General features: G+C 35.6%; 57 protein-coding genes, 3 tRNA genes, 1 other RNA gene and 2 pseudogenes (1 of these 63 only partly in view). 50 read left to right on the top strand and 13 right to left on the bottom strand.

Annotated features, from left to right (window positions below; genetic code table 11):
* The 3 genes from NTY12_00685 to NTY12_00675 form a co-directional block, all read right to left on the bottom strand.
* A tRNA-Ile gene (locus NTY12_00685) sits at nt 1-10 on the bottom strand; it reaches 64 nt to the left of the window's first position.
* 132 nt (nt 11-142) lie between these two features.
* Nucleotides 143-216: transfer RNA gene (locus NTY12_00680), tRNA-Val, on the bottom strand.
* A 57-nt stretch (nt 217-273) separates the two neighbouring features.
* Nucleotides 274-1,425, bottom strand: coding sequence for a hypothetical protein (locus tag NTY12_00675; GenBank protein MCX6792520.1), 1,152 nt, complete (start codon nt 1,423-1,425; stop codon nt 274-276).
* A gap of 320 nt (nt 1,426-1,745) precedes the next feature.
* Here NTY12_00675 and NTY12_00670 point away from each other — a divergent pair.
* Nucleotides 1,746-1,817, top strand: a tRNA-Glu gene (locus NTY12_00670).
* A gap of 92 nt (nt 1,818-1,909) precedes the next feature.
* Here NTY12_00670 and NTY12_00665 read toward each other — a convergent pair.
* Nucleotides 1,910-2,473, bottom strand: coding sequence for a YdcF family protein (locus NTY12_00665; protein ID MCX6792519.1), 564 nt, complete (start codon nt 2,471-2,473; stop codon nt 1,910-1,912).
* 130 nt (nt 2,474-2,603) lie between these two features.
* Here NTY12_00665 and NTY12_00660 point away from each other — a divergent pair, with 130 nt between their 5' ends.
* Genes NTY12_00660 through NTY12_00650 form a run of 3 tightly spaced genes read left to right on the top strand, consistent with a single transcriptional unit; the run spans nt 2,604 to nt 4,390 of the window.
* Entirely contained in the window at nt 2,604-3,116 is a 513-nt protein-coding gene (locus tag NTY12_00660) for an NUDIX hydrolase (protein MCX6792518.1), read from the top strand.
* 8 nt (nt 3,117-3,124) lie between these two features.
* Nucleotides 3,125-3,457 carry a nucleoside triphosphate pyrophosphohydrolase family protein gene (locus NTY12_00655; protein ID MCX6792517.1) on the top strand — a complete coding sequence of 111 codons (333 nt, stop codon included), beginning with the start codon at nt 3,125-3,127 and terminating at the stop codon, nt 3,455-3,457.
* A 6-nt stretch (nt 3,458-3,463) separates the two neighbouring features.
* Nucleotides 3,464-4,390: an FAD-dependent oxidoreductase gene (locus NTY12_00650; protein ID MCX6792516.1), complete on the top strand. Its 927-nt coding sequence runs from the start codon at nt 3,464-3,466 to the stop codon at nt 4,388-4,390.
* A 74-nt stretch (nt 4,391-4,464) separates the two neighbouring features.
* Here the strand turns inward: NTY12_00650 and NTY12_00645 are convergent, their stop codons facing one another.
* Complete coding sequence (locus tag NTY12_00645; GenBank protein MCX6792515.1) at nt 4,465-4,752, bottom strand: hypothetical protein; 288 nt, start codon at nt 4,750-4,752, stop codon at nt 4,465-4,467.
* A gap of 135 nt (nt 4,753-4,887) precedes the next feature.
* Between NTY12_00645 and NTY12_00640 the strand changes: the two genes are divergently transcribed.
* The 17 genes from NTY12_00640 (at nt 4,888) to NTY12_00560 (ending at nt 22,097) form a co-directional block, all read left to right on the top strand.
* Nucleotides 4,888-5,934: a PilT/PilU family type 4a pilus ATPase gene (locus tag NTY12_00640; protein ID MCX6792514.1), complete on the top strand. Its 1,047-nt coding sequence runs from the start codon at nt 4,888-4,890 to the stop codon at nt 5,932-5,934.
* Nucleotides 5,935-6,004: 70 nt separating this feature from the next.
* Nucleotides 6,005-6,331: a hypothetical protein gene (locus tag NTY12_00635; GenBank protein MCX6792513.1), complete on the top strand. Its 327-nt coding sequence runs from the start codon at nt 6,005-6,007 to the stop codon at nt 6,329-6,331.
* Between the two features lie 8 nt (nt 6,332-6,339).
* Nucleotides 6,340-8,571: a beta-propeller domain-containing protein gene (locus tag NTY12_00630; protein MCX6792512.1), complete on the top strand. Its 2,232-nt coding sequence runs from the start codon at nt 6,340-6,342 to the stop codon at nt 8,569-8,571.
* Nucleotides 8,549-8,980, top strand: coding sequence for a hypothetical protein (locus tag NTY12_00625; protein ID MCX6792511.1), 432 nt, complete (start codon nt 8,549-8,551; stop codon nt 8,978-8,980). Before NTY12_00630 ends, NTY12_00625 begins: the two co-directional genes overlap by 23 nt.
* Nucleotides 8,981-8,986: 6 nt before the next feature.
* Nucleotides 8,987-9,739, top strand: a complete 753-nt coding sequence (locus NTY12_00620; GenBank protein MCX6792510.1) for a hypothetical protein — start codon at nt 8,987-8,989, stop codon at nt 9,737-9,739.
* Between the two features lie 7 nt (nt 9,740-9,746).
* A complete protein-coding gene (locus NTY12_00615; GenBank protein ID MCX6792509.1) occupies nt 9,747-10,832 on the top strand; it encodes a PDZ domain-containing protein in 1,086 nt (361 codons plus the stop codon).
* A gap of 6 nt (nt 10,833-10,838) precedes the next feature.
* Complete coding sequence (locus tag NTY12_00610) at nt 10,839-12,002, top strand: phosphoglycerate kinase (GenBank protein ID MCX6792508.1); 1,164 nt, start codon at nt 10,839-10,841, stop codon at nt 12,000-12,002.
* Between the two features lie 2 nt (nt 12,003-12,004).
* Nucleotides 12,005-13,564 carry a hypothetical protein gene (locus NTY12_00605; GenBank protein ID MCX6792507.1) on the top strand — a complete coding sequence of 520 codons (1,560 nt, stop codon included), beginning with the start codon at nt 12,005-12,007 and terminating at the stop codon, nt 13,562-13,564.
* A 4-nt stretch (nt 13,565-13,568) separates the two neighbouring features.
* Entirely contained in the window at nt 13,569-15,200 is a 1,632-nt protein-coding gene (gene murJ, locus NTY12_00600; GenBank protein MCX6792506.1) for a murein biosynthesis integral membrane protein MurJ, read from the top strand.
* Nucleotides 15,201-15,251: 51 nt separating this feature from the next.
* A complete protein-coding gene (locus NTY12_00595; GenBank protein MCX6792505.1) occupies nt 15,252-15,890 on the top strand; it encodes a histidine phosphatase family protein in 639 nt (212 codons plus the stop codon).
* Nucleotides 15,891-15,923: 33 nt separating this feature from the next.
* Nucleotides 15,924-16,382 carry a nucleoside deaminase gene (locus tag NTY12_00590; protein MCX6792504.1) on the top strand — a complete coding sequence of 153 codons (459 nt, stop codon included), beginning with the start codon at nt 15,924-15,926 and terminating at the stop codon, nt 16,380-16,382.
* Between the two features lie 11 nt (nt 16,383-16,393).
* Complete coding sequence (locus tag NTY12_00585) at nt 16,394-16,711, top strand: RNHCP domain-containing protein (GenBank protein ID MCX6792503.1); 318 nt, start codon at nt 16,394-16,396, stop codon at nt 16,709-16,711.
* A gap of 85 nt (nt 16,712-16,796) precedes the next feature.
* Nucleotides 16,797-17,177, top strand: an RNA gene (gene rnpB / locus NTY12_00580) — RNase P RNA component class A.
* A gap of 29 nt (nt 17,178-17,206) precedes the next feature.
* Nucleotides 17,207-18,622, top strand: a complete 1,416-nt coding sequence (locus NTY12_00575; protein ID MCX6792502.1) for a sugar transferase — start codon at nt 17,207-17,209, stop codon at nt 18,620-18,622.
* A gap of 2 nt (nt 18,623-18,624) precedes the next feature.
* Nucleotides 18,625-19,740 (top strand): glycosyltransferase, encoded by a 1,116-nt coding sequence (locus NTY12_00570; protein MCX6792501.1) that lies wholly within the window; start codon nt 18,625-18,627, stop codon nt 19,738-19,740.
* Entirely contained in the window at nt 19,724-20,878 is a 1,155-nt protein-coding gene (locus NTY12_00565; protein MCX6792500.1) for a glycosyltransferase family 1 protein, read from the top strand. Before NTY12_00570 ends, NTY12_00565 begins: the two co-directional genes overlap by 17 nt.
* A gap of 7 nt (nt 20,879-20,885) precedes the next feature.
* Nucleotides 20,886-22,097: a replication-associated recombination protein A gene (locus NTY12_00560; GenBank protein ID MCX6792499.1), complete on the top strand. Its 1,212-nt coding sequence runs from the start codon at nt 20,886-20,888 to the stop codon at nt 22,095-22,097.
* A gap of 44 nt (nt 22,098-22,141) precedes the next feature.
* Here NTY12_00560 and NTY12_00555 read toward each other — a convergent pair whose 3' ends face one another.
* Nucleotides 22,142-22,339, bottom strand: a complete 198-nt coding sequence (locus tag NTY12_00555; GenBank protein MCX6792498.1) for a hypothetical protein — start codon at nt 22,337-22,339, stop codon at nt 22,142-22,144.
* Nucleotides 22,340-22,354: 15 nt separating this feature from the next.
* On the bottom strand, nt 22,355-22,729 hold the full coding sequence (locus tag NTY12_00550; GenBank protein ID MCX6792497.1) for a hypothetical protein: 375 nt from the start codon (nt 22,727-22,729) through the stop codon (nt 22,355-22,357).
* A 230-nt stretch (nt 22,730-22,959) separates the two neighbouring features.
* Between NTY12_00550 and rpsB the strand changes: the two genes are divergently transcribed.
* The 9 genes from rpsB (at nt 22,960) to NTY12_00505 (ending at nt 29,820) form a co-directional block, all read left to right on the top strand.
* Nucleotides 22,960-23,706 carry a 30S ribosomal protein S2 gene (gene rpsB, locus NTY12_00545; protein ID MCX6792496.1) on the top strand — a complete coding sequence of 249 codons (747 nt, stop codon included), beginning with the start codon at nt 22,960-22,962 and terminating at the stop codon, nt 23,704-23,706.
* Nucleotides 23,707-23,821: 115 nt separating this feature from the next.
* Nucleotides 23,822-24,622, top strand: coding sequence for a translation elongation factor Ts (tsf, locus tag NTY12_00540; GenBank protein ID MCX6792495.1), 801 nt, complete (start codon nt 23,822-23,824; stop codon nt 24,620-24,622).
* 78 nt (nt 24,623-24,700) lie between these two features.
* A complete protein-coding gene (locus NTY12_00535) occupies nt 24,701-25,492 on the top strand; it encodes a class I SAM-dependent methyltransferase (protein ID MCX6792494.1) in 792 nt (263 codons plus the stop codon).
* A gap of 4 nt (nt 25,493-25,496) precedes the next feature.
* The gene (locus NTY12_00530) at nt 25,497-26,486 is read left to right on the top strand and encodes an aldolase/citrate lyase family protein (GenBank protein MCX6792493.1); all 990 of its coding nucleotides are present in this window, start codon (nt 25,497-25,499) and stop codon (nt 26,484-26,486) included.
* A 20-nt stretch (nt 26,487-26,506) separates the two neighbouring features.
* Complete coding sequence (locus tag NTY12_00525) at nt 26,507-27,280, top strand: HAMP domain-containing sensor histidine kinase (protein ID MCX6792492.1); 774 nt, start codon at nt 26,507-26,509, stop codon at nt 27,278-27,280.
* Between the two features lie 134 nt (nt 27,281-27,414).
* Entirely contained in the window at nt 27,415-27,747 is a 333-nt protein-coding gene (locus tag NTY12_00520; GenBank protein MCX6792491.1) for a KH domain-containing protein, read from the top strand.
* Nucleotides 27,748-27,798: 51 nt separating this feature from the next.
* Nucleotides 27,799-28,464, top strand: coding sequence for a tRNA (guanosine(37)-N1)-methyltransferase TrmD (gene trmD, locus NTY12_00515; GenBank protein ID MCX6792490.1), 666 nt, complete (start codon nt 27,799-27,801; stop codon nt 28,462-28,464).
* 311 nt (nt 28,465-28,775) lie between these two features.
* Nucleotides 28,776-29,120: a hypothetical protein gene (locus NTY12_00510; GenBank protein MCX6792489.1), complete on the top strand. Its 345-nt coding sequence runs from the start codon at nt 28,776-28,778 to the stop codon at nt 29,118-29,120.
* A gap of 229 nt (nt 29,121-29,349) precedes the next feature.
* Entirely contained in the window at nt 29,350-29,820 is a 471-nt protein-coding gene (locus NTY12_00505) for a UvrB/UvrC motif-containing protein (protein ID MCX6792488.1), read from the top strand.
* Between the two features lie 63 nt (nt 29,821-29,883).
* On the opposite strand, the gene radA is transcribed toward NTY12_00505, so the two are convergent.
* Both radA and NTY12_00495 read right to left on the bottom strand, forming a co-directional pair.
* Complete coding sequence (gene radA, locus NTY12_00500; GenBank protein MCX6792487.1) at nt 29,884-31,218, bottom strand: DNA repair protein RadA; 1,335 nt, start codon at nt 31,216-31,218, stop codon at nt 29,884-29,886.
* Nucleotides 31,219-31,337: 119 nt separating this feature from the next.
* Entirely contained in the window at nt 31,338-32,570 is a 1,233-nt protein-coding gene (locus NTY12_00495; GenBank protein MCX6792486.1) for a hypothetical protein, read from the bottom strand.
* Nucleotides 32,571-32,712: 142 nt separating this feature from the next.
* Between NTY12_00495 and pilM the strand changes: the two genes are divergently transcribed.
* The 18 genes and pseudogenes from pilM (at nt 32,713) to NTY12_00405 (ending at nt 51,515) form a co-directional block, all read left to right on the top strand.
* On the top strand, nt 32,713-33,768 hold the full coding sequence (gene pilM, locus NTY12_00490; GenBank protein ID MCX6792485.1) for a type IV pilus assembly protein PilM: 1,056 nt from the start codon (nt 32,713-32,715) through the stop codon (nt 33,766-33,768).
* Between the two features lie 23 nt (nt 33,769-33,791).
* On the top strand, nt 33,792-35,114 hold the full coding sequence (locus NTY12_00485) for a hypothetical protein (protein ID MCX6792484.1): 1,323 nt from the start codon (nt 33,792-33,794) through the stop codon (nt 35,112-35,114).
* 6 nt (nt 35,115-35,120) lie between these two features.
* Complete coding sequence (locus NTY12_00480) at nt 35,121-35,783, top strand: hypothetical protein (protein MCX6792483.1); 663 nt, start codon at nt 35,121-35,123, stop codon at nt 35,781-35,783.
* A gap of 2 nt (nt 35,784-35,785) precedes the next feature.
* Nucleotides 35,786-36,136 carry a hypothetical protein gene (locus NTY12_00475; protein MCX6792482.1) on the top strand — a complete coding sequence of 117 codons (351 nt, stop codon included), beginning with the start codon at nt 35,786-35,788 and terminating at the stop codon, nt 36,134-36,136.
* Between the two features lie 8 nt (nt 36,137-36,144).
* The gene (locus tag NTY12_00470; GenBank protein MCX6792481.1) at nt 36,145-37,914 is read left to right on the top strand and encodes a GspE/PulE family protein; all 1,770 of its coding nucleotides are present in this window, start codon (nt 36,145-36,147) and stop codon (nt 37,912-37,914) included.
* 4 nt (nt 37,915-37,918) lie between these two features.
* Nucleotides 37,919-38,299: a response regulator gene (locus NTY12_00465; protein MCX6792480.1), complete on the top strand. Its 381-nt coding sequence runs from the start codon at nt 37,919-37,921 to the stop codon at nt 38,297-38,299.
* Nucleotides 38,300-38,302: 3 nt separating this feature from the next.
* Nucleotides 38,303-39,511 carry a type II secretion system F family protein gene (locus NTY12_00460; GenBank protein ID MCX6792479.1) on the top strand — a complete coding sequence of 403 codons (1,209 nt, stop codon included), beginning with the start codon at nt 38,303-38,305 and terminating at the stop codon, nt 39,509-39,511.
* 96 nt (nt 39,512-39,607) lie between these two features.
* Complete coding sequence (locus NTY12_00455; GenBank protein ID MCX6792478.1) at nt 39,608-40,033, top strand: type II secretion system protein; 426 nt, start codon at nt 39,608-39,610, stop codon at nt 40,031-40,033.
* A gap of 69 nt (nt 40,034-40,102) precedes the next feature.
* On the top strand, nt 40,103-42,403 hold the full coding sequence (locus NTY12_00450; GenBank protein MCX6792477.1) for an O-antigen ligase family protein: 2,301 nt from the start codon (nt 40,103-40,105) through the stop codon (nt 42,401-42,403).
* Nucleotides 42,404-42,419: 16 nt separating this feature from the next.
* Nucleotides 42,420-44,066: a bifunctional glycosyltransferase/class I SAM-dependent methyltransferase gene (locus tag NTY12_00445; protein ID MCX6792476.1), complete on the top strand. Its 1,647-nt coding sequence runs from the start codon at nt 42,420-42,422 to the stop codon at nt 44,064-44,066.
* Nucleotide 44,067: 1 nt separating this feature from the next.
* The gene (locus tag NTY12_00440; protein ID MCX6792475.1) at nt 44,068-45,054 is read left to right on the top strand and encodes a glycosyltransferase family 9 protein; all 987 of its coding nucleotides are present in this window, start codon (nt 44,068-44,070) and stop codon (nt 45,052-45,054) included.
* Nucleotides 45,055-45,143: 89 nt separating this feature from the next.
* On the top strand, nt 45,144-45,776 hold the full coding sequence (locus NTY12_00435; protein ID MCX6792474.1) for a hypothetical protein: 633 nt from the start codon (nt 45,144-45,146) through the stop codon (nt 45,774-45,776).
* Between the two features lie 3 nt (nt 45,777-45,779).
* Nucleotides 45,780-47,099 (top strand): glycosyltransferase family 39 protein, encoded by a 1,320-nt coding sequence (locus NTY12_00430; GenBank protein ID MCX6792473.1) that lies wholly within the window; start codon nt 45,780-45,782, stop codon nt 47,097-47,099.
* Nucleotides 47,092-47,787, top strand: a pseudogene (locus NTY12_00425) (glycosyltransferase family 2 protein). The gene NTY12_00430 and the pseudogene NTY12_00425 overlap by 8 nt, the downstream one beginning before the upstream one ends.
* Before the next feature lie 99 nt (nt 47,788-47,886).
* Nucleotides 47,887-48,387, top strand: a complete 501-nt coding sequence (locus NTY12_00420) for a class I SAM-dependent methyltransferase (GenBank protein MCX6792472.1) — start codon at nt 47,887-47,889, stop codon at nt 48,385-48,387.
* Nucleotides 48,388-48,393: 6 nt separating this feature from the next.
* Nucleotides 48,394-49,188 (top strand): prepilin peptidase, encoded by a 795-nt coding sequence (locus tag NTY12_00415; GenBank protein ID MCX6792471.1) that lies wholly within the window; start codon nt 48,394-48,396, stop codon nt 49,186-49,188.
* A 5-nt stretch (nt 49,189-49,193) separates the two neighbouring features.
* Entirely contained in the window at nt 49,194-50,870 is a 1,677-nt protein-coding gene (locus NTY12_00410) for a CTP synthase (GenBank protein ID MCX6792470.1), read from the top strand.
* Nucleotides 50,871-50,876: 6 nt separating this feature from the next.
* Nucleotides 50,877-51,515, top strand: coding sequence for a hypothetical protein (locus NTY12_00405; protein ID MCX6792469.1), 639 nt, complete (start codon nt 50,877-50,879; stop codon nt 51,513-51,515).
* A gap of 19 nt (nt 51,516-51,534) precedes the next feature.
* Here the strand turns inward: NTY12_00405 and rpmA are convergent, their stop codons facing one another.
* On the bottom strand, nt 51,535-51,831 hold the full coding sequence (rpmA, locus tag NTY12_00400) for a 50S ribosomal protein L27 (GenBank protein ID MCX6792468.1): 297 nt from the start codon (nt 51,829-51,831) through the stop codon (nt 51,535-51,537).
* A gap of 164 nt (nt 51,832-51,995) precedes the next feature.
* Here rpmA and NTY12_00395 point away from each other — a divergent pair, with 164 nt between their 5' ends.
* Nucleotides 51,996-52,718 (top strand): SIMPL domain-containing protein, encoded by a 723-nt coding sequence (locus tag NTY12_00395; GenBank protein ID MCX6792467.1) that lies wholly within the window; start codon nt 51,996-51,998, stop codon nt 52,716-52,718.
* Between the two features lie 76 nt (nt 52,719-52,794).
* Here NTY12_00395 and NTY12_00390 read toward each other — a convergent pair whose 3' ends face one another.
* Nucleotides 52,795-53,127, bottom strand: coding sequence for a hypothetical protein (locus NTY12_00390; protein MCX6792466.1), 333 nt, complete (start codon nt 53,125-53,127; stop codon nt 52,795-52,797).
* Nucleotides 53,128-53,271: 144 nt separating this feature from the next.
* Between NTY12_00390 and NTY12_00385 the strand changes: the two genes are divergently transcribed.
* Nucleotides 53,272-53,856, top strand: a complete 585-nt coding sequence (locus NTY12_00385) for an HD domain-containing protein (GenBank protein ID MCX6792465.1) — start codon at nt 53,272-53,274, stop codon at nt 53,854-53,856.
* Between the two features lie 56 nt (nt 53,857-53,912).
* Here the strand turns inward: NTY12_00385 and NTY12_00380 are convergent, their stop codons facing one another.
* On the bottom strand, nt 53,913-54,632 hold the full coding sequence (locus NTY12_00380) for a class I SAM-dependent methyltransferase (protein ID MCX6792464.1): 720 nt from the start codon (nt 54,630-54,632) through the stop codon (nt 53,913-53,915).
* A 45-nt stretch (nt 54,633-54,677) separates the two neighbouring features.
* A pseudogene (gene uvrB / locus NTY12_00375) lies at nt 54,678-56,474 on the bottom strand (excinuclease ABC subunit UvrB).
* Nucleotides 56,475-57,225 lie beyond the last annotated feature (751 nt).

The following is a 57,225-nucleotide window of genomic DNA, read 5'->3' as shown; positions in this document are numbered from 1 at the left end:
CTACGGGTGCGAGTAGAATTTTATAATTTTGTAGTTTTTAATTTTTAGTTAATGCTTTAAATTTTTAATTTTTAAACTAAAAACTAAAACATTAAAAATTAATTATAAAATTATAAAATTAAAAATTATAAAATTGTTCTTGTGACCACTAGTGGACTCGAACCACTGACCTCTACAATGTCAATGTAGCGCTCTAACCAACTGAGCTAAGCGGTCTTAACTTAGACTAAGATACCATAAGCCTTATCTTTTTTCAAGATATTGTCTCGGAATTTATGATTCTAACAGTTTTATTTTGCCTTCAATAGATTTTATAAGGTTTTCGTTGGCTTCATTCAAAGGCATATTAAAAGAAACCAAGGCTGATGTTTTTGTGCCTTCGGCCATAAAAGGTTGCGCTAGATATAAGGCATCAATGTTTTTAACACTATGGATTATGGCTTTAACGGTCTTTACTTCGCTGTCAGTTTGTTCTGTTTCATAGCTTAGAACAATAACCTGAGCTTGAGGCATATTAACAATTAATTCTTCAATTACATCAGCTAAGTTTTCAGGCTTAGTTTCTGTCGTATTAAAGTCCTCAGCTTTTATAGTTGACCAAACAACTTTATTGTCGAGCGTGCTTTGTAGATTGGTTAAGACAAGTCCCCAGAGCTTTAGAACATTAAGTTGGCGTGAGCGATAAAGTGCATTAATAATTTCTTCCCGGCGTCCGTCACGGCTAATTAATTCTGAAGCAATGTTTAGGGTGCGCGGAGTTATGTTAGCTGTCTTAAAGCTTTTCGTCGCCGTGATTAAACCAGTCAATAAACAAGTAGCAATATCGCCATCAAGTTTAATATCTTTTTGTTCAAACAAGCTATAAAGTATTTCTGCAGTAGCAACTGCGTTAACATTAACTAAATTGATTTGCCCGTAGTTATCATTAGCTGCTTGGTTATCAATATTAATAACTGTAGTTTCAAAAAAGAATTCCGTATCATGATCATAGATTGAACCGAGTGATTCAAAGTCGGCTGTGGCTAAGCTAATAATTAAATCATATTTGAAGCCACTGGAATGAGATGAAATATCTTGATTTTTGAAAAAACCATCTTTAGGTGAAATAATAAAATCAAGTTTAGCTTCATCAACCTGATATTCAATCTGACTAACTTTAGCATTACTAATATTTAGAGAAATAATGAATTTTCTGAGGTTTTCTAAATCAGGTTTAATTAAAGAAAAGCCCGGTAAGAAAGAATAGCTAGAGCTTGCAGTTGGTTTTTCTGCCGCTACTTCTACTTCTTTATTATTCTTTCCAAGCCACAAACGAAGCGCCAAAGCAGAAGCCACGGCGTCGCCAGACCAATTGCGACCAAAGACGATTAGTATCCTTTTGGCCTTATCAATAGTTTCGAAAATTTGTTGTTCGTTTGTTTTCATGTAAAATTAAACCCTAGATCTGTAAAATCAATCTTTCAATCTACGGTAAATATGGGCTAGTGTCAAGGTAAATCAGTGCTTGACAATATTGCTTTTCATTATTATACTAGATTTTGATCTTAATTTTCTTTAATTATAGAGATTATTGACTCATGGTCCCATCGCCCTCCTTCGCTTTGCGAGCTACGGAAGGGCAAGTCTAAGATTAGCCAACCAAAGGTTGGTCGCCCTTCGGGCGAGACGCCAGGTTTTTCCGCCAAAGGCGGACCCGCCTCTGGCGGGCATCCTTAAATAATGGTTGTTAAAAATTTAATATATTTGGTCCCATCGTCTAACGGTTAGGACGCCAGGTTTTCATCCTGGTAATAGGGGTTCGATTCCCCTTGGGACTACTAGAAAATAAAAACAGACTTTTGAGTCTGTTTTTATTTTATGCAATGGCTCTCTTAAATAAAAAAGCAAACAACGGTTAAGTGGTCTGCTTTCATTTTCTAATAACTTTTGTTAATTTTCTTAAAAATTTACCTTGCCTATCGATTGTAGTAATTAATCTTAAAATAAATTCTTTAATTATTTCAATTTTGCTAATTTGAAAATAATTTTTTTCTTTTTTAAGATGTTCTACTATTATTTCCTCGGCAGCAACAGGTTTGTTTATTTTAAAAAATTTATTAAATATCATGGTCGCTCTTTTTAAGTGGACCTTTGACGTCATTAACCACAGTTCTTTATCCGCGGTATTAATTAATTCATTTTTTAAAAGCTTCAAAATCTTTTCAGCATTTGCAAAAGTGTCGATTGATTCTTCCTCTAATATTATTAAATCAATGTTTACACCTGGAGATTCTTTAATCATGAAATCTCTTATTGCTCTTGCTTCCGATAAATTATCTAAGCCAGCTGTTTTGCCGCCAGAGATTATAACCATGGTATCTTTGAACTGATTCATGATTATAACAGTGGCCGTAGCTATTATTTTACTTTCCTGACTTAGTTCAGGATACTCTTTCCAGTTCCTGCCTAGAACGATTATTATTTTTTGTTTCAACGTGCACCCTCTCTTTTTATTTTATATCGCAATATAACATCTTTTATTGCAAAAGTCAATGGCTAAATTGTGCTTCTAATCATATTGCTCAAAGGTACGATTTATTATATGATGTCAAAACATATTATTTATGAAAGCAGACAAAATTAGCCTAGAAAAAGCCAAACAAGATAAACTATTTTACTTTGTTGCCAACGCTGTTGTTTATAGAGAAAGCGATGGTCGTTGTCTTATCTTAAAGCGCTGTAATACCGAGAAAGTTCATCCCGGAAAATATTGTGTTCCTGGTGGTAAATTAGATTGGGATGACTTAGATATAAGCAAGCCTACTAGAATGAATGGTGATGTTTTTGATTTTGAAAATGCTTTAGAAAACTTGTTAATTCGCGAAATAAAGGAAGAATGTAATCTAGAAGTAGCTGGTCAGCTAAAGTATATTAATAGTGTCGCTTACATTCGGCCCGACGGTGTTCCTGTTATGATGATTAAATTAACGCTTTGTTATAAAAGTGGTGAAGTAAAAATTGAAGAAGGCGCCTTTGATGATTATGCCTGGGTTAATGAAGAGGAAATAAAAGAATATGAATGCATCAATGGAATAAGAGAAGAGGTCACTCAAGCAATTTCTTTTTATAAAAAGTAAAAAATATTATGAAGTTAAATGAGTATCAAAAAAAAGCAGCGCTGACTGCGAAGTATCCAACGATTTCAAAGCGTTATGTTTATCCAGCGCTTGGCTTAGCCGGAGAATCTGGCGAAGTGCTTGATTTGGTAAAAAAGATTTTTCGTAATCATAAAGGCAAGATTACGCCTGAATATAGAAAGGCCTTAAAAGATGAATTAGGCGATGTGCTTTGGTATGTTGCTATGTTGTCGAGAGACTTTAATTTTGATCTAGAAGATGTTGCTAAATTAAATCTTAAAAAGCTTGATGAGCGTTTAAAAAAAGGTACCTTACATAAGGACAGTAAATACCGTAAATAAAAATATATGACATACGATTATGATTTAATTATTATTGGTTCTGGTGCAGCTGGTTTGACAGCCTCAATTTATGCTTCACGCTATAAGATGAAGAATTTATTAATTGGCGACATTTTAGGTGGTACTACAACCGAAGCTCACAAAATTCATAACTGGCCAGGTGATCCTGGAATTACTGGTTTTGAACTAACCAATAAAATGTCAGCCCATGTTAAAGAATTGGGGGCTGAGATAATGGGCGATACAGTTGTTGAAGTTGCCAAGCAAGATAATGGCTTCTTGATTAAAACTAAAAGTGGTAAGTCTTTGAGTGCTAAAAAAGTTTTATTCACTTCTGGTACAAAGCATCGTCATCTTGGTGTAGCACGTGAAAATGATTTACTAGGCAAAGGGGTTGGTTACTGCGCAACTTGTGATGGGCTATTTTATCAAGGACGCCGCGTCGCCATGGTTGGTGGCGGTAACTCTGTAATTTCTGCTGCTTTGTATTTAGCTGATGTGGCTGAAAAAGTTTTTGTAATAGTTCGTGGGGAAGCTTTAAAGGGTGAGCCACTTTGGCGTGAAGAATTAGCTAAGCGTCCTAATGTTACTATTATTAATAATACCAATGTCGTTAATTTAGTTGGTCAAGAAAAGCTTGAAGCCTTAGAGCTTGATAAAGAATATAATGGCTCTAATGTCTTAGCCGTTGATGGAATGTTTGTAGAAATTGGTTTAGTACCACAAACTGAATTATTTAAAGTCATGGGCGGAGAAACTGATGCGCTTGGTTATATTTTAGTTAAAGCTGATATGTCGACTAATATTCCTGGTGTTTATGCGGCTGGTGATTCAACTAACGCTTCAAATAATTTTCATCAAATTGTAACAGCTTGCGGCGAAGGTGCTGTGGCCGCTGATGCAATTTATAAATCATTGAGCGTTTCACAATAGTTAAAACTGTTTTTATAAATACAAAAGCCGGTTCCTGAGAATCGGCTTTTTTGTTTATTGTTCAAGACTTGATGCTATTCAGCTTCTCTATAACCATGTATGTATTTTTCACCTTTTATAAACAACTCTGGCGTTTCAAATACGACATATATTTCTGTTCCTGATTCACTCATAACAGCGAAATATTCCCGAATTGTGTCTGTTGAAAAAGTACAGGCCTCTTCCCAGCAACCAATACATTCATAATGTTTATTAATAGTGGCATGCTTAGGCCATTGTTTAACTTGCTTTGAGGTCCACAGTTTTTTTAAAAGAAATATTATAAAGAGCACGAGTGCTACAACAACTATTGTATTCACCATAACTTATTTCTCCTTCCAAGAGTTGATTTTTATTTTAAGGTTTTTATTTAATTCAAGAGATTACAATAAAGGTGTTAATATGTCAAGATTGTAGTAAAATATATATCATAAAATATATGCTATAATAGATTACATATGATTCTACGAGATTATTTCAAAATAGCGATTGATAGGCATGCTAGCGACCTACATTTAGTAGCTGGAGCATTGCCTTCTTTACGTATCGACGGTAAGTTAGAAGCCATTGCTGGCGAAGAGGTGATTGATAATGCGTTCATGATTAATGAATTAAAACAAGTCATTAGCGAAGAGCTCTGGAAAAAGTTTGACGCCAAGAGAGAATTGGATTTTTCTCATGAATTTTTTGGTAAACGTTTTCGTATTAACCTTCACTATCAACGCGATCAAGTTGCCTTAACAACACGTTTGATTTCTGAAATGTCACCTGATCCTGATTGGCTAGGCTTTAATGACACAATTTATAATCTTGCTAATTTAAGAGATGGTTTAGTTTTAGTAACCGGTCCGTCTGGCTCTGGTAAGTCAACGACTTTAGCGGCCATGATTAATATTATTAATAAGTCACGCGGTTCACATATTATTACAATTGAAGATCCAATTGAATATGTTTTTGAAAATGATAAAAGTTTAATTGAGCAACGTGAAATTGGAACCGACACTTTAAGTTTTGCTGATGCGCTTAAATATTCTTTGCGCCAAGATCCAAACATTATCATGGTTGGAGAAATGAGAGACTTGGAAACTATGGCAGCAGCTTTAACCGCAGCCGAAACTGGTCACTTAGTTTTATCAACTCTACACACAGCCTCAGCGGCTGATAGTATTTCTAGAATTGTTGACTCTTTCCCGCCACATCAGCAAGCTCAGGTTTTAAATCAGCTTTCTACTTGTTTGAAAGCTATTATTACTCAGCAACTTATTCCTCGCTCAACCGGAGGTTTAGTTGCGGCTAGGGAAATTTTAATAAATAATGCTGCCGTGGCTAGTCTTATTCGTCGTAATCAAGTTACTCAGATTATGTCGATTATCCAAACTAGTGCGCGTGAAGGCATGATTCCAATGAACAAAGCAATTGATCAACTCACTGAAAGAGGTATTGTCTCTTATGAAACTTCCGAAGGAAGAAAGAGGAATATGGAGACGCAAGCGGCTTATTATTAGTCCTACGCTAAAGCTTCGGACTATAAATAATTATTTTGTTTTAGATAAATAATATAAATTAAAAGATGTTATGCGATTAGAAAGATGGCAAGAAATTGTTGAACAAATAAAAAACTCTTTTGATGTAGAGGATTCAGGTATTATTGAAGATGATGAGAATGGTGGAACTAAAACCGAGTACATTGAGTTTAATGGCCCTTTGGGTCATTTGCGTTTAGAGTATTCTACTCATCCGCTTATATTGCAAACTAATACTAAATATCATAAACGAATTGGATCAGAAACCTCGATTGATTATGTTTATAGTCCAACTGAAACCACAAGCTCTTTAGATGTTTTTCGTTGGGATGATGAACTTAATGATTGGCGAGTCTTTGATTCTAAAGCTTTTTCTTAATCTAAAATATGAAAACAAAAATAATTATTGCTTCAGTTATTGTTTTGGCTATTGCGGCAGGCGCGTTTTACTTTTTTTACAATAAGCCGGCAAATAAGATAAACCCTAATCCCGGCGCTAGTTCAGGAATCGATCAATTAAAAGCTAGTTTAGATGGACAGAAAGAATTAAAGAAGTTTTCTTCAGCCGAAGAAATTAAAAACTTTTTTGCTAGTCGACCAGTCAGTCAATCTAGTGGTTCTGCTCGTGATACTGGGCTTGGCTTATGGGGAGATTCAACTGCTAAGTTATCTGCTCCGACTGAAGCTTCTGGTTTAGGCGCAGGACCAGCTAATAATTTTTCCACAACTAACGTGCAGGTCGCCGGAGTTGATGAATCTGACCTTGTAAAAACTGATGGCAACTATGTTTATTCAATAAATAATAATGTAGTTTCAATTATTAAAGCTGTACCAGCTGCTGATGCTTCGCTAGTGACGACAATCAAGCTTGATGGTCAGGGACAGGAAATATATATTAACAAAAACCGCTTAGTTGTTTTTGGTTATGATCAATCAGTTGATAATGACGCTTCGATGAGAATTTATTTTAGACAAAATTCCTATGTCTTTTTATCGTTTTATGATATCAGCGATCAAGCCAATCCAAAACTTTTGAAAAATTTAAAATTTGAAGGTTCTTATACTGCCTCTAGACTAATTGATAATAAACTTTACTTTATAAGTACGACTTACAATTTTTATCCTGGTGGTGATTTTGTTTTGCCTAAGGTTTTAGCTGACGGAAAAATGATTTCAAGCGAAAAGAGTTCTAACGTTTATAGTTATCCAGAAGTATATTATGTTGACTCTAACTCAGCTTACAATGCTAGTACGGTTTCACTAATATCTTTAGACGAACTTGATAAGCCATTAGTTTCTCAGGTTTATATGATGCCGGCTGGCGAAAGTATTTACGCTTCAGCTGGTAATCTATATTTAACTTACACAAAATATTTAAGCGACTACCAACTAAGAATGTCGGTTGCTCGTGATTTCTTATTCGATAAATTATCACAAGAGGATCAAGCAAGAATTACTGCGATTGCCAATATTGATTCAGCAATTTTGTCCGACGATGAAAAAGCTATGAAAGTAAATCAGGTGATTGATAATTTCTTAGCACGCTTAGAAGTTGGTGCAAGAGATACTTTGATTAAACAACTTGATGATGAGTTTGCTCAGCGCTATAAAGATGTTTATAAAGAATTAGAGAAAACCGTAATTCATAAAATTAGCTTAGATAACGGTAGTCTAACTTATAAAGGGTCGGCTGAAGTTTCCGGACGAGTGCTTAATCAGTTTTCGATGGATGAGTATAAGGGTTATTTCCGTGTAGCTACAACTCGTAGCCAGTCTTGGATGATGCCCTTAGCTGCTTCATTTAGGAAGATGCCTGCTCCAGAACAAACCCAAGAATTATATAATAATGTTTATACGCTTGATGATCAGCTAGCTTTAGCTGGTACAATCGAAAATTTAGCACCAGGTGAGAGAATTTATTCAGTTCGTTTTTTGGGGGATCGCGGCTATGTTGTTACTTTTAAACAAACCGATCCTTTGTTCGTTCTTGACCTTAAAAATCCAGCTCAACCAATCGTCGCTGGTCAGCTCAAGATTCCTGGATTCTCAAGTTATTTACATCCTTATAAAGAAAATATGCTGATTGGTGTTGGTAAAGAGGCAACTGACAATGGCGTTCAAGGAGTTGATGTTCGGGGAATAAAGTTAAGTTTATTTGATGTAACTGATATGACTAATCCTAAAGAAGTCACCAGCTTAGGTTTGGGTGGAAGAGGTAGTGATACAGCGGTGTTATTTGATCATAAAGCTTTTCTATTTATTCCTGATAAAGACCTAGTTGCGATTCCAATGTCTTTGACAAAGGCAGACTCCAGTAACTACGCGCCAGAGTTTCAAGGTTTAGGTGTCTTTAAGATTGAAGCTGATAAAATAACAGAATTGGGTCGCATTGCCCATCCTTTATCTGAAGCTCAGAAAGCCTCAGGTTATACAGGGTCAGAAATGATTTCTCGAAGTTTGTATATTGGTGACTATCTTTACACTCTATCACCAACAATGTTTGGCGTTCATCAACTGGTTGATTTAAAAAATATTAAAACAATTAACTTGCCGACTTTGGATGCTCCAATTCAAGGAACTCCAGTCCCAATTTTATATGAAAAACCTCTCGTCAAATAACAAAAGTATATATTTGCCAATTATTTTATTATTAGTTATCTTGATCGTCGCCGGAGTTTTATTTTTTGTAAAGAAAACAAATAATCAAACGCCAACTAATAATAAAAATTTAATTACTAATGATAAAAAAGAGCCTGTCTTTGATAGTAATAAATATAAAACATTAGTGCGGGGTCTTTTTGCACGTTTGTCGCCAGCTAACCCAGCCGATGCTCAGCAAGTTAAAAAAGAATTATTAGATATAACTGTTTCTAAAGAATTTAAAGAGGTTCATTTTGAGCTTGTTATGGCAAGCGCGTCTTTAGAAGATTATTCTTTGTCACGTGATGAAAAATCATTAACAAAAGCCAAAACTATTTTAGACAAACTAAAGAAGGATTACACTTGGTTATCTGATAAGTCACTATAATAAACTATGAATTCTCGAATTGCTTTTTTACCAATCGCAGCTTTGGCTAATTTAGGCCTTTTTATTTGGTGGTATTCTAGAACCAACGATTTTTTATATATAACCATAGCATTAGTTGTAATAAACTTAATCTTAGCCTTATGGCTTAATAGTTCCCGCCGTGATTGGTGGAGCTTTTCTTTGTTGCCTTTGATTTTTACCTTCAGCGCACTAGCTTATTCTTTGGTTATTAGTAGCCCTAGTGTCGTTATAAGTATTATTACTTTTACTTTTGTAGTGTTGGTAATTTATTGGCGCCTAGTTTATATTTATGCCTTTAAACATCCCGCTTATCATCCTTTTAGTTTAGAGCGTTTCTTTTACTATTTAAGTTTTATTTCAATTTTTTTCTTTACTGCTGCTGCATACGGAATTAAAACTTTTCTTGATATACCTCTTTGGCAGCTAGCTAGCGTTTTTCTATTGTTTGAATTAATTTTGATTTATCTGTGGTCATGGATTAATAAACTTGACTGGAGCGCTGCTTGGCCATATAGCGTAGCTCTGTTATTTATGGTTTTAGAGTTGTTCTTCGTCATGACCTTGTTGCCTTTGAATTTTAATATCAGTGGTTTCATTGTTGCCTCTGCTTGGCATGGCATGTCCTTCTTGGCGACTGAAAATATTGGAACCAGGTTAAACTTTAAACGCGGTCGCGTGCTTATTAGTCTTATAATAATTATCTGGCTTGCCGTTTTAATTACGGCTCGCTGGTTTTAAAAAATTTATGAAGTTAACTGAATCTTTAAAATTTTGGCTTGTTTTCTCCTTTGTTTTAATAGCTGCTTTATTAGGAGGAATTTTAGGTAACTGGGTTTTTATTTATATGCTTGATAAGTATTATGGCATACCGGGCGGTAATTATTTGGCGAACTCAAGTTCTCAGTCAGTTATCGTTCGTGAAACTAAAAAAACGATAGTAGAACAAGATAGCAAAATTTCTCAGTCTGTTTCCTTGGCTGATAAGAGGATGGTAAAGATTTTTAAAAAACAAACAAATAGTATTTATCAACCAAAGGATGCTGTTGCTACGGCAACGATAATGACTAGCGATGGTTGGTTGATGATGGCCAATAGTTTAACTCCTTCAAAAAATAATACCTGGGAAGATTATGAGGCTATGACAGCTGACCGTAAGGCCTATGTTATTGAGACTATAAAGTCAGATCCAATTAGCAAAATTTCATTTGTTCATTTGGTAGATGCAAAAAATTTGTCAGTTAATAGTCTAATTTCTAGTCAGGACCTATCAACTGGCCAAACTTTAGTAGCTATTGGTTTTGACGGTTCGGTTGAGATTAGTCGTTTATCACGTGATATTTCGACCCTATATTCAAGTGATACATTGTTCACCAAGTTGGTCGTATCGAATTTTAGTGGACACGGTGCTTATTTATTTGATGCCAATGGGCAGCTAGCTGGTCTTAGTTACAATGGGGCTATTTTGGCCATGAATGGCATACAGAAAACTTTAGAAAAGCTTTTAACCGAAGGTAAAATAGTTTATGCACGCCTTGGTGTTAATTACCTGGATTTAGCAAAAGTTTTAGATAAGGAAGCTAGGGTTGGGGCATTAATTACCACAATTGATAAAGATAATTTAGGAATTATTCCAGGTTCTCCGGCCGAGAAAAGCGGTCTTAAATTAGGTGACATAATTGCCGCCTTAGATGATACACCAATCAATGAATTTAATAGTTTGACTTTATTGATGCAAGATTACGCCCCTGGTGATACAGTTAATCTAACTGTTCGTCGTGGCGCAGAAAATAAAAAAATATCAGTTAAGCTCGATGAGATTACAGTGAAATAGTTTTTTATGAAAATCTTTTCAGTTCAAGATAACTTAAAAAAAATAGCAGGTAAAAAAGTCTTACTAAGGCTTGATCTTAATGTACCTCAAGCTAAAGGTAAGATTACTAACGAGTATAAATTGCGTTGTGCCTTGCCGACGATTAAGTTATTACGCAGTCTCGGCTGTTCCGTAATAATCATTACTCATTTAGCTGAGCCAAAATTACCTTTAAGCAAACCAGAACAGAAAAGTTTCTCAGTTGAGCCTTTGGCTAAATGGTTGGCTAAAAAATTAAATATTTCTATTAAGGTATTAGGTATGAATTGGTCAGCTATTAATTTGGCTGTAAAAAAAATGTCTGACAGCGAAGTAGTCATGTTTGAAAATATTAGACTGTTTAAAGGAGAAATAGATAATAGTGAAGTTCTAGCTCGTCAGCTGGCTAGCTTAGCTCAAGTCTATATTAATGATGCCTTTGCTGTGTCTCATCGCAGTCATACTTCGGTTGACGCTATAAAAAAGTATTTACCATCTTTTGCTGGTCCGCTTTTAAGTGTTGAAGTAAATAATTTAGAAAAAGCTAGAACTGGTAAGAAGCCGTTTGTTTTAATCATGGGTGGTGCTAAGCTTTCAACTAAGTTACCTTTGCTTAAAAAATTAGCGCCCAGTGCTTCGGTAGTTTTAACTGGCGGGGGAATTGCTAACACAATTTTTAAAGCTACTGGTTTAGAAATCGGAAAATCTTTGTTTGACAAAGAAGGTGCAGCAGTCTATAGTCGAGCTAAACTAGCCAATGTTATTGCACCAATTGATGTAGCAGTTTTAGCTAATAATAAACGCTTAGAAAAAAATCTTAAAGACATTAAGCCAAGTGATAACATACTAGATATTGGTCCAAAAACTATTAAGCTGTATGCTAAATATATAGCTAAAGCTAAAACAGTTATTTGGAATGGGCCAATGGGCTTATTTGAAAAAAAGGCCTTTGCAAAAGGTAATCAGCAAATTGCAGCTTTAGTTTCTAAGGCTACTAAAAATAAATCTTTCACTTTAATTGGTGGAGGGGAGACCGTCGCCGCTCTTAGCACCAAAAATAAATTTAGTTGGATTTCAACTGGCGGTGGCGCTAGCTTGGCTTATCTTGAAGGAAAATCTTTACCTGGTTTAAGCAAGCTTATTAGATTTTAATTATGACAACTGTAAATAAAAATACGCGACCTAAACCGGTCGCTCTTATAATGCTCGAGGGCTGGGGTGTTGCTCCAGAAAGTACGGGTAATAAATTAATTGGTTCAGCGCCATATTTTAGTCATGTGATTGAGCATTATCCGGTTAGCGTCTTGAATGCCTCTGGAGAAGAAATTGGTTTACCTTTGGGCAAGGCTGGAAGTGGCGAAATTGGTCATACGGTAATAGGGTCAGGTCGCTTGTTTTATGATGCTCGATATCAGATTGATAAAAAAATTGATGAAAACTTATTTTCTAGTGGTGAGGGTTTTGGTGAATTGGTTGATTTTGCTAAAGCTGGTAAGACATTTCATTTGATTGGCTTGCTTTCAAGTTCAGAAAAAGAAGCTTCAATTAAGCACTTAGAAAACATAATAATTTATTTAGAGTCTAAGTCTGTAGGTAAAATTTATGTTCATTGCATTCTTGATGGACGAGAAACTAATAAAAATTCTGGGCAGAAGTTAGTTGAAGAATTTTCCGAATTTTTAGCTGAGCATAAAGCTTGCCAATTAGTCTCTTTGGTTGGGCGGCTTTATGGTTTGGATGAAAAAAATAACATCTCTCGTAGTGCTAAAGCATTTCAGCTATTTTCTTTTGGAGAGGGGAATGTGTTTTCTTCAGCTAACGAAGCCTTTGATCAAATTTATGATAAAAAAATATTTGATGAAGAATTTCCTCCGGTAACAATTCGAGAAGAATCAGTTAATCCAACTAAGATAAATTCATCTGACGTGGTTATTTTTTGGAATCATTCAGGACAAGGCATTCGTCAACTAGCTAATTATTTCACTTCTAATTTAACTGAGGTAAAAACTTTTACTTTAGTCGATTATAATCTAGATACTGAAGTTTCAGTTCTATTTCCTAAACCAGCTTTAAGTGATTCTTTGGGTAAGATATTTTCTAATAATAATTTACGTCAGCTAAGATTATCAGAAAGCGCGGGCTTCCCTAATGTTACAACGGCTTTTGATTATTACTCGACTGAGTTCTCTGACAAAGTTGATAAGAAACTAATTCCAGCGTCAGCTAATGTTCCCTTGGTCGAAAATATAATTGAGACAATCAAAGAGACCAGACGCCAATTTAACGAAGCGGTTCAGAAATCAGTTTATGATTTAATTGTCGTTACCTTCTCACAAATTGATTTAATGGCTCATAATCAAGAGCGGGATGATCTATCTTTAGTTGTTAAGTCTTTTGATGATAATATTAAGTCAATGATTGAAGCGGTTGAGCTTTCTGGTGGTGTTGCAGTTATTGTCGGAACTCACGGCTTTGCCGAACAAACAATTGATCCGGCCGTTGATAAAGAGGTTTTTTATCATTCGCTTAACCCAGTACCCTGCTATTTAATAGGTAAGCAATTTGAAGGCTATAATCTTGGCTGGCCAGAAGCAGTTGGTGGTGATTTAAGTCTTCTAAAGCCAATTGGTTCTTTAGTTGATATTGCTCCAACAATCTTGACTTTAGCTAATTTGCCAGTTCCTAAAGAAATGGTTGGAAAAAGTTTAATATAATAACATGTCTCGTAATCCCTTCAGTCGTTTTTTTAATTCGTCTCCCGGAGCAAGCGTTGCTTCGGCTGCTTTTGTTATCGGTTTAATGTCGATTGCCAGCAGATTCTTAGGAATTTTTAGAGATCGTATTTTAGCTTCTTCGTTTGGTGCAAGTCAGACTCTGGATATTTATTATGCGGCTTTTCGTTTGCCTGATTTAGTTTTTAACTTGTTGGTTTTAGGGGCACTATCGGCTGGTTTTATTCCGGTCTTTGCTCGATTAATAAAAGACAATAAAGATCATGAAGTTGCCTGGAAGTTAGCTTCGAATATTTTAAATACTCTTACGGTCGGATTGTTGGTTGTTTGTGGCGTGGCGGTTTTGATTGCACCATGGCTAGTTAATGTTATTGCGCCAGGTTTTCCAATTGAAGCTCGTTCAACTATTGTGACTTTAACAAGAATAATGTTCTTGTCACCAATCTTTCTTGGTCTATCAAGTATTGCTGGCGGAATGTTGCAATCGTTTAGTAAATTTTTTGTTTATTCGCTCTCACCAATTTTATATAACATCGGGATTATTTGTGGTGCTTTATTTTTAGTTCCATATTTTGGCATCATGGGCTTAGCTTGGGGTGTGGTCATTGGATCTTTCTGTCACTTCTTAGTTCAGCTGCCAGCTTTATTCCAGCTCGGTTTTAGATATCACTTTTTTATTGATTGGAAAGATAAATCAATGCGAGCAATTTACAGAATGATGACAGCTCGTACTTTAGGTTTAGCTATTACCCAAATAAATTTAACTGTTATAACAATTATTGCCTCTGGCTTACCAGCCGGATCTTTAAGTGTCTTTAACTTGGCAAATAATCTACAATCTTTCCCGGTTAGTATTTTTGGAATTTCATTTGCGATTGCAGTATTTCCGTTGCTATCAGCCACAACAACTGATAAAGATTTTACTGATCGCTTTTCTAGGACCTTTAGACAGATTATGTTTTTTATTGTTCCGGCGACGGTCGCCTTTATTGTTTTGCGAGCTCAGATTGTGCGTGTTATTCTTGGTAGCGGTCAATTCAACTGGCATGACACTACTTTAACAATTGATACTTTAGGTTTCTTTGTTTTGTCTTTATTTGCACAAGCCACAATTCCTTTGTTAACCAGAGGATTTTACGCGCGACATGATTCAAAAACACCTTTCTTTATTGGCTTGTTCTCAGACGCTATGAACGTCTTCTTAGCCTTATGGTTAATTAAAATTTTGGGTGTTGCGGGGCTAGCCTTATCATTTTCGCTCAGCGTAATTTTAAACTTCTTACTTCTGTTTTTCGTTCTACATCATCGTTTAGGTTCTTTGGACGACAAGAAAATTGTTGTTTCAATTGCTAAGTTCTCAGCCGCCGCCCTTGCTATGGGTTTGAGCGTACAGGCTATGAAATTACTAGTTTGGCCATATGTTGATATGACTAAGTTGTGGGGTGTCTTATCTCAGGGTGCTTTAGCTGGCTTGTTTGGCTTAGTTGTCTACTTGGCTGTCTGCTCATTATTAAAGAGTGAAGAATTCTTTGAACTTTGGGCGGCGACTAAAGTTAGAATTCTTGATTCAATTAAGAAGGTAAAGAATGATGACCAAGGTGAAGTAAGAGGAATATAGTAACAATTTCATCCCCGCTTTCGCGGGGACCTAAATTTCAAATTTCAAATTATGATAGATTCAAGTAAATATTGTACGATGTATATCGTTCGTCACGGTGAAACAGAATGGAATGTTAAGCAGATTATGATGGGACATAAAGATTCACCTTTAACTGCTAACGGTATAGTTCAAGCACATAAGCTAAAAGAAAATTTTAAAGACATTAAATTTGACGCAGTATTTTCATCAGATTCATCGCGCGCTAAAACTACAGCGGCGATTATTATTTTAGAAAAAAATTTAGCTATTAAAACTACTGAGCTTTTAAGAGAAAAAGCTTATGGTGCTTTTGAAGGTGGTCTGGTTAAGGATTATACAGCTGCCTTAAAAGAAGCTTTAGGTAAAAAAGAAAATTTATCTGACGAAGAAAGATTTAATAATAAGACCGGCACCGGTGACGAGAGTGAGGCAGAGACAACGACAAGATTTGTCACTCACTTACGTGAAATTGCCGCAGCTTATGTTGGTAAAAAGGTTCTAGTTGTAAGTCATGGTGGATGTATAAGAATGTTTTTGATGCATTTAGGATTTGCAACACGTCAGGAATTGGTTGGGGCAGTTAAGAATACGGCCTATGTAAAAGTTCTAACTGACGGAATAGACTTTTTTATCGAAGAAACTGTTGGAATAAATAAGAACAAAATTTAAGTTTCAACATTAAAATTATCTAATTTTTGTTTTATGAAATCGGATCAAATAAAAAAATTAATGAAGTTGACGCAATCTGAGGCAGAGAAGGCAATAAAAAGTGGTAATGCTCCATTTGGCACAGTGGCTATAAATAAGCGGGGTGAAATAATTGTTCAATCTCATAATACAGTGAATTCCGACATGGACCCGACTGCGCATGCTGAAATTAATCTATTGAGAAAATTGGCAAAAAAGTTAAAAATAGTAAAGTTCAAAAATATATTTGTTTTTATTAATTCAGAACCTTGTTCAATGTGTGCCTCTGCTTTAATTAGGTCGGGCATTAGAGATATATATTATGGTTCAGAACAGGAAGATGCTCAGGTATTAAAAATTCCACTGAGTTTAATTGCAAAAAAATCTAAAGTTAAAATAAATATTACTAAAGGACTATTCAAGGACGAGTGCTTAAAGCAAATAAAGCATGGTAGGGCTGCTATAAAATTATAAAATTTAATTCGATGTCTAGTTTAAAATTTCAAAGAAAAATAGAAAATTTTATTTGCGAGCAATGCGGTAAAAAAGTAATTGGTAATGGTTACACTAACCACTGTCCTTATTGTTTGTGGGCTAAACATGTTGATAATAATCCAGGGGACAGGGCAGCGACTTGTCAGGGCCTGATGGAGCCAATTGGTTTAATAATAAGTTCCAAGGATCAAATAATCGTTCATCGCTGCGTCATTTGCTCTAAAATCATTAAAAACAAGGTGTCTAAAGATGATAATCAGGAGCTTATTATTGAGCTTTCTAAGAAAATTTTGCCTAATATTAAGTAAAAATACTCAAAAAGCTTTAAAAAATGCTCTTGACTAAGCACGGTTCTACTCGTATAATATGGTATGCCTTGTCTTGAGATAAGCGCCGGATAAGCAGACGATCGCTGTATCAAAAAATTGGTATAGAGGAAAGTCCGGACTCCGGAATAAAGGCAGTGGGTAATGCCCACCAGAAGTAATTCTAGGGAAAGTGCCACAGAGACAATACTACCCCGTAGAGCGCAAGCTTTTACGGGGGAAAGGTGAAAAGTTAGCCAAGGTTAATTAAATAGCTATGGCTTTCGATCCTTGGTGACAAGGAAAGCGCGGTAAACCCTGCCTGGAGCAAGAGCAAACCTTCCTTAACAAAATTGAGGAAGAGGAACGTAGCTCGCTAGAATCCATAAGTAATTGTGGATCAAGATAGATGGTCGTCGTTCCGTACAATTACGGAATACAGGATCCGGCTTATAGCTTATCCGGTGTTTATTTCACGACAAGGTCTTATATTTTTTTATGAAAAAATCAGAATTATTTTTTTCAGTCATATTAATTCCTATTGATTTTATAATGGTAGTCTTAGCTGGGCTATCAGCTTATTATGTTCGTTTCTCGGAATTAACTACTGAGATTAGGCCAGTAATTTTTTCTTTACCAGCTATCGAATATTTTCAAATTTTATTAGCCATTGCAGCTGTGTGGTTAGTTGTTTTTAGTTTTGCTGGTTTATATAATTTACGCGAACTAGGCAGCCTTAAGTCAGAACTAAAAAAAGTTGTATTAGGTTGTTCTCTAGGTTTAGTCTCGGTTGTGATTTTTATTTTCTTTTATCGTGAATTATTCTCTTCACGTTTTATTGTTTTGGCAGGTTGGGGATTTTCTATAATTTATGTAGCAATTGGTCGAATCATTATTACTTATGTTCGACGCTTTTTTTATAAATACGGCGTTGGTATTCATAAGGTAGTTATGATTGGCGCTGGTCAAACCGCCGATCGTTTAGTTAAGGAATTTGCCAGTCGAAGTTGGCTAGGCTTTTTAGTAGTTAAGCGTTTTGATGATTTTAGTTCTGAGGCTGCGAAAGAACTGGAAGAGTTTATGTTAAGCAAAGAAGTTGATGAAGTAGTTCAGGCTGATCCAAATCTATCAAAGAGTGATCGTTTGCGCTTGTACGACTTTGCTGATGAACATCATTTAACTTTTAAATATGCAGCTGACTTATTAGAAACAAAAGTTTTGCGCGTTGAAGTTGATGAGTTAGCCGGTTTGCCGATTGTTGAAGTTAAGAAAACTCCACTTGATGGTTGGGGTAGAGTAGCCAAAAGAATTATTGATATTGTTGGTTCACTAATTTTGATTATAATTACTAGTCCGATAATGCTTTTAGTGGTTATTGCCATTAAACTTGATTCCCGTGGACCTATTCTTTTCTCTCGTTTAGATGATGGTTCTTGGCTTTATCGTATTGGTCAGGGCGGTAAAAAAATACGCTATTTCAAGTTTCGCTCCATGATGGATCGCGTTGATAGCATGCGTTATAATGAATTGGCCGATAAAAATATTCGCGCTGATGGTCCAATGGTTAAAATTAAAGATGACCCAAGAGTTACTAGAGTCGGTAAGTTTATTCGACGTTTTAGCTTTGATGAATTACCAGAATTATTTTTGGTTTTAAGAGGCTCAATGAGTTTAGTTGGACCACGTCCACATTTACCAGAAGAGGTTGCGAAATACGAAAGTCGTCATAAAAAAGTTATGACCATTAAGCCAGGTATTACAGGACTAGCCCAGGTTTCTGGTCGATCAGATTTAACTTTTGAAGATGAAGTTAGACTAGATATTTATTATATTGAGAACTGGTCACTGATTTCAGATATTATTATCTTATTAAAAACTCCCTTGGCCGTTTTTAGGCCTCGACAAGCTGAATAAATATGAAAGTAGCTTTAATCCATGATCACTTAGCTCAGGACGGCGGCGCCGAAAAAGTTTTGCGCGTGTTCGCTGATATGTTTCCTGATGCACCAATTTATACTTTGTTGGCCGAAAAAGAAGTTGCTAAAAATTTTGGCGACCGTTTGCGTACTTCAATCATTCAGCATTTACCGGGCGGCGTAAAACATTATCAATGGTACATGCCGTTCATGCCTATGGCGGTAGAATTTTTTGATTTAAGTAATTACGATGTTGTTTTGTCAGACGCTAGCGCCTTTGCTAAAGGCGCTATTACCAGTACTGATACTCTACATATTTGCTATTGCCATACACCAACTCGCTATATTTGGGATTATACTCATAAGTATATTGAAGAGCTGCACCACAATAAGTATTTAAAAAAAGTTATTTCTTTAATTTTAAATTATATTCGTTTGTGGGATAGACAAGCGGCTGATCGCGTTGATTCTTTTATTGCCAATTCTAAAACTGTACAGCGAAGAATTTCTAAATATTATCGTCGAAATTCAACCGTAATTTATCCGCCAGTTGAAGTTGAATCTTTCCAGGTAGCCGATACAATTGGTGAATATTTTTTGATTGGTGGACGCTTAGCGCCATATAAGAGAGTTGACATTGTAGTTGAAGCCTTTGTTAAACTAGGTTTGCCATTAAAAATCTTCGGCGACGGTGTTGATTTGAATCGTCTACGCCGTATTGCTGCCGGAGCGCCAAATATTGAGTTTTTAGGTAGAGTTGATGAGCGCCGCAAAGCCGAGCTATATCGTCGCTGCAGGGCCTTTATTAACCCCCAGGAAGAAGATTTTGGTATTACTGTAGTCGAAGCCATGGCCGCTGGCCGCCCGGTTATTGCTTATAATCGCGGTGGTGCAACCGAGACTGTTATTGAGGGTAAAACTGGATTATTTTTTAATGAACAAACTGCCGAGTCTTTAATGGCGGTCGTTAAGCATTTTGCTGAAATGACTTTTGAGCCAGCCCTTATTCGCCAACACGCCGAACTTTTTTCAACTAAACGTTTTAAGTCCGAAATAGAAAATTACATCGCCAGTGAATATAAGCGTTTCAAGGACGGCAATGAAAATCTTAATTGATATTCGTCCTTTAATGGATGAAAAATACAGCGGCGTTTCCGAATATGTTATTCGGTTATTGTCCGCTCTTTTTGAAATTGATAAAACTAATCAATATATTTTGTTTTGCAATGCTTTACATGATGTGGCTAAACGCTTACCTAAGTTTGATCAGCCTAATGTTAAATTAGTTGTAACCCATATTCCTAATAAGGTTTTTAATTATCTTTATCTCTGGCCTTTTGCACGCCCTTTATTTGATAAGCTAGTCAAAGAAAAAATCGATATATTTTTCATGCCGCATTTACAGTTTGCTGCTGTGTCATCTGACGTTAAAAGTGTTTTAACAATTCATGACTTATCATTTTTAATTAATAAGCACTGGTTTTCTTGGCGCAAAAATGTTTGGCACTGGTTTATTAATGTAAAAGAATTAACTCATCGTTTTGATCAAATAGTTGCCGTATCAAACAATACTAAACAAGACTTAATTGATATTTGCAAAATTGAGCCAAGTAAAATTACAGTGATTCATTCTGGGATTGATAATTCTTTTAAGCCTATTCATGAAGCCGACACTCAATTGCAAGCTGTTAAAACTAAATATAATTTATCTAGCCCATTTATTCTTTTCTTAGCCACCTTAGAGCCACGAAAAAATATCGAAGGCTTGGTTAAAGCTTTTGAGATTTTGAAAGCTAGTGGTCGCTATCAAGATTTAAAATTAGTTTTAGCTGGCGCCCGCGGTTGGAAGTCAGAACCAATTGTCGAGCGAATTAATCAGTCTAGTTTTAAGCCTGATATTGTTGAACTAGATTATGTTGATTCAGCGGATAGACCGTATATTTATAATCTAGCTTCTGTCTTTGCTTATCCATCATTTTATGAAGGTTTTGGTTTTCCTCCTTTGGAAGCGATGGCCTGTGGCTTACCGGTAGTTGCCTCAGCCTCATCTTCTTTATTGGAAATCGTGGGCGACGCCGGAATTTTAGTTGATCCTTATAATGCAGATTCAATTGCTAATGCTCTTGATACAATTTTGTCAGATACTTCTTTAGCTGCTAATCTAGCTTTAAGGGGGCAAGAGCGAGCTAGACAGTTTAGTTGGAATCAATCAGCTCAAGATTATTTGAAATTATTTGGCGAGATAGTTAAGTAAAGTATTTATGTCCAGTAGTAAGAAAAATTCACCATTAGCTGATCGTCTTCGACCTTCTACTTTTGAAGAGTTTTTTGGTCAAGACGATATTATAAAAGAAGGCTCATTAATTAAACAGTCAATTGCGGCTGGTAATTTACCGTCTTTAATTTTTTGGGGACCGCCAGGAACTGGGAAGACTACCTTGGCTTTGATAATTTCTAAATTAATGGAAGCCGAATTCGTTCGTTTTTCAGCCGTGACTCAAGGTGTAGTTGATTTAAGAAAAGTTATTGATCGCGCTCGTTCGAATCAGCTACTAGATAAAAAGACTATTTTATTTATTGATGAAATTCATCGTTGGAATAAAGCCCAACAAGATGCGCTTTTACCTCATATTGAAAGTGGAGCTATTGTTTTAATTGGTGCTACAACTGAAAATCCAAGTTTTGAAATTAGATCAGCTTTACTGTCTCGTTGCCGCGTGATCGTTTTGAAGAATCTTTCTGTTGAAGCCATTGAAAAAATTCTTCAGCGAGCGATTACTGATAAAGCAGAAGGCTTAGGCGAATTAAGCTTACAAGTTGATGATGAAGTTGTAAAATTTTTAGCCAGTATCAGTCAAGGTGATGCGCGTTCAGCTTTAAATATTTTAGAAGCCGCTACTTTAGTGAATACTGATATTACAATTGATGTTATTAAACAAGCTGCTCAAAAATCTCATCTTTTGTATGATAAAGGCGGGGAAGAGCATTACAATATAATTTCGGCACTTCATAAATCTTTGCGTGGCAGCGATGAAAATGCGGCATTGTACTGGTTAGCTCGTATGCTCGAAGCTGGTGAAGATCCAATGTATGTTGTCCGTCGCTTAGTTCGTTTTGCTTCAGAAGATATTGGCTTGGCTAATTCTAAAGCTTTAGAACAAGCTATGGCAACTTATCAGGCTTGTCATTCTTTGGGCATGCCGGAATGTAATGTTATCATTGCTCAGTTAGTCGTTTACTTAGCGCGTTGCCAAAAATCTAATGCATTATATACAGCATATTTAGAGGCGGCTGAAGACGCAAAAACCACTAGTCATCTTGGCGTGCCATTACATTTACGCAATGCGCCGACTTCATTAATGAAGGATTTGGGTTATGGTAAAGATTATAAATATAGTCCTGACTTTGATTATCAAGAAAAACAAGATTATTGGCCGAAAGATTTTAAGCCAAAAAAATATTTGCCAAAATGAAAACGGAACCATTAAATGATTCCGTCTTTATTTTAAAACCTTGCCTATTTGTTTAGGCCGTTGTGGAAAGCGGCCATGTAGAACATTCCTGAGCTAAATTTTGAAAAATCAGAATTTGTTCTTTCTTTTTTGCTTTTGTTATCAGCTACATTAGTTTTTTTGTCTTCGTTTTGAAGAGCTAAGCCAAACACAACATAAATGTTTTTTATACCCGGAGGTAAGAGATTCTTGTTTTCAGGCATTGTTTCGTTCTGGTTTTAATGTTTGTTGTGAAAATTCTTTTTGTTATTTAAAGCCTTATAAAGACTATTTGATTGTTTGTTAAATTTTTTAGAGCTTTGATTAAACTTATTCTTTATTTTTAAATCAAGGCTAGCTTTTTTCTTATATATTTCTTTCTGCTGCCTGATTATTTCTTCAAAAGATTTTACCACTTCGTTTTGTCTGTCTTGATATTTATTTGCAATTGCATAGGCAACCGTAGTTGGTTGAGGCAGATTGCTCGGCACTGATACATGAATAATATCTGCTGAACCTCTAAGTATTACTTCTCTTATTGGCATGCTTATGCCACAATCAACGCCAACTATAATTATGCCTCTGTATTTATTATATATTTTTAAGCTTTTCATTTTTAATTAAGTTGTTTAAAGGACATTTATTATATAACATCATATTGTATCTATTTTGTCAATATTATTGAGTTTTTTATTGACATATTGAGAATAATAATTTACAATAACGGCACCAATCATGACTTATCATGGTTGATTTTAATTAACATTTCTCATACTCCACTGGATTTTCCTTGTCTTAAGACTGTGTGTTTTAAGGCCAACGGAGTAGAGGATTAAAGGAAAATATGAAAGACGCAAAATCTAAAGTGTCCTTGCCATCAGTGCAAGAGATGCTAGAAGCCGGCATGCATTTTGGGCACCGCACCTACAAGTGGCACCCAAAAATGAAGCCATATATTTTTGAAGCCCGCAAAGGGATTCATATCATCGATCTTCAGAAGACATTACTTAAGTTAGAAGACGCTCTAACTTTTATGTCACGCTCAATTGCTGAAGGTAAAACCATTTTAATGGTTGGTACGAAAAATCAGGTTAAGACTCATCTAAAAGAGATGGCTCAAGAAGCTGGAGTAGCTTACGTTGTTGAACGTTGGCTCGGCGGAACATTGACCAATTTTAATATTATTCGTAACTCAATCAGAGCTTACCAAGATTTATTAGAGAAAAAAGAAAGTGGTAAGTTAGAAAAATATACTAAAAAAGAACGCATTCAATTTGATCGCAGAATCAAGAAACTTTCCGCCAGCGTTGGTGGTTTGATTACATTGAATCGTACACCTGATATTATTTTCATTTGGGATATTAAGCACGAAGAAACAGCTTTAGCTGAAGCTAAGAAACGTCGTATTCCAATTATTGCTGTCTGTGATACTAACGTTAACCCACAAGGAATAGAATATATTATTCCTTCTAATGATGATGCTAGTAAGGCTGTAACTCTAGTCTTGGGTCTTATCAAAGATACTGTTATAGAGGCTAGAAATAACGCCAAAGAAGCTAAAGAGAAAGCCATTGTCTCAAATAAAGAATAAACCATACTACGCCCCGATATTTTGTCGGGACTTCGGAATGGCAAGTCCAAATAAAAATTACAAAATTCCAGCCAAAGGCTGGTCCGCCTTCGGCGGAAAAAATTAACATAAATATATGGAAGAAATAAAACAACTTCGCGACCGAACTGGCGCTGGTATTGTTGACTGTAAAGCCGCTTTAACCGAAGCCGGTGGTGATATTGAAAAAGCGATTGAAATCTTACGTAAAAAAGGAATTGCCAAGGCTGCTAAAAGAGGCGATCGCGAAACTCACGCTGGTGTAGTTTTAGTTTCTGTTAGCGACGATGCTAAAGAAGCTTGTCTTTTAGAGCTTAATGCTGAAACAGATTTTGTAGTACGAAACGATCAATTTAAAAATCTTGGTGAAAAAACTTTAGCCGCTATTATAGATAATAAGCCAGCAACTCTTGAAGAAGTTTTAGCTTTGAAATTAGATGATGGTACTTCTGTCGAAGAAAGCTGGAAACATTTATCAGGTGTAATTGGAGAAAAAATGGGCATCGGTCGTTTTGATCGTTTAACTTCAAACGGTACAATAGCAGGTTATGCTCACCCGGCCGGTAATATTGGCGTATTGATTGCTTTGAGCAATACTGGTGCCTCTGAGATTGCTAAAGATATTGCTATGCATATCGCAGCAGCTAGCCCACGCTATATTAACTCAACAGAGGTTGATCCTGCGGAAATGGACAAAGAAAAAGAAATTTACCGCGAACAACTTAAGAAAGAAGGTAAACCGGATGAGATGATTGAAAAGATTTTGGTTGGTAAAATGAATAAATATTACGAAGAAGTTTGTTTAATGGATCAAGAATTTGTTAAAGACGATACTAAAAAGGTAAAAGACGTCTTAGCTGGTTCAACGATTGAAAAGTTTATTCGTTATTCTCTATAAGATTTATCTTAAAAAGCACGTCTCGCGATTTTAGCGGGGCGTGTTTTGTTTTATCTGGTAGATTGCTATAATATATATATGATTAAAGAGCAACTAGAATTATGTAAAAGCCTTAAAGTAAGTCCAGATTACTTTCTTTTCGGTCTATATAGTGGTTATTTTTGCGATGCAAAAAAATTGAAGCCTTTTAGCAATGCTATTGAAGAAGTTAAAAAACTCTTGCCTAAAAGCGTTAATATTCTAGAAATAGGGGGCGGCAATGGAATGGTTGGCCAATATATAAAAAGCTGTCTTAGTAAATTAAAGGTTAAGGCTAATTTAACAATTATTGATACATGGAAAGAGGGGCTAGATTGTAATTTAGACTCAACGACAAAAAAAGTTTTTGGTGACAATAAAAAGTTACCATTTAAGAATGCTTCATTTGACATAGTTTGTGCTAGGAGCGTAACACACTACGAGAAGAACCTAAAAGATATAAATAAAGTTTTAGGTGAGGTCAAGAGAGTTTTGAAGAGTGGTGGATTTTATATTGACCAAGCAATTACTTTTGAAAGTATTAGTGAAAGAAAGATTTTTAAAAGTATACAGAAAGTTCTTAATCGGGATATGACATTAAATGGAAGTTCTCAGTATGAATTGATACTAAGAAAATATTTTTATAAAATAAAACAAAGGAAAGCTTTTAGTTGTTTGCAGCCTCAGAGTGACTTGCAAAAAAGATATCCAATTAATGATGGCAAAATACAAAAGATAATGAAAATAGTAGAAAAAAATTATAAATCTAAAAATATGCCTCATTTTCATATGAAGAAAAAACATTTTAGCTGGGATGTACCCTTTACTTTATTTATTGGTAGTAAGGAGTAACAATATGGATAACTCAAAACGGGTAAAAAGCTATTTATTTGTTCCTGCAAGCCAGGAGAAAAGTTTAGCTAAATCTAAAGAACTTGTAGGGAATGGCGACACGATTCGTATAATTGATTTTGAAGATTCAATAAAAGATGCTACTGACGTTAATCGCTCCGCTGAATTAAAACGTCAAGCCAGGAAAACGATGCAAGAATATATTTTGAGTGATAATGAGCCATTCTGTTTAAGAATTAATGATTTAAGGTCAAGCTTTTGGGAGGAAGATGTCGAGCTACTATCAGACTTGAAGGAAAAAATTAATTTTAATTCTCTTTGTGAGGGGATAGTTTTGTCGAAGACAGATTCACTAGAAGAGGTTAAGAGCTTGCTATCCATACTGGAGGAAAGAGGGATTGATGTCCCTATTATACCGCTAATTGAAACTATAAAAGGCATGGAAAATTTAAGTGAAATAATCAGTGAAAGCAAAGTAAAATCTGTTGTTTTTGGCCACCACGACTATTTTTATGAAAAAGATATTTTCCCTATACCTAGCACTGCTTTAACCTCTGAGGTTTATAGGAATACGCTGGGCAATATAATTTCAACCTTAAAGGGGAGTGGTGTCGGCTTAATTGATGGCATTTGTCCAAATTTATATGACAAAGAAATCGAACAAGATTGTTGTAGATATCTTTATCAGCAAGCACCTGAATTAAGTTTAGGGAAGCTCACGCTTAACCCTCAACAAGTAGCAGCTATTTGTACTACTGATAATTGGAATAAGGAGCTAGAACTTACTTCCGAAGACGATGAAGCCAGCCCCTCTAGAAAGAAAGAAATAGCGCGGGGTATAATAAAATCATATGAAAATCGTTTAACATCTAATCTTGGCGTAGGAAGATCAGGGGAAATGTATTTATCGCCTCAGCAATATTATTTAGCGTTGGATGCTTTAGATGAAAATAATGAGAGAAATAAACCATTTAAGGATTTAAAGATTCGCTAGTAGAAAAAAAATTAGTTTATATGGAGCAACTAACACTCGATTTATTAGATATTTTTTCCAGCGGTTTATTGGTCATTGTTATTATTACAGTGGCTTATCATTTATATTCTCGTCCTAATAAAAAAAGTAAAACTGATTTTGTTTCTCTTGCCTCTCATCAACTGCGAACTCCTTTAACAATTATGAAAGGTTATATTTCTATGATTTTAGAAGGCCAGCTAGGGGAGCTAAAACAAACAAAAATTAAGGCCGCTTTATCCGCCGTCTATCAAGCTAACGAAAGACTAATACGTTTGACTGATAATTTTTTGGAAGTTTCTCAGCTAGAAGACAATGCCATACATGTTAATCTTCAAGCTTTTGATTTTCCGTCAGTTGTTCATGAAACAATTACTGAGATAAAACCAAAAGCAGCGGCTAAAAGATTAGTTTTAACGGCCGCCATGCCAAGAAAGAAATTTTTAGTTAAGGCTGATGAATTAATGATGAGACAACTTTTACTAAATTTGTTAGACAATGCTATTAAGTATACTAAGAAGGGTGGAATTACATTGAAGGTTGAATTAAAAAATAAATTATTGAAGGTTTCGGTGATTGATACTGGCCCTGGCTTAGATGAGAAAGATTTGAAAGATTTGTTTGATAAATTTGAACGCCGCACAAAAGAAGAATCTGGTTTTGGTTTAGGTTTGTATGTTAATCGTTTAATTGTTGAGGCGCATAAAGGTAAAATTTGGGCTGAAACTAGAGGTAAGGATTTTGGATTTAAAGTAATCTTTGAAATACCGGTTTAGCTTAAATATTGGTTGTTTTTTAATTTTTTCAGGGTTGACAAGAGACTTTTTATCGACTATAATAACAACACTTATTATTAAGTACTTTGCAAATTGTTTTCTATTCTAGAGCCAATTTAGCAAGCAAGAAATGTATGTCAGAAGTGCAAGATAAGGCATTTTTGGAAACAATCGTTAAGGCGATTGTCGGCCACCCGGACAAAGTTGAGGTCGATCGCACCGTTGATGAAATGGGCGTTCTCCTTACTTTAAAGATTGATCCGGAAGATATGGGATATGTAATCGGACGCCGCGGTCAGACCGCTCAGGCAATCCGAACCCTCTTGAAGATCGTTGGTGCGAAAAACAACGCTCGCGTTAATCTAAAGATTCACGAGCCAGAAGGTTCAACCAGAGGTCGTAAGGAGTTTTCTAAGCCAGCTGAGGAACAGATTGATACTTCTTCAATTGACAACCTAACAATTTAAGTTAGAAAGCAGAACCCCGTTAAATCGGGGTTTTGTTTTTTAGATAAAGAAATGCTATTTCGAGTTATAACAATTTTTCCAGAAGTTATTGACGCTTACGTTAAAGTAGGTATGCTTGGTCGTGCAATAAAGAAAAATTTAATTAAAGTTATTGCTTATGATTTAAGAGCTTGGACTAAAGATAAGCACAATACGGTTGATGATACACCTTATGGCGGGGGAGCTGGTATGCTTATGAAAGCTGAACCGGTTTATGATGCCTTAAAAGAATTGCAAAAGATTAAAATTAAAAAGCAGAAAGTAATTTTGTTGTCAGCTAAGGGCAAAACCTGGAATCAGCAGTTAGCAAAAAAATATGCCAAAGATTTAGAATCCATAATTTTTATTTGCGGTCGTTACGAAGGAATTGATGAAAGAATAATGGAATTAGTTGATGAAGAAATTTCCATTGGTGATTATGTTTTAACTGGCGGAGAATTAGGTGCTATGACAATCATAGATTCAGTGGCTCGTTTATTGCCCGAAGTTTTAGGTAATAGCGAAAGTTTAGACATGGAGTCACATAGTAAAGTCGGAATTCTAGAATATCCACAATATACTAAACCAGAAGTTGTTACATTTGGTAAAAAGAAATATAAAGTGCCGCCAGTATTATTATCTGGTAACCACGCTAAGATAAAAGAGTGGCGCATGAAGCATTTGAAGACAAAAAAGTAGAGATGCATAATTATGCGTCTCTACTTTTTTTTACTCTACCCCCACCCCTCCTCAAGCAGAGCTTAAGGAGGGGTTAGGGGGGGGGGTAACTGAAATCTCTTAGAATATAGGCATATTAGCATATATTGACAATTATGACATTATGTGATATAATATAAAAATAAGTAAAAATACTTGTTTACATTAAAAAATCAAATAAAACTTAATTATAGAAGGGTAAGAAAATGAATTACTTAAAAGTAATATATAGTTGTATTATTCTCAACTTAACATTGAAGTTAAGAGAGTTTCTGCCAGTAGGTAGAAAAGATATGACAGTCGAACAAGTTAAGTCGATGGTTACTGAGCTAATTGAAAAAAATCAGGTGGTTCAAGTTCAGGAGAGATCTAATAATGGTCGATACAAAAAGACGACCAGTAGTGCCTCCGAGTGTTTTGGTAAAATATCAGAACTAAATAAGGCTAAGTACTATAATGAAAACATGGCCATAGATGAGATGTTTTGTACATTGTGCCTAGGTACTTATAAGTTGTCTTGCAAATTCACGGATATAAACTTACCGTACAATTTAAATGTTAAAAGAATAATTATTAATGCTTACGGCAAGCATGAGCGTACGAGATTTAGTGAAACAACTATCGATTGGATTACATGATTTATGAAATTTCAAACACAAAGAGCCTTGGTCAAAAACACGATCAAGGCTCTTACTCTATATAGACGATATTACGCCGCCCTCTAAAGGCCCTATTCTTGACAAAATTAATAAAAAATGATATTCTACAATATTAGTTTTTTGAAAAGTATATTAAGTTATCTTTTTTAGTTCTTTAAGGGGCTAGGAAAAATAACTTAATATTAAATAAAGAAAGAAGGGTAAAAAAATGGCAAAATTACCAGAAGACAAATTAAAGAAAAAAGAAGCTGAGCTCCACGATTTAAAAGATAGAGAATCAGCTTATATTGACCCAGCGCACATGTTGGTAAGAGGCGACGGAGAATGCTTTATTAATGAAGAATGTAAATATTCAAATAAACCTTGCGATTTAATGATCCTTAGAGTTACAAAGCTGTGGGAAGGCGGATATGTAGCTTGTGTGAATGAAATTGATCACAAATGGGAAAAGCAAAGTTTACGTTGTAATATTGGAGTCTACAAAAACATTTATGGTGAAGTTATTGACTTTGGAAACACTCCAATAGAAGAAATTCTTAAATCAGCTGACGATCCTAATCCAAGTTTATCACAGCACATTTCAGTGCTCAGTAAAAAAATGAGAGATGCTATTAATAACAAGGATTATGAGCTAGCGGCTTTCATAAGAGAATTGATAAAGCAAAAAGAAAAAAATTAGATTTGGAAAAAAGAGCCTTGGTTATAAATTTAACCAAGGCTCTTACTCTATCTAGAAGTTTTTTTAAAAAAGATTCGTCAATAAGTCAGCTAAGCTTTTTATATTGGTGATGCTAACTTCTTTTGCAGCTTGTTCTACTTTAGGGCAGAGGACTGATTTAAAGCCAAGTTTAGATAATTCTTTAAGACGCATATTGGCCTTAGAAATACCTCTAATTTCACCACCTAAACCAATTTCGCCGAGTATTGCTTGTTTATTTTTTATGGCTTTATCTAGCGAAGAAGAGATAATTGCCGCTGCAATCGCGGCGTCGATCCCCGGATCCTCAACTTTCAAACCACCCACGATGTTCACGATTATATCTTGGTTGGAAAGATTAATTTTAGTGCGTTTATTGATGACAGCAATTAAAACTTGCAAGCGATTTAAATCAAAACCACTGGCCTTTCTTTGCGGATAACCAAAGACCGTTTTAGTAACTAAAGCTTGAATTTCCACTAAAAAGGGACGAGTCCCTTCAATGATGCAACTTACAACCGAACCACTAGCTTGGTTATTGTCATGATCTAGAAAAGCAGCCGACGGATTTTTAACCGGAGAAAAGCCTGCGCCAGTCATTTCAAAAATACCTAATTCATTAGTTGAGCCAAAACGATTTTTACTAGCGCGCAAAAGCTGATAACCACGAGCAGTTTCTTGCTCTAAATAAAGCACGGTATCAACTAAGTGTTCTAATGATTTTGGACCAGCGACACTGCCATCTTTAGTGATATGACCAATGACAATGAAAGCAATATTTCTTCGTTTAGCAACTTCTAAAAATTTTACAGCTGAAGCACGAATCTGATTAATGCTGCCAGCTTCACCCGGAACAATATTGGTGTGTACTGTCTGAATAGAGTCAATGATGACTAAGCTGGGATTATTTTTTTCAACTGCTGCAGCAATTTTATCAACGTCAGTATCGCTAATAAAATTAAATTTATCGAGCGAACAATTTAATCTTTCTAGACGTAATTTAACTTGTGGTAATGATTCTTCACCGCTGGCGTATAAAACTTTATTCTTATCATTTAGTTCATTAGCGATTTGCGCGACTAAAGTTGATTTACCAATACCAGGTTCACCAGCCAATAAAGTTAATGATCCGCTAACAATACCACCGCCAAAAACGCGATCGATTTCTTCAATGCCAGTTTCTAATCTAGTAAAACCATCCTCGCCTGATAGCTCAGCTAAATTAACAACTGTGGCTGCAGTTGCTAAGGGTTGGTTGTTAGTAGTTGTTTCAACTTGAGTAATTGTTCCCCATTGCTGACATTCGTTACAGCGACCCTGCCATTTTGCATACTGCGCATCACAATTAGAACAAGAGAATATGTTTGATGATTTGGACATACGTTAATTTCAAATTTAAAATTTCAAGTTCTAAAACAAATAGCTACAAATTTTTAAAATTATAAATTAAAACATTAAAAATTGTTTTGAAATTTGGAATTTATAACTTGAAATTTATTCTATCTAACTTTTATTTGACGCAAACGACCAGTTGTCGTGTCAGTAAAGTAAAGATACATTCCATCAGCTGATAGAGAGAGGTTGCTCATAGTATATGAGCCTGAACCTAGGCTAATTTGTTCTTTAATTCCGGTTTGTGGATTTATTCTGTATAAAGTATCTGGCGTTGAGTTGGCAGTCGTAGGAAAGAGACCGGCGCCGCGTTCTAGAGTTTGTGGTACTGCACAATAAATAGAGCCCGAAGTGAATGAGCATTTGTTAGCCCAAGTATCTATGCCCAGTGGACGGCGGTTAGCACCAATGCTGTCACCCTGAGCACCGGCTAACCATAAAGTTGGTTTGTAATCATTGTCTGATGAATAGACGCTATATAATAATTCATCACCTTTTGGTGACCATTTTGATTCAAAGCCACGTCCTTCAACAACCATTGATTTAAAATTTTCTCCGTTTAGTCCAACAAAGAAGACTTCTTTACGATTGAAATCAACACCGTCGACAAATAGCGCGATACTTTGGTTGTTTGGGGACCAAGAAGAAATTACTTTGTCACCGTTTTCGCCAAGCTCTTCAATCTTCTGTGCTTTTGATCCGTCGTCATTGGCGGTAACTAACCAGCGGTTATCAGGATCTATACCAATGCTTTTAGCAACAATTTTGTCACCAGTTGGTGAAAAGTCAAATCCTTCCCAGTGCTTAGGTAAAGTAACTTGCTCTTTGCTTGTAAAGTTGTAGCGAATTTTACTGCCATCCGGGAATTCTAAAATTGCTTTGTCGCTATTTGGTGCCCAGGTAATATTTTGGACATCTGGGAATTGTTTATCGGATAAAGCGACGGCTTTCCCATCAGCTCCTAGTTTATAAAATCTGCCGTCGTTTTTATCGTAGTATTCGATTTGTCCATTAGAGCCAACTCTTGAACCAGATGCTTGAACACCTAAATCAGTTGAGTTATCTTGGTTAGTTGCCTCATTTCCTTGATTTTGGCCTTGGTTTCCTTGATTTTGTGTGCCTGGCAATTGACCATTTTCATTTGTGGTTGTTGTCCCTGTGCCAGTTCCAGCTTCAGGCAAGCCTGTTCCAGTCCCGGTCTGCTCAGTCCCAACTCCAGGTTCGATTTGGACATTTGTTTTGAAGAAAAGACTGAAAATGAACCAGCCGATAGCTCCTGCAATGATTAAAAAGACAAGGATTAGACCTATTTTTTTAAAACTAAAATTGGCAAGAATCATATGGTTGTTTAAGTTGATCAAAGTTTAGTAAAACGCTTTTGTTTATAAGTAATTTTATGGTATAATAGAGGTAATCTTTCTAAATTATAGTACGTCTTATCTCCAGCTGTCAAAATGGTTGATAAGTCGGACGTTTTTCTGTATGGAAATCTTCAAATCATCGCTTCAAAGTTATCTTGGCATTGATATCAATGCTTCGAGTGTTAAGGTAGTCGAGTTAAAAAAACATGGCAACAAAGTTGCCTTGGCTACTTATGGTTTCAGTGAACATTTTAGTGAGGTCATGCCTAAGGAAAGCGCTCCGCTAGATATTAGGAAATCATCAGACTTGATTAAAAGTATTTGTCAGAAAGCGCACACGAGTACTAATTTAGCGCTAGCTTCTTTGCCTACCTTTTCAGTCTTTTCTTCAATCATAAATATTAACAACAGTGTTAACAAAAAAGATATTGAAGCCGCTATCAATTGGGAGGCAAAAAAAGTTATTCCGTTGCCTTTGCAAGATATCGTGATTGATTGGCAAATGGTTGATGAGGCCGCGGCGACTGCCGGCGGTCATAAAGTTTTGCTGACTGGAGCTCCAAAAAATCTGATCCAAAATTATGTTGGCATTTTTAAAACTGCACAATTAAATCTTTTAAGCTTAGAAACAGAAATTTTTGCCCTGATTAGATCACTGGTCGGTAATGACCGTTCATCAATTATGATTGTTCAACTTGGATCAACAACAACAAACATTTTTGTGGTTGATAAAACTGTTCCCGTGATCAATCGTAGTATCGCCGTTGGAGGAATAAATATTACTCAATCAGTTGCTTCTCATCTTAATATGACCCTGGCACAAGCAGAGCAGTTTAAGTATGACTTAATGTACAACGGGGAGGGCGAAAATATTGAAAAGCTTCCAGCTATGATTATTGAAGCCTTCAATCCGATTGTTAATGAAATAAAATATATTCTTGAAGTTTTCGGAAACAAAGACAATCGCCGCGTAGAAAAAATAATTCTAACCGGTGGCGGTGCTTTATTGCCAGGTTTAACAAACTATTTATCTGAAGAATTCAATTTAAATGTTATTGTTGGTGATCCTTGGTTCAGAGTGGCTTATCCATTTGAGTTAAAACCGATTCTTGATAAAATCGGACCCCGTCTAGCGGTTGCTATCGGTTTAGCTATGCGAGAATTTGATCATAAGTAAATGGTTTCGTATTTGTAAAAGGTATGGCATATTCGCCTCACATTAAATCAACCGGAGCAAAAGATTTATCCGGTACTAAGAAGTCGTTGGGCGGACTTTTTGTTTTTGTAAAAAAGATTTCTCGTTTTTTAAATAAAACCAAAAAAACTGTAAATACTCTGCAGACAAAAAGAGATATAGAGAGATTAGAGCGAGATAGGAGCAGGGAACACACTGAGCTCTTGCGACAGAGGCGTTCTTATGAAAATTTATTGCGTCACAGTAATACTAAATCTGACATACCAGTCGTTAATGATAATAAAAAAATACTTAAGCCAGTTCCAAAGAAAGAGCTTGATAAATTTATTTCTCAGCCTGAGCTTAAACAAGAGGTATATAAAGCAGAAACGGTTTTAGAAATACCCAGGCCAGCTGAAGTTGAAAAAGAAGTTGTCATACCAGAACCGATTGTTGATAAAATTCCGAATTCTCAAGATATATATCCTGTAGAAAAAAAACTGCTTGAAGATCCGATTTTTAATTCTAAAGAAACAGCTGAAAGCGTTGAGGAAATAGAAGCACCGGCTCCGTCTGTTGCGCCAAAAATAGAAAGTCGTAAGGTAGAGTTAGCAGTGCCATCGCCAATAGTTCAGGTGAAAGCAAAGAACAGTATTAATTTTTTTGAAAAGCTATCTACTTTGTTTTCTAAAACTTCTTTGGCAAAAAAATTGTCTAACGAAAGAGAAGCCGAGTCGGCTGTTATGAGCAAGAATGAAGTAGAAAGTCGTTTTTGGCAATCTTACAATGGTGTTAAGGCTAACTTAATAAAAGATCAGGTGGTGTTGTTCTTTAATTGGCAACAAAAAATGTTAACTCTATCACTGTCTCTTATTCTGTGCTGTTTGGCTATCAGTTTGGTTTATGTCAGTTTATTGATTTGGCAAAAAGAGAAGCTTAATGATAATAAATCAACTTTTGCAAATCAGGCAGCTATAAACAACGAAGTTGTAAAAAGCGAGAGTGAACTAAAAGAAATAACAGCTTTTAATAAGAAGCTTGATGCCGTAAGCTATATTCTCAATAATCATGTCTATTGGACAAACTTCTTCGTTTTCTTGGAAAATAATACCTTAAAAGACGTTTATTTCACTAGCTTTTCAGGTGATTTGTCTGGTAAATATAAGATCCCCTCTATTGCTCGTAATCTTGATGCGATATCGTTACAGCTTGAAGTTATGAAGGGGTATAATATGCTTAGAACTGTTCAGTATAGTGCGTCTCAGACGGTGCCTGCCACTGCCGATAAACCATCGACTGTTAAGTTTGATCTTGAAATGTCTTTAGATCAGAAGATTTTTATAAAGTAGTTTTTTATGGATAATAAGATAAATTTTAAAGCTAATAAACCAGAAAATGCGCTTTTGAAAAACGTAAGAGTTGTGGCCTTTAATATTTTCGCTGGCTTTTTTAATTGGTTTATTATTTTAATTTGTTTAATTATTTTAGCGGCTGGTTACTGGTGGTTAATAAAGCCAAAATATGATTTTATAAATAATGATACAGAGCTATCTTTTCGTAAAACAGAGTATGATGAAAAGGTTAGCTATCTTAAGCAGCTTAATGATATAAAAAATTTATATAAAACATCTATCAATCAATCTGATAAAGATAAAATCGATCTTATTCTGTCAGCGGGCCAAGATATTGATAGATTAAAAATTATTTTATTGCGTGAAGTTGATAAGGCAGTAAAAGAAAGAGGTGCTATAATTGATAATGTTGTTATAACTCCGCTTGATAATTCAAAAGAAAAAATGATTAAAATCAGTGATGAATCAAAAAAGGGTCAATCTTTTGATAAATTGGGTTTGGTTCAGGTATCTTTTGATGTTAAGAGTATAAATTATGAGCAGTTAAAGAGACTTTTAGCTCGACTAGAGTCTAGTTTAAGAATTATGGATGTGACTGATTTAAATTTTGATCCAGTTGCTCGTTCGGGAGGTGTTAAATTACTTACTTATCATCTTGAACAATAGATATGCTTTTTGAAGGTAATAAAAGTTTAATAATAACTTATGCGATTGCTCTGGGAGTTTGCGGAGTTTTAGTTTTTGTTATTATGAATTTTAATAGTTGGTTTTTCCCAAACAAGCAATTAAATTTAAATGTTTACACCCCAAGTTCTCGTGGTATGATTAGTGAGAAAGACCTGAAGTTCGGTCTTCTAAATGATAAGAAATTTACTTCGCTTGAGCCAATTTTAGCTAAAGGAGAGTTAGCTGAAGCAGGTAACAACACTGGCGGCGGCGGCACTGTAAGTGGAACAGTAACCCCGTCAGCTAAGCCAAAAATAGAGCTGCGTCGTAGCAGCCCCTTTGATCCATTTTAAGTCATACTATGGTTGTTAATCAGAATTTTATAGATAAGCAAAAAAAACTTTTAGACTTCGTTTCAAGTCGTAGTCTTATTAGTGCACAAACCGCGGCCGAACTGTTAGCCGAATCAAGTACTTCTAATAAGCCGGTTGAAGAAATAATCTATGAAAAGAATCTGATTAACATTGAAGACTTTGTTAAGGCTAAGGCTGCGTTTTTAAACTTCTCTTACGTTGATTTAGCTGACAAAGAAGTTCCTGAGGAAATTCTAAATATTGTGCCAACCAATGTTTCTGAGCATTATAAAATTGTTGCCTTCGATAAAGATAAAGATAGAGTAAAAGTTGGTTTAGTTGACGGTGAAAACTTCAAAGCAATCGAAGCGATGGATTTCTTAGCTCAGAAGAATAAGCTTAAAGTTGATTATTTTTTAATTTCCAGTTTTAGTTTTAATAATGTTTTTAGTAAGTACAAAAATTTTAGTAAAGAAATTTCCTCGGCTTTAGCGGTTAAGGCTAAAGAGGACTCTGATAAAAAAGAAACAGACATAAAGAAGGATGACACGGTTCAGTTTGAGGGGATTGTTAAGGATGCTCCAGTCGCTAAAATTGTGTCAGTTATTATTCGACACGCCGTCGAGGGCGGAGCGAGTGATATTCACATTGAGCCATTACCTAAGGAGACTCGCGTGCGCTATCGTATTGACGGCATGTTACATAACTCTTTAGTGTTGCCAAAAGATATTCACGCTTCAATCGTGGCTCGTATTAAGGTTTTATCCAATTTAAAGCTTGATGAAACTAGATCGCCACAAGACGGTCGTATTCGTTTAGTTATCAATAATCGTGAAATTGATTTCCGTGTTTCTTCAATGCCTTTAATGGGTGATGAAAAGATTGTTATGCGTGTGTTGGACAACACCCGCAATGTATTTACTTTAGATAATCTCGGTTTCATGGGCCATAACTACAAGGTTATTGAAACTGCTATCAAAAAGACTGATGGTATTATGCTGGTAACAGGTCCGACTGGTTCTGGTAAAACCACGACTTTGTATGCCTTGCTTAGTTTGTTAAACCTTGAGTCATCGAACATTGTTACCTTGGAAGATCCGGTAGAATATTCTATGAAAGGTATTAACCAATCTCAGATTCGTCCAGAAATCGGTTTCACTTTTGCGAGCGGTTTAAGATCTATTTTGCGTCAAGATCCAGATATTATCATGGTCGGAGAAATTCGTGATAACGAAACAGCTGAGCTAGCTATTCACTCAGCGCTAACAGGACACTTAGTTGTTTCAACTTTGCACACCAAAGACGCTGTTGGTAGTATCGCTCGTTTGCTTGATATGAAAGTTGAACCATTTTTGCTTGGCTCAGTTCTTAACATGTCTATGGCGCAGCGCTTGACTCGACGTATTTGCTCATATTGTAAGGCCGAGGTCAAATTAGAAGAAACTTTTTTCCAAGATTTAAAAAAGAAATTGGCCGAAATACCAGTTGACATAATTAAACAGTCGATTCCTGATTTTGATATTAATAATATTAAATTCTATCATGGTGAAGGTTGCTCTCACTGTGGTAAATCTGGTTATCGCGAACGTGTTTGTATTGCTGAAATTGTTGACGTTAACTCTGATATGAAAAATCTTATTTTAAAGAAAGGCGGTTCTATGACGATTGAGGACGTGAGAGCTAATCAACCTTTCTTGACAATGCAACAAGACGGACTAATTAAGGTTATTCAGGGTATGACTACAATTGAAGAAGTGATGCGTGTTATACAGAACTAATATTATGAAGAAAAAGGTAAAAATACTCTTTATTGAAGATGATAAGTTTCTTCTTTCAATGTACAGTTTGAAGTTCTTAACTGAGGGCTTTGTTGTTCATGGTGCTATGACAGCCGAAGAAGGTTTTGCTGAAGCTTCAATTTTTAAGCCTGATTTGATTATGCTTGATATTATGTTGCCAGACGAAGATGGTATTATGCTTTTGAAAAAATTAAAAAGAAGCAAGACTACTGCCGCTATTCCAGTTGTATTGTTGAGTAATTTAAGTGAACCGGCTTATAGAGAGAAGGGCTTGATTTACGGAGCGCTTGATTTTTGGGTTAAAGCTTACTATGACCCAACAGAGATTGTTGATAAAGTAAAAAAAATTTTAACAGACGAATAAAATATGCCAACTTTTAATTTTAAAGCCGCTAATCCTGTCAGTGATCGTCAAGAAAGCGGAACAATTGAAGCAGCGAATGAAGCTCAAGCAATTGATACTTTGGCTTCACGTGGTTTGCAAATTATTTCTCTAAAGGAATTATCTCTTAATGCTGGTTGGTCAGCTAATGAGTTGATTTCCCGTGTTACAACTAAAGATATAGTTTCTTTTTCGAGGCAGTTTTCAGTTATGGTTGGAGCAAGCGTTCCGGTTGTAGAGTCATTGAAGGTTCTATCTAAACAGATTACTAAACCTAAGCTCAGGAAGATCGTCGCCGAAATAGGTGATGAAGTTGACAGTGGTGGAAACTTATCGACTTCTTTAGCTAAACACCCAAAAATTTTTTCTAACTTTTATACAAGCGTTGTAAAGTCTGGTGAACAATCTGGTAAATTAGATGACTCTCTTAATTATATTGCTGATGAAATGGAAAAGGATTATGACATGAACAGTAAGATTAAGGGTGCCATGATTTATCCAATTTTTGTTATTTGCATGATGATTGGTATAGGTTTTTTAATGATGATGTTTATTGTTCCTAAACTAACGCAGATCGTTATCGAAACAGGTAGTGAACTACCGGCAGCTACAAAAACAATGATTGCCATATCTGACTTTCTTAACGCCTATTGGTGGACCTTGCTAATTGGGGCTGGTGCTTTAGCTGTAGCTATTAAGTTTTATTTAAAAACTAAACCAGGTCGTCTTCTATTTGATCACATAATTCTCAATATGCCTATTTTTGGTATATTGTTACAAATGATTTGCTTAGTTCGCTTTACTAGATCTATGAACACTCTTATCATAGGGGGTGTGAATATCTCTACTAGCTTGCAAGTTGCCGGTGAGGTTGTGGATAACGCTTACTATAAAAAAATTATTGATGACACGATTATTGAGGTGCAGAGCGGTAACTCAATATGCACAATATTTGTTAAAACAAAAGAAATTCCTAACATGGTTTCTCAGATGATGCTAGTCGGTGAAAAGACCGGAAAACTTGATGTTTCCTTAGAAAAAGTGACAAATTTTTATAATCGCGAGATAACTAATATGCTGGCCAATATGATGTCTTTGATTGAGCCTGTTTTAATGGTGACTATGGGTTTGGGCGTCGGAGTTATGGTTTGGGCTATTTTGATGCCGATGTATAGTGTAGTTAGTAATATATAATATTGCTATTGTTGTATTTTTAAATTTGGTGTATAATATACTTATATTTATAAAGGGTTATTTTTAAGCCCTACCTAAAAGAAACTTCATAATAATATGAATAAAATCAATCGTAAGGGTTTTACCCTCATTGAACTTTTGGTCGTCATTGCGATCATTGGTGTGCTCTCTACCATGGCTGTTATAGCTTTGGGTAATGCTCGTACAAAATCTCGCGACGCTAAGCGTGTGGCTGATATGCGTCAGATGATGTCTGCTCTAGAGTTATATTATAATGACGGTGGTTCTTATCCAACCAATGTTACCCCTGGTAACTCATTGGTTTACAGCACAACGACCTATATGGCAGTAGTTCCATCTAACCCTTCTCCAAATAATGATGGAAATTGTCCAACTTCAGGTAACTACACATACACCCAGATTGGTTCCGGTACTTCGTATATTATTACTTACTGCATTGGTGGACAAATTGGAGATTTAGGTGCTGGTACTCATCGTGCAACACCTGCTGGATTGAACTAGTAGTTATAGTTCTAATAGATTTTAAAAAAGATCATTTCATTTTGTTATGGTCTTTTTTTTATAAAAATTATGATTATCAATAGAAATCAAAAAATATTTTTTAACGTTATAGAATGGTCATTGCTCGCTGCTGTGTTTTTTGTCCCTATATATTTTGCTTTTTTTCAGGAAAACTACACTGTTTTTGACTTAAACAAATCAGTCTGGCTTAGACTATGTCTAATGATCGCTGTTACTGCCTGGTTGCTATTTTTTTGTTTAAGTAGTAAGTTAATAATTTTTAAATCTAAGAAAATAATTTTAGCTTGGGGAGTATTCTTTTTAGCTGTTGTCATAAGTACTATTTTTTCGCTTCACCCAATGATTAGCTTGCTTGGCACCTATGAGCGTCAGCAGGGGCTTAACAATATTGCAGCTTACTTGATACTTTTTATTTTTATAATTACTATTTTCCGAAGCAAGTCTCAGCTAAAGCGTTTAATAGTGACTTTAAACATTTCTGCCGCAGTAACATGTTTGTACGGCTTAACTCAATGCCTTGGTTTTGATTTCTTGTATTGGTCTGAAAGTTCATTTTCTAGAATATTCTCAACTTTTGGGCAACCCAATTTTTTCGGTCATTATTTAGTCGTGATGATTCCTTTGACAATTTATTCAATTTTCTTTATAAGTCGTCGTTTTTACATTCGTATTTTATTTTTTATTTTATTGCTCAGTGAGTTTATTTGCCTATTATTCACTTCCAGTCGTGGTGCATGGATAGCCTTACTAGGCACCTCTTTTATAGCCTTAGTTTTTTGCCTCTGGCATTTTAAAAAACGGTTTATATCATTAGCACTGGTAGTGTTAAGCGCTGTCTTTGTTATTGTTTTATTCACACCTAGCGTTCGATCAAATTTAGTGTCGCGTATCGACTTTAGCAACAATTTTTTTGTCAGAGCAATCAGTATACTTGATTTTAATAATGGTTCAGTCAATATTAGACTCAAATATTGGAGCGCTTCTTGGCAGGCAATTGAGCAAGCTCCATTTTATCGCCAGTTATTTGGCTTTGGTCCTGACGTTGAGGCGAGTGTTTTTGCGCGTATGTATCAACCTGATTGGGCCTATGCCGAAAGACTCAATTCATTCCCAGATAGAGCTCATAATAATTTTTTTGATATTTTACTTCAATTCGGTTTTGTTGGATTGTTGTCATTGTTAACCTTGATTTATCTCTGTATTGAGAGAATGTACAAAGTGCTGGCCAGAGAGAAGGGTGAAGTTTATTGGTTAACTCTAGCTATCGGAGCTTCTTTACTCGCTTATTTTTTCAATAATCTATTTAGTTTTTCTTTAACTGCCATGAGCATGTTGTTTTATGTTCTGCTTGCTTTGTCCTGGCGCGTAAATAGTACCTCAGAGCAAATTGACTATAAGTCAGTTGATTTTTTTCACGCTTCTTCGCGTTGGTTGATTAGTGGTGTCGGCATAATATTCATGACAACAATATTTTATGGCTACAATATTCGTCCCCTAGTAGCGGATTATTATTATTTCCAAGTAAAAAAAGGTGAAGCTGAGAAAGACTGCTGGAAAATTGTGAATAATATAGAGAGTGTAATGGAATGGTATCCAGCTAGTCATTATTATTCTCGCGCTTATCTTCATCATAATGTAAATTGTCTCTCAGCAATATCTTCCGAAGAGGCTAAGAATAAGTTGATAAATAACATTATTGATCAAACGAAAAATATTCCGCCCAAAGAAATTCAACTATATACCTTGATTGACCTATCTCACGCCTATTCGATTCTTGGTTATTATTCTGACCCCAAGTATTATGGTATAGCGGAAAAATATTACCAAGAAATGCTGCTTATTAACCCTAATATTACTACTACTTATCAGGATTACGGACGTATGAAATTATGGCAAGCAAAATATAAAGAAGCGCGCAAGATATTTTTAGATGGCATTACCGCCTCTCCTAGTTTAGAAAAGGCAGTTTCCGGTAGTGGGCACACGACCGTTATTGCTGAGCAATTAGGATATTTTTATCATCTAATTGGCCTCACCTATAGTGGCGAGAAAAACTTTGATCAAGCAATCATAAACTATAAAAAAGCTTTAGGAATTTATCCTGAAACAGTATCTGCTTATAAGGAGTTGGCTGATATTGCTTATCAGCAAAAGAATATTAAATTGGCGATTGAGTATAACAAGAAAGGTTTTGCGATTGATTTTAATAATAGTTTATGGCCCTTTGGTTTAGCTAGTTTATATCTCGAGCTAGGCGACAAGACCACAGCCTTGCGTTATGCTAATGAAGTGAAAAATATTGATCCAAACAATGAAAAAATCAATGGACTAATGGAAAAATTAAAATAATTTTTTCTAATATTTTATGAATGATAATAAGCTTGTTAAAATTTCCGCCTGTCTAGTTGTCTATAACGAGGAACTTGTTATTGAACGCTGTCTTAAAAGCATTGCCTCTGTAGTTGATGAAATTATTGTTGTCCATGATGGGCCTTGCCAAGATAAGACTTTAGAAATTGCTGCGAATTACGGAGCAAAGATTATTATTGCGCCAAGAACAGGAGAGGCAGAGCCAATTAGGTGTTTAAGTTATGAAGCTGCTCAGGGTGAATGGATATTACAGATTGATGCGGATGAATTTTTGTCTCCCGAGCTTCAGGCTGCTTTACCTAATTTAATTCAAGATGATAGCGTTGATTCATTTGAGTTTTTATGGCCGCTCTATGATGGTAAAAAATATGTAAGCAGTAATTGGCCATATAAGAGATGTCTTTTTAGAAGATCCGCTATGTCGTTTTTAGGTTTATTACATTACGTTGTCGATGTTGAGGGTAGCGTTAAAGAAGTCCCTATTTTATTAGAACATCGTCCTAATTACAATAATTATTCCTGGAAAATTTTTGTAAAAAAATGGGTTCCCTGGGCAAAATTTCAAGCTAGCCTATATCTTAAAGATTTTTCAGAAATTAAAAAATTTAATTATTCAAGAGACAATTGGCCAAGAAGTATTTTTTTACGTCGACATTGGCCACTGTTGATTGCCGTTCCCGACTTTTTTATTGTTGTCTTAAAAAATTTATACTCTGGTGCTTATAAAGAAGGACTCGTCGCCTGGCGATCAGCCTTCATGCTAGGGATTTTTCGTATAGTGATTGATTGGAATATATTTTTAGGAAAAAAGAAGAAAACAGTTAAGATGCCTGAGATAGTTTGTCCTTGCGGTGGTGATACATATACCAAATATTGGTATGATACGGCAGGGAGAAACATCTCAATATTAGCTTGTAAAAACTGTGGTTTGGCTCGTACTTGGCCAATCCCTTTGCAAGATAACTTGTTGATCGAATATTATCAAGCAAGGCATGATCACGAAGATCGGTTTGATCGTCTTCCTGAGTGGGAATATTTTTCTGGCAATACTATTAAGTTATTAAAGAAATGGAAAAAGACAGGCAATCTGCTCGATGTTGGCTGTAGCCTTGGAGTTTTCGTTGCTGAGGCAAAAAAATATGGTTTTGATTCAATGGGTATTGATTTGTCAGAAGGGTCATTAGAACTAGGCGAAAAGAAATTAGATTTAACTGGGCGCTTGAAGCTTGGCACACTCGCTGAACAGTCTTACCCCGATAATTATTGGGATATTATTACTTATGTTCATTGTTTTGAACACATAGAAAATCTGGATTTAGAATTGAAAAATATTAAGCGAGTTATTAAGCCAAGCGGAATATTATTAATAGAGGTACCTAGATTTTTTAGCGCCTGGCGGCTTATCTTGGGATATAAGTGGTATGGCTTTTCTCCTTTTCAGCATATCTGGCAGTTTGGCAATAAAGGTCTCTGCTCTACTTTAGAAAGGAATGGCTTTGCGGTAGTTAAGGCGTATACTAGAATAAATATGTATCATAAGGCCTCGTTTAATTTAAGGGGTCTTTTAAAGATTATTATTAAAGTTATATCGTTTATTACTGGTACTGGTGATAATCTTATTGTTATTGCTCTTAAGAGATAATATGAATCTATTTTCTGGTTATTATTCCTATAAGAAGAAATCTTTTTTGATCATAGCTTTTGTTGTTGACTCTCTGTTGTTTCCCGTAAAATTTTTTATTAGAAGTACTTCTTTTGTCAAACTAAAGCTAGGTTCTGGTGATAAGATTTTAATCTTTAGCTTAGGAGGTTTAGGTGATGCCGTTTTACTAGAGCCGCTAATACGTTTTTTAAACAAGAGACATTCGACTATAAAGATCGATGTTATTACTAATGATTTATCAGCTAAAGTATTAAAGCTTATACCCGGTATAGATGAAATAATTATTTTTCCTGATTTTAAGAAAGGATTTAACCCTGGTCAGTGGATAAAATTCTGGTATAAGAATAAAATTAAGCTGTTGAACTCCTATAAGGTAGCTACTGATACTAACGGCGATCCTTTGGCAATTATTTTTATGTTAGCTAGCAGAGTCCCTTGTCGTGCGGGATTCGTTAATGGTGGATTGGGCGCCTTCTTGCACATTGCTCATGATAATAACGAATTGATTTCGCGCACCAAACAGTTATTAAGTTTTTGCGACGGCTCGGAAGAAGATTCTATTCCTAAAATAGAACTTAGTTCAGGCATATTAAAATCTGAAGCAGAATTTATTAATCAGATAGAGAGTAATGATTCTTTGCCTCGACTAGGTATACATCTAGGCGCAGGTGAAGCTACGAAGATTTTCTCTCTCGACTCATGGATTAAAATACTTAATAGTTTAATAGGACGATATAAAATTTTTTATTTTGGCTCTCTTGATGATAAAAAGACTTTATATAACATACCTTCCGAACTAAGCAGTAAAATAATTGACCTGAGCGGGATACCTTTTAATCAAGTCGTCTCTGGTATTTCAAAAATGTCTTTATTCATTGGCCATGATTCAGGGCTTACTCATATTGCTAGTGCCATGTCAGTTAAATCTTTGTGCTTATTTTCCCTGGTTCATGACCCTGATGTTTAGGCGCCGAGATCTGCTAAAATCTTAACTTTTAATCATCAGGCATTAGATAGCTTGACATCAAGAGATGTGATATCTTATATAGATAATTTATGAATTTTTTCTTGTACCAGCCGGAGCTATTTTACTCAATAAATATAATTCCAGGACAGATTATAGGCTCAATTTCAGCCATTCTCTTTTTTGGTGGCATTTTTGCTTCTATTTTATTATTTGGTTTTTCTTTGGCTAGGCTTTTTAAGTGGCCAATTAAAAATATTATCATTATCTCGGCGTTAATAGCTTGGTTACCCTTGCTTTTTCAATTCAGTTATAGTTCAATTATTGATTTTAAGAATATATATAATTTTGTTGATGCTCCAGAGGAAGCTCAGATTCTTTGGCGTTATTGCAGCCTGGATAGGAACCATGGTTTGGGTGGTGGAATCTGTGGTATATACCCATTTGCACAGGTGTCTAAGAAATTAATTCCAGCAGGCGCAAGTGTAAAGATTTTTAGTACGAATATTGGTATTTACTTACGTTATTTTTTGTATAACTATTTTGTCGTCACTAATCAGGATACAGCAGACTATTTTATTTTATATCGTAGCTCTAAGGCATTTGCTTTCGAGGATGGAAAATTATATATACTAGAAGGCAACGATCGACGATATTTGGGTGATTTTACAATGATAAATAGATTTGATGCGGACACAGCTATTTTTAAAAGAGTTATAAAATAAATTATGTTAGCAGTTATATTATTTTTTATTTCATTACTATCAGTTGGCGCTTGGCTACTTAATTATTTTAAGCTGAAGCAAGGTTTTCGTTATATTGCTTTGGCTTATGGGCTTGGCGCGGCTGTTATTTCTTTAGAATTATTTTTATATTTTGTTATATTTAGATTGTCTTTCTCATTTTTTATTTACTATTTTATAAGTTTACAGACCTTAGCTGCTCTTTGGTTTGTTTTTAAAAAAATAAAATGGAGCAATAATTTTATTTTTACTTGGCATAAAAAATATTCAATTTCGCTAGTTATTGGCTTGGTTGTTGTACTATTTTTAGCTCTAAATTTTATTCAAGCTATTTCTAAGCCAATATTAGCTTTTGACGGCATTGCTTTTTGGTCAATGCGAGCTCAATCTTTGATAGTAGACAAGGCAGTTAATTTTAATTCCAACAGTTATAATTATTTGGCAGCTTTTAGTTTAAAAAACTACCCCTGGCACTACTCTTTGCTGGAGTATTGGCTCCGTTTACTCGGAGGATCAGGCGGCTATTTGAATTTAATATCTTGGGGTTACCTTGTGGGTTTAGTGATACTGATAGTTGAGGCCGGTAGACGGTGGCTAGGTGAGTGGCAGGGTTGGGTTTTTGGTCTTTTCTTTGTTTCCATGCCATTTATTTATTATCATTCTTATAATAATTACGCTGACATAACCCTCGCTTATTATTCAGCTGTCGGTATGTTATTTTTTATAGAATGGTTAATGAATAATAATCAGAAGCTGTTATTCATAGCGGCGTTGTTTAGCGGCTGGGCTATGTTTGTTAAAAATGAAGGAATTTTTTGCGTCATAGCTTTTGTTGGTGCTTTATTTTTAGCTAAATTGTTTAAGTTGATTGACTTAAAATGGCGTAAAATCGGTTACGGTTTATTGTTTTTAATTTTCCCGATTGCTCCTTGGTTAATTACTAAGGCTGTTTATGGGCTTGGTTTTTCTAACGTGGAAGGCGCTTTTGCTTGGCATCCTGAGATTTTTTACTCCCTTTCTCAGAGTTTATTTGTTAGCAATAATTGGAATACTTGGTGGGTTATTTTTGCGCTGGGGTCTGTTATAATGTCTAGGATGATAGTTAGAGACAAATCCCTTTTGACAGCTTGGCTTATGTTTATCTTTTTGAGCGGCGGTATTATTGCAATGTATGCATTTACTGAACATTATCTTTGGGCTATGGATAATACGGCAATTTCTAGGACGATAATACCTTTAGCTTCGACTTCAATTTTTATATTTATGGCTTCATTGCATGTTCTGGACTTAAAAAAATATGAATAAAATAAGCATAATTATTCCTGTTTACAATGAGAAGCAAACTATTCTGAGTTTGCTTGATTTAGTTAAGAAAGCGCCGCTTAGTCGTTCGATTATTTCAGAGATAATTGTGATTGATGATTACTCAAGCGACGGTACACGCGAGATATTAAAAAATCTAAATGATCCGCTGATTTCTGTTATTTATAAAAACAAAAATGCTGGCAAAGGATCTTGTTTGCAAATTGGTTTCGAGAAAGCAAGTGGCGATATTATGATTATTCAAGATGCTGATTTAGAATATGATCCAGCAGATTATGAAAAACTTGTTGAACCGATTATTGATAAGCACGCTGATGTGGTTTACGGCTCTCGTTTTATTGGTGGTCGCCCAAAGAACGCTTTATTTTTCTGGCACGCTGCCGCTAATCGATGGATGTCTACTTTCTCAAATATTTTCACAAATTTGAATTTAACTGACATGGCAACTTGCTACAAAGTATATAATAGAGAGCAGGTTGACCGTTTTCGTGGGCGCTTAACTTGCAATCGCTTTGCTATCGATGAAGAGTTGACTGCTTGGGTGGGGCACGGTAAAGCTAGGGTTTATGAAGTTGGCGTGTCTTATAATGGACGTAGCTATGAAGAAGGCAAGAAAATTAATTGGGTTGATTGGCTTGAGGCAGTTTGGTCAGTTGTTTGGTTTAACTTAATTGCGCCTCGCTCATTTGTTGAGCGACGAGTTACTCGGGGTTGGGGACCGCTCGATCGGTTTTTAACTATATGGCGTTCCAACAAAGCAAAGAGAATTTTGTCGGGATCAGACAATGAAAGAGTTTTAGATATTGGTTGCGGTGCCTATCCATATTTTCTAACTAAATTAAATTTTAAAGAAAAATATGGTATTGATCAGTCAGCTGCTAAAAAAATTCCAGGCGTAGATCTGAAGCAGATTGATTTTAAAGATTCTCCTTTACCTTGGTCAGATAACTATTTTGATGCCATAACTATGTTGGCTGTAATTGAACACCTTGATGTTGAAACAGCTAAAAAATTGTTAAAAGATATTTATCGCTTGTTGAAACCAGGCGGAAGATTAGTGATTACAACACCAAGTTCTGGTGCGGACAAGCTCTTGAGGCTTTTGGCTAAAATGAAACTAATTTCTAGCGAAGAAATAAATGATCATAAGCAATTTTATACAAAGAAATTAATTCGTGAACAGTTAATTGAATCTGGCTGGTCTAATGAATCTATTTCTATTGGTTATTTTCAAATAGCTTATAATATTTGGGCACTTGCTAAAAAATAAAAATATATGGATAGTTTATTTATTGTTTTTAGTTTATTTTTTGGGTTTATAATTGGCAGTTTCTTAAACTGTTTAATTTGGCGTCTTTACGAAGACGAGTCAATGGGCGGTCGCTCACATTGCCGATCATGTAAAAAAACTATTGCCTGGTATGATAATTTGCCAGTAATTAGTTACCTTATCTTAGGTGGCAGTTGCCGTCATTGTAAAAAGCACATTTCTTGGCAGTACCCAATCGTTGAAGCTTTAGTTGGCTTATTTTTTATGTTAGCTATTTGGCGACTGATTAGTGAATTCGGCGCCATAGATTTGTGGCAGCTAAATAATTGGTTAACTTTATTACGCAATTGGTTTTTGATTAGTATCTTCACAATTATTTTTGTCATGGATTTACGTTGGTTCGTTATTTTTGATCGAGTAAGCTTGACTGCTGCTGGAGTGGTTTTGGCATTGAATCTTTATCTAGGTTTCAGCTGGCAGAGCCTCCTAATTTCTGCTACAATAGGAACTGGTTTTTTCCTAGTCCAATTTATTGTTTCTCATGGCCGCTGGATTGGCGGTGGCGATATTCGTTTAGGCCTACTCTTAGGAGTAGCTTTTGGCTGGCCTAATGTTTTGCCTGCTATTTTTTTAGGTTACGGCATTGGTGCTGTAGTTGGTCTTTTGCTGTTAGCTTTTGGCAAAAAGCATTGGGGCTCCAAATTACCGCTAGGAACATTTTTGTCTGTCTCGGCTTTGATTGTTTTACTATACGGACAGACAATAGTTAATTGGTATTTAAATTTTATTAATTTACGATAATAAATATGCCCAACAAAAAAAAGAAAACTAATAAAGCAACCACTAAATACATTTTCGTTGTTGGTGGTGTTATGTCTGGCGTTGGTAAAGGTGTCGCCGCAGCTTCTATTGGTCGTATTTTAACGGGCAGAGGTTTTAATGTTAGTGCAATTAAAATTGATCCATATATAAACGTTGATGCTGGTACAATGAACCCAATTGAGCATGGTGAGGTTTTTGTAACTGAAGATGGTGATGAAACCGACCAGGATGTTGGTAATTACGAAAGATTTTTAAATAAAAATATTTATCGCGATAACTACATGACAACTGGTCGTGTTTATCAAGCGGTGATTGAGCGTGAAAGAAATCTTGAATATGGTGGTAAATGTGTTGAGGTGGTGCCTCATATTCCTTTGGAAATAAATTCTCGCATTGAAGCAGCGGTTAAGAAGACCGGCGCCGAAATTATGATTATTGAAATCGGCGGAACGGTTGGTGAATACCAGAACCTGTTGTTCTTAGAAGCCGCTCGTATGATGAAATTAACTCGTGGTCGAGATGTGGTTTTTGTAATGGTAAGTTATTTGCCAATTCCATCTCAATCAAGCGAGATGAAAACCAAGCCAACACAATATGCTATTAGAACTCTAAATGCGGCTGGTATTCAACCCGATTTTATTATTGCTCGTAGCGCTAAACCAATTGATCAGCCACGTCGCGAGAAAATTGCGGTTAATTGTAATATTCCCGCTGAAGCCGTTATTTCTGCACCTGACATTGAATCAATCTACGATGTGCCAGTTAATTTTGAAAAAGATAATTTAGGTGATCGCTTATTAGAGCATTTTGGCATAAAAACTCGCGGCAAAGATCTTGTTGAGTGGAAAGCCATGATTAGCCGTATTAAGACCGCTACTAAAGAAGTTAATATTGGTATCGTAGGTAAGTATTTTGTATCTGGTAGTTTTACTTTAACTGATTCTTATATCTCAGTTCTAGAGGCTATTAAACACGCCGGCGCAGCTAATCATTGCAAAGTAAAAATTCATTGGCTGTCTTCTGAAGAAGTTGAGAAAGAGGGAACTAAGTTGTTGAAAAAATTTGACGGTATTATTGTTCCCCAAGGTTGGGGAACGCGTGGAGCTGAAGGCAAGATTAAAACTATTAAATATTGTCGTGAAAATAACATTCCATATTTTGGTTTGTGTTACGGTATGCAAATGGCTGTGATTGAATTTGCTAGAAACGTTGTCGGTCTGAAAGACGCTAATAGTAGAGAAGTTGATCCTAAAACTCCATATCCAGTAATCGATATTATGGAAACACAAAAAGCTGCCCTGAAAGCCGGTAAGTACGGCGGCACAATTCGTTTAGGCGGTTGGCCATGTCGCTTAGTGCCTAATACTCATTTAGGAAAAGTTTATGCGAAAAAGTTTGGCGCCAAAAAAGTTGTTTCCGAACGTCATCGTCATCGTTATGAATTTAATCCAGAATATCGAGAATTGTTAGAAAGCAAAGGTTTGGTTGTTTGTGGAACCTCACCTGACAATAGTATTGTTGAAGCCATTGAAATAAAGAATCACCCATTTTTCATTGGTACGCAATTCCATCCTGAATATATATCTCGTCCATTAGATCCACATCCTTTGTTTGTAGAATTTGTTAAAGTTTGTTTAGCTTTAAAAGATAAAAAGAAATAGATAGATATGGCACTACCAGGAACTCATATTAGGGCTGCCTTAGAATTGAAAGACAAATTAATAGTTAGCGACCTTAAACCGTATCTCTCGGGTACGGTTTACCCGGATAGTCGTTATGCAACCAAACTTAGCCGAGACTTAACTCATAGTGAAGAATATACCAAGAAATCATTTTATGAAAATAGTGATTTCAAAAAGGGCTGGGCAGTTCATCAGCTGTATGATGAATCTCAGTACGAAGCTTTTATTAATAATCTTGGTTTTTTATTTTCTTCTACCGAACCTATACTGGATAATTTTTCAGATGATTGGTTAACTTTAACAGCGCTTAAGGTAGTACAAGACATATTAGATATTCAAACTTTCCCAATCAAAGATTATCTTTGTTGTTTAGATTATGTAGAATGTCCTAATAACGAAATTGAAGAAGATTTGAAAGATTATAATGCCGGTATTGTTAAGATGTATAAATCGTTACCAACTCAACCGACTGATTATTACAGTAGGTTTACTTTTCTTAAATTCAAACCGGGTCTAATTGATAAACTACTAAAACGAGCAGAAGAGTTCTCTGTTAATCAGATAATTATGGAAAAACTTAAAAATATATTTACTGAAACAATAAAAAAAATCCCTCTCGCTTGAGAGGGATTTTTTATAAGTATTATTTCTTATCAACTTTAGTTTCAGGTATAACGCTAACAACCTTGGCTGACTTTAGTTGGCCGGTAAATCTTAGTAATTTTCTAGTAGAAAATTTAACAATACCAGTAACTACGGCATAAAGAGTATCATCGTTACCGCGGCGTACATTCTTGCCTACGCGATACTTGGTACCTCTTTGGCGTACTAAGATTGCACCAGCGTGAACAATCTGACCATCTTGTAATTTAACGCCGAGTCGTTTACTTGCACTATCTCGGCCCAGGGTAGTTGAACCACCGGCTTTCTTGTGTGCCATATTTGTTTATATGGAGAGACGCGCCATGGCGCGTCTTTACCAAAAGTTTTAAATATTAAAGTATTATGAGTATATATAAAAATTGATATATTGTCAATAATTGGGTTTGTTGTAGATAAAGATTGGGTGTATAATCAAGATATTAATTAAAAATGTATAAAAATATGCAAGATAATAACCTTTCTAAGGTTGCCTGGATATTGGGCTTATGCTTGATAATAAGCGCAGTAATCGGAGCTGGTGTCTTTTATAAAGTAAAAGGCATGGATCGCTCTTTAACTGTAACCGGCTCAGCTAAAAAGACAGTCACGGCTGACGTAGCTAAGTGGACAGGTTCATTTGCTCGTACGGTGTTTGAAGCAGATTTAAAGTCCGGCTATTCTTCAATGGCCAATGATTTGAAGGTTGTTAAAAAGTTTTTTACTGATCGCGGTATCAAAGAATCTGATTTAGTAATTTCACCTATTTACTTAAATCAACAATACCGTGATCCAAATAGCCAAGGCCCTCAACAGTATATTCTAAACCAGACTGTTGAGATACAAATGAAAGATATTAAAAAGATTACTGATTTAGCTAAAGACACTCAGGCTTTAATAAATCAAGGCGTTATTTTTTCGCCCCAAGCTCCAGAATATTATTATTCAAATTTGCCTCAAACCAGAATCGATTTGCTAACCGACGCAGTGAACGACGCTCGTGCTCGAGCTGATAAGATTGCCTCAGCTGGCGGACGCAAAGTTGGTTCTCTAAAAACCGCTGATGTTGGTGTAACGCAAGTTACCTCGGTTAACTCAATTGACATTACTGATTATGGAACCTATGACACTTCTAAACCAGATAAAGATGTAATGATTACTGTTAAGACTACTTTCTCCTTAGAATAGAATCTCTAATAGATAATAAATAACGCTGACAACTTTTGCTGTCAGCGTTTTTTAATAGATTTACTCTTGTTCGGTTTTAATTTGATTTTAGAATCTTCGCTTTCTGATTTAGATATTTAGCGAACATCAAATAGTTTAATGGCACAATATAAGAGTTAGTAAAACTTTCAAGATAGTTTTCTTCCTTAGGACTGAATAGGCTTTTATCTAATTCCATGGAAACAGATTGAATTTCCGGCCAGGCTAGAAAGATAGTAATGGTTAGCGCCATAATGCAATGACCGATATGACTTGGCAACCAGTTTTCTTTCCTAATGCTTTTACTCAAAAACTTTTTCCTAATAAAAATAGAACTAACGATTAGTCCTACAATTGCTATAGAAACTATCAAGCTTGTAAAAAGAACCATAGATTCTTATCTCCCTTTTAAATTTATTTTTGTTTGCTTAGATAATAATGTATTATTTGATTTTTGTCAATCGTCAACTTGACGAAACACATCATATCTTTTAAGCTGGGGTTAAATTATTGTTGAACCTTCAAATATTAAATTATGAATAAAAACTACTATCTAGGCATATTGGGCTTAGAAGGAGAAGATGCCATGCTTGCTCAAATAATCATAAATCGCTTGCATGCATTACCGCGGACTGGTTGGGTTGACAGGGGAGTTAAGAACCCAGAAACCGTTGGAGAGCATACTGATCAGACCGTCCTGATAGCAAAGAAATATTTTGCTTTTAGGGGATTAAAAAAAATGCTCATAATCCATGACTGGGCAGAGTCAGATAAAGCTGTTGGTGATATTCGCACGGATGTTAATTGTCCAAAAAAAAGCCGCTGCAGCAAAGAAGAAAAATATAGAAGAGAGTTAAGGGCTATGGAAAATATTTGTTCAGGTTTTAAATCAGGCGGTGAAGAGATATTGAAGCTTTGGCTAGAGTTTGAAGAAAGAAAAACTTTAAGGGCCAGAGTTGGTGGCCAGATAGATAAGTTTCAGATGATTAAGAAGGCGTATTCTTATCAAAAAACTGGCCAGCCAATATCAGCTGAAGAGTTTTATATTCATAGTGGACCTGAAATTAGCAATGTTGTTTTGCGCCATGCGCTAGATAAAATTAAGCTGACGCTTAAATAATTTTTAGCATTTCAAAGAACACTGACAACTAAGTTGTTAGTGTTTTTCATATACTTTTACTTTTTCGCAACAACAACCATATGTGAACCGATGTTATAAAATACATCACCTAGTTTAATCGCAATATTTTTAATGATTTGTGGAAGATTTTTTGTCATTGGACACCAAAAATTAGGAGCCATTATTCTTTCTACTGTTGCCCCATTATCATTTAACTGTTTGGCGATTATTCTGGTTGTATAGTTACGTATATGTCCTGCGCTACTATCGTCAATTTTATATTCAGAATATTTTGGATATCTACCAAGCATTAAAAGAAGTCTGTTTTGAAGACTGGCTAAGTTTGGTGTAGATAAAAATATATAGCCGCCTTTTTTTAGGACGCGCAGAATTTCTTTAATAAAAAAGTCTGTGTCATATAAATGTTCAATCACTTCACAGGCAATAACAGCATCAAATGTTTCGTCGTTAAATCCGAGACCTTCTTCAACGTTCATGACTTGAGCTTCAACTCCATTAACGCAAGCGGCTTTTACTGCTTCTTCTGCGATATCAATTCCAACTACATTGTAACCACGTTTCATTAGTAGTTTAGAAAAAGATCCATCAGCGCAACCAATCTCAAGAATCTTTGCATTTGTTTTAGCAAATACTTTGTCTATTTCTCTAGCGGTTTTGAATAGATATACTTTATCTAGAAAAAAGTTATTTTCCGATTCAAGGGCAGCGTGGCTAGCGTAGCGTTTGTTATTAAAATTTTTGATTGTAATACTCATGTTTCTATATTAGTGTTTTTAGTCGCCTGAGTCTAGTGGTTGATAATCTTTTAGACCAACGGTTTTTGGCACAATGTTATATTCTTCATTATAATCAGCCTGAATTTTGCGGCGACGATTAGTCACATCAATAGCCAAGCGCATGGCTGGTGTAATTTTGTCGCCATACATAATAACTTTGCCTTCAACGTGACGAGCGGCACGACCAATGGTTTGGACTAAAGCTGTTTCATTGCGCAAAAAGCCGCTCATATCAGCGTCTAAAATTGCGACTAACGATACTTCGGGTAAGTCTAAGCCTTCACGCAATAAGTTAACTCCGACTAAAACGTCAAACACGCCGGAGCGTAATTCTTTTAATATTTCGACACGCTGTAGCGTATCAACCTCGCTATGAATATAGCTTACTTTTATGCCCTCATTAGTTAGGTAATCAGTTAATTCTTCAGCCATACGTTTAGTTAAAGTAGTAACTAAGACACGCTGCTTTTTGCGTACACGTTTATTAATTTCTAAGACTAAGTCAGTAATTTGATGCTCAGTTGGTCTAACTTCAATTTCAGGATCTAATAAACCAGTTGGACGAATAACTTGTTCTACAACTTGTTTTGAATTATCAATTTCATAAGCCGTTGGTGTGGCGCTAACGTAAATTACTTGATTCACTTTAGTTTTGAATTCAGTGTAAGTTAGAGGACGATTGTCGCGTGCACTAGGCAGACGAAAACCAAAATCAATTAAAGTGTTTTTTCTTGAAGCATCACCAGCGTGCATACCGCGAATCTGCGGCAAAGTCACGTGCGATTCGTCGATGAATAATAAATAATCGTCCGGAAAGAAGTCGATTAAAGTTTCAGGCGGGGAGCCGGCGACGCGACCAGACAAAAGACGAGAATAATTTTCAATACCTGAACAATAACCAGCTTGGCGAATCATTTCTAAATCATAATTTGTTTTTCTCTCTAAACGATCAGCTTCGCCAATTTTATTTTCAGCTCTTAATTCTTTTAATCTACTTTCTAATTCAGCTTCAATCAAGCCAATAGCATCATGCAGTTTTGGCTCTGTTGTCATGTAATGCTTGGCTGGTAAAATAGAAATTTTATCTAAGCTCTGACCTTTGTTGTCATCTAAATCAATTAACCAGATAGCTTCTTTGGACGGTGTGATAGTAAAAATAATTACTTTTTCAATTGTGTCACCATTTAGGTTAAGGCGAACAATCGCCTCACCAGTGGCTAGGTGAATATCGACACGGTCGCCGCGCACGCGAAATTGTCCGCGACTAAGTTGTTTGTCGTCGCGCTCGTATTGAATCTTAACTAGGCGGCGTAAAATATCATTGCGCTTAATTGTTTCGCCAACTGTAAAAACTTGGCTTAAACTTAAGTAGTCAATTTTTTCGCCTAAACCATAAATACAAGAAACACTCGCTACAATAATTACGTCCCGGCGATTAATAAGTGATTGCGTGGCCGCGTGTCGCAAGCGATCAATTTCTTCGTTAATGGTTGCCTCCTTTTCAATATAAGTGTCTGTTTGGGGGATATAGGCTTCTGGCTGGTAATAGTCATAATATGACACAAAGTAATGTACGGCTGCATCTGGGAAAAACTGCTTAAACTCGCTATAAAGCTGGGCTGCCAAGGTCTTATTATGGGAAATTATAAGCGTAGGCCGTTTAACATCAGCAATGATATTAGCCATTGTAAAGGTTTTGCCTGAGCCAGTGACACCAAGTAGGGTTTGGCGTTCAAAGCCCTTTTTAAGGCCTTTTGTAAGCTTGTTTATGGCCTCTGGCTGGTCGCCAGTAGGCTGGAAGGTAGATTGGAGGGTGAACATAGTGAATTCACTATATCATGCCTTATATTTAGGCACAATCAGTCGAAAAAATTGTAAAATTATTATTACATTTTTTGAGCATTTTACATATTTTAGCTAAAATAAGCCATTATATTTAATAGATAATTGTTAGGACTTGACAATATTTTGAATATAGTATATACTATGGGTAATTAACAATTTTTTAACCAAACACGAAGGGGGTGCTATGGGTTGCAGCTAACGTTTTTCCGTGGTGGGGCAGAGGGATTAATATAGTAATTTTTCTGCTCCAGCATTCCCGGATTTCAACTTTTAGTTTGTTGCCTTAACATATTTTTCGTTTTTCTCTAATTTCCCATAGAAAGGAGGTTCACCTTGGGATCAATATAATTGTCATATAAACGTCAGCGCGGTAAATGAGCTGCTAAAAATTAGCAAGATTGGCTCATAACATTTTTTTGAATGTAATTAAAAAAAGAAAGACCTGCCTTGAAAAAAACTAGCACATTGCTGTTATCTGGATAATGCAGAATAAATACGTTCATTATCAAGATTAAAACATCAAAGCTGAGATGATGCAAAAAGCCATCCAGCTTAAATCAAAAGGGAAGTTCAGAAATGACTTCCCTTTTTTATTATCCAAAAACCGCCCGCGGTAGCGGGCGTGTGCGTTTGATGGCGTAGCCCATGGGGCTATAATTAAAGTAGCTAAACTAGTAAGGAGGTGAAATATATTACAAATGCACGTTTATACAAACTCGACCATTGC

The sequence above is a fragment of the Candidatus Falkowbacteria bacterium genome, from assembly GCA_026396835.1.
Classification (GTDB): Bacteria; Patescibacteriota; Patescibacteriia; order Patescibacteriales; family Patescibacteriaceae; genus Patescibacterium.
This window is presented reverse-complemented; position numbering and strand designations above follow the sequence as displayed.

What these genes read in the sequence shown, in the direction of transcription:
- radA (MCX6792487.1), bottom strand. Translation starts at nt 31,218, where the DNA reads ATGTCCAAATCATCAAACATATTCTCTTGTTCTAATTGTGATGCGCAG.
- NTY12_00560 (MCX6792499.1), top strand. Translation starts at nt 20,886, where the DNA reads ATGTCCAGTAGTAAGAAAAATTCACCATTAGCTGATCGTCTTCGACCT.
- NTY12_00550 (MCX6792497.1), bottom strand. Translation starts at nt 22,729, where the DNA reads ATGAAAAGCTTAAAAATATATAATAAATACAGAGGCATAATTATAGTT.
- NTY12_00380 (MCX6792464.1), bottom strand. Translation starts at nt 54,632, where the DNA reads ATGAGTATTACAATCAAAAATTTTAATAACAAACGCTACGCTAGCCAC.
- NTY12_00570 (MCX6792501.1), top strand. Translation starts at nt 18,625, where the DNA reads ATGAAAGTAGCTTTAATCCATGATCACTTAGCTCAGGACGGCGGCGCC.
- NTY12_00660 (MCX6792518.1), top strand. Translation starts at nt 2,604, where the DNA reads ATGAAAGCAGACAAAATTAGCCTAGAAAAAGCCAAACAAGATAAACTA.
- NTY12_00435 (MCX6792474.1), top strand. Translation starts at nt 45,144, where the DNA reads ATGAATTTTTTCTTGTACCAGCCGGAGCTATTTTACTCAATAAATATA.
- NTY12_00655 (MCX6792517.1), top strand. Translation starts at nt 3,125, where the DNA reads ATGAAGTTAAATGAGTATCAAAAAAAAGCAGCGCTGACTGCGAAGTAT.
- NTY12_00530 (MCX6792493.1), top strand. Translation starts at nt 25,497, where the DNA reads ATGGATAACTCAAAACGGGTAAAAAGCTATTTATTTGTTCCTGCAAGC.
- NTY12_00410 (MCX6792470.1), top strand. Translation starts at nt 49,194, where the DNA reads ATGCCCAACAAAAAAAAGAAAACTAATAAAGCAACCACTAAATACATT.
- NTY12_00525 (MCX6792492.1), top strand. Translation starts at nt 26,507, where the DNA reads ATGGAGCAACTAACACTCGATTTATTAGATATTTTTTCCAGCGGTTTA.
- murJ (MCX6792506.1), top strand. Translation starts at nt 13,569, where the DNA reads ATGTCTCGTAATCCCTTCAGTCGTTTTTTTAATTCGTCTCCCGGAGCA.
- NTY12_00585 (MCX6792503.1), top strand. Translation starts at nt 16,394, where the DNA reads ATGTCTAGTTTAAAATTTCAAAGAAAAATAGAAAATTTTATTTGCGAG.
- NTY12_00675 (MCX6792520.1), bottom strand. Translation starts at nt 1,425, where the DNA reads ATGAAAACAAACGAACAACAAATTTTCGAAACTATTGATAAGGCCAAA.
- NTY12_00590 (MCX6792504.1), top strand. Translation starts at nt 15,924, where the DNA reads ATGAAATCGGATCAAATAAAAAAATTAATGAAGTTGACGCAATCTGAG.
- rpsB (MCX6792496.1), top strand. Translation starts at nt 22,960, where the DNA reads ATGAAAGACGCAAAATCTAAAGTGTCCTTGCCATCAGTGCAAGAGATG.
- NTY12_00415 (MCX6792471.1), top strand. Translation starts at nt 48,394, where the DNA reads ATGGATAGTTTATTTATTGTTTTTAGTTTATTTTTTGGGTTTATAATT.
- NTY12_00595 (MCX6792505.1), top strand. Translation starts at nt 15,252, where the DNA reads ATGATAGATTCAAGTAAATATTGTACGATGTATATCGTTCGTCACGGT.
- NTY12_00475 (MCX6792482.1), top strand. Translation starts at nt 35,786, where the DNA reads ATGCTTTTTGAAGGTAATAAAAGTTTAATAATAACTTATGCGATTGCT.
- NTY12_00645 (MCX6792515.1), bottom strand. Translation starts at nt 4,752, where the DNA reads ATGGTGAATACAATAGTTGTTGTAGCACTCGTGCTCTTTATAATATTT.
- NTY12_00505 (MCX6792488.1), top strand. Translation starts at nt 29,350, where the DNA reads ATGGCAAAATTACCAGAAGACAAATTAAAGAAAAAAGAAGCTGAGCTC.
- NTY12_00390 (MCX6792466.1), bottom strand. Translation starts at nt 53,127, where the DNA reads ATGGTTCTTTTTACAAGCTTGATAGTTTCTATAGCAATTGTAGGACTA.
- NTY12_00535 (MCX6792494.1), top strand. Translation starts at nt 24,701, where the DNA reads ATGATTAAAGAGCAACTAGAATTATGTAAAAGCCTTAAAGTAAGTCCA.
- rpmA (MCX6792468.1), bottom strand. Translation starts at nt 51,831, where the DNA reads ATGGCACACAAGAAAGCCGGTGGTTCAACTACCCTGGGCCGAGATAGT.
- NTY12_00520 (MCX6792491.1), top strand. Translation starts at nt 27,415, where the DNA reads ATGTCAGAAGTGCAAGATAAGGCATTTTTGGAAACAATCGTTAAGGCG.
- NTY12_00555 (MCX6792498.1), bottom strand. Translation starts at nt 22,339, where the DNA reads ATGCCTGAAAACAAGAATCTCTTACCTCCGGGTATAAAAAACATTTAT.
- NTY12_00405 (MCX6792469.1), top strand. Translation starts at nt 50,877, where the DNA reads ATGGCACTACCAGGAACTCATATTAGGGCTGCCTTAGAATTGAAAGAC.
- NTY12_00485 (MCX6792484.1), top strand. Translation starts at nt 33,792, where the DNA reads ATGGCATATTCGCCTCACATTAAATCAACCGGAGCAAAAGATTTATCC.
- NTY12_00605 (MCX6792507.1), top strand. Translation starts at nt 12,005, where the DNA reads ATGACAACTGTAAATAAAAATACGCGACCTAAACCGGTCGCTCTTATA.
- NTY12_00465 (MCX6792480.1), top strand. Translation starts at nt 37,919, where the DNA reads ATGAAGAAAAAGGTAAAAATACTCTTTATTGAAGATGATAAGTTTCTT.
- NTY12_00640 (MCX6792514.1), top strand. Translation starts at nt 4,888, where the DNA reads ATGATTCTACGAGATTATTTCAAAATAGCGATTGATAGGCATGCTAGC.
- tsf (MCX6792495.1), top strand. Translation starts at nt 23,822, where the DNA reads ATGGAAGAAATAAAACAACTTCGCGACCGAACTGGCGCTGGTATTGTT.
- NTY12_00385 (MCX6792465.1), top strand. Translation starts at nt 53,272, where the DNA reads ATGAATAAAAACTACTATCTAGGCATATTGGGCTTAGAAGGAGAAGAT.
- NTY12_00635 (MCX6792513.1), top strand. Translation starts at nt 6,005, where the DNA reads ATGCGATTAGAAAGATGGCAAGAAATTGTTGAACAAATAAAAAACTCT.
- NTY12_00460 (MCX6792479.1), top strand. Translation starts at nt 38,303, where the DNA reads ATGCCAACTTTTAATTTTAAAGCCGCTAATCCTGTCAGTGATCGTCAA.
- NTY12_00480 (MCX6792483.1), top strand. Translation starts at nt 35,121, where the DNA reads ATGGATAATAAGATAAATTTTAAAGCTAATAAACCAGAAAATGCGCTT.
- NTY12_00615 (MCX6792509.1), top strand. Translation starts at nt 9,747, where the DNA reads ATGAAGTTAACTGAATCTTTAAAATTTTGGCTTGTTTTCTCCTTTGTT.
- NTY12_00650 (MCX6792516.1), top strand. Translation starts at nt 3,464, where the DNA reads ATGACATACGATTATGATTTAATTATTATTGGTTCTGGTGCAGCTGGT.
- NTY12_00565 (MCX6792500.1), top strand. Translation starts at nt 19,724, where the DNA reads ATGAAAATCTTAATTGATATTCGTCCTTTAATGGATGAAAAATACAGC.
- NTY12_00495 (MCX6792486.1), bottom strand. Translation starts at nt 32,570, where the DNA reads ATGATTCTTGCCAATTTTAGTTTTAAAAAAATAGGTCTAATCCTTGTC.
- NTY12_00455 (MCX6792478.1), top strand. Translation starts at nt 39,608, where the DNA reads ATGAATAAAATCAATCGTAAGGGTTTTACCCTCATTGAACTTTTGGTC.
- NTY12_00575 (MCX6792502.1), top strand. Translation starts at nt 17,207, where the DNA reads ATGAAAAAATCAGAATTATTTTTTTCAGTCATATTAATTCCTATTGAT.
- pilM (MCX6792485.1), top strand. Translation starts at nt 32,713, where the DNA reads ATGGAAATCTTCAAATCATCGCTTCAAAGTTATCTTGGCATTGATATC.
- NTY12_00610 (MCX6792508.1), top strand. Translation starts at nt 10,839, where the DNA reads ATGAAAATCTTTTCAGTTCAAGATAACTTAAAAAAAATAGCAGGTAAA.
- trmD (MCX6792490.1), top strand. Translation starts at nt 27,799, where the DNA reads ATGCTATTTCGAGTTATAACAATTTTTCCAGAAGTTATTGACGCTTAC.
- NTY12_00395 (MCX6792467.1), top strand. Translation starts at nt 51,996, where the DNA reads ATGCAAGATAATAACCTTTCTAAGGTTGCCTGGATATTGGGCTTATGC.
- NTY12_00430 (MCX6792473.1), top strand. Translation starts at nt 45,780, where the DNA reads ATGTTAGCAGTTATATTATTTTTTATTTCATTACTATCAGTTGGCGCT.
- NTY12_00440 (MCX6792475.1), top strand. Translation starts at nt 44,068, where the DNA reads ATGAATCTATTTTCTGGTTATTATTCCTATAAGAAGAAATCTTTTTTG.
- NTY12_00620 (MCX6792510.1), top strand. Translation starts at nt 8,987, where the DNA reads ATGAATTCTCGAATTGCTTTTTTACCAATCGCAGCTTTGGCTAATTTA.
- NTY12_00510 (MCX6792489.1), top strand. Translation starts at nt 28,776, where the DNA reads ATGACAGTCGAACAAGTTAAGTCGATGGTTACTGAGCTAATTGAAAAA.
- NTY12_00630 (MCX6792512.1), top strand. Translation starts at nt 6,340, where the DNA reads ATGAAAACAAAAATAATTATTGCTTCAGTTATTGTTTTGGCTATTGCG.
- NTY12_00445 (MCX6792476.1), top strand. Translation starts at nt 42,420, where the DNA reads ATGAATGATAATAAGCTTGTTAAAATTTCCGCCTGTCTAGTTGTCTAT.
- NTY12_00625 (MCX6792511.1), top strand. Translation starts at nt 8,549, where the DNA reads ATGAAAAACCTCTCGTCAAATAACAAAAGTATATATTTGCCAATTATT.
- NTY12_00450 (MCX6792477.1), top strand. Translation starts at nt 40,103, where the DNA reads ATGATTATCAATAGAAATCAAAAAATATTTTTTAACGTTATAGAATGG.
- NTY12_00470 (MCX6792481.1), top strand. Translation starts at nt 36,145, where the DNA reads ATGGTTGTTAATCAGAATTTTATAGATAAGCAAAAAAAACTTTTAGAC.